A 56105-nucleotide genomic window follows, 5' to 3' on the forward strand; every position below is an offset into this window, starting at 1 on the left:
ATCTCACAGGGCACTTGAAGACGACAAGTTCGATAGGATGGATGTGTAAGCGCTGCGAGGCGTTCAGCTAACCATTACTAATCGCCCTGACGGCTTGAGAAAAATATCACTTAACTTATACGCTTTTACCTTTACTTTCTTTCTTCTTCTTATTATCTCTTCTTCTGTCTTAGTTTTTCGCTTTGGCTGTGCTGATTGCGACGGGGAAATACCGGATCCCATTCCGAACTCCGAAGTCAAGCCCGTCTGCGGCAATGGTACTGCACTCTTAAGTGTGGGAGAGTAGCTCTGTGCAGCCTTTTATTTCTAAAGCCCCTCGGTAAAAACCGAGGGGCTTTTTTTTTATTTTACGATTAAATTATTTAATTATAATTTGGGCTTCCTACCCGCTAATTAAAGTTATAAACCTGCCCTTAAAAGATTCTGTTATCAGAAAGTAAAAATTCTATAGTTACTTTTTGTCCTTCTTCTAATTGTTCGCATTTACGAATTTTGGTAGGTAGCGCTATAAAAAGAGGTCCCTCTTTTATTGGCATAATAGAACTTTTCCAGGATGTTTGATTTAAAGTAAACGATGCAGATAGTAATGCGGGCCACCTATTTTTTACTAATGGGCGAAAGGCTTCACTAATCTTCTTATTCAGCTCAACGTAAAACCAGCCGCCTTTACCCGGGAATCTTTTAATTTTTCCTGTTACTTTATATTTCTTCATTGCATTTTTCTATTTTGCTTTTAATAATAAAAAACACATTCACTAAAGTAAACTCTACACCACATTTATTATATTCAGTAGTGCTCTTCACTACAAACCGCCATTAATCCAAGCTTGTGCAAGCTCAGGTTTATCTTGTGTTTTACTTAAGTTTCTTGAAAATAGTCGAGATCTATTTTTTTTATTTTATAGACATCAACAACAGAGACACCTGTGTTTGTTTCAATCATATATTCTGCGAGTTCTGTTCCGTTTATTAGGATAATTTTAGTCTCGATTTGTTCAACATAGTCATATGCTTCTTTTGAAAAGCGTGAAGTTGTAATAAAAACTCCTTTTTTTGCTCTAAATCCTTGCAATGCGCCCGCAAACTTTTGAATTTCGGGTCGACCAATCACAGATTCTTTTTTCCATCTTTTTGCTTGAATATAAATTGCATCGAGGCCTAAACGATCTTCTTTTATGATTCCATCAATCCCACCATCACCTGTGCTTTGAAATGCTTTGCCAGCTTCTTTTCTCGAGCCTCCATAACCCATGTTAATTAATAGATCGACTACGAGCTTTTCAAAGAAAAACGGTGAACAGTTCTCAATATTTGAAATTAAATCAGCAATTATCTCATTATTTAATGAACGATAAGCCGCTTCTAAAGCTTCTTGGGGTGTAGATAAATTCTCCTGCGATGCAACTATAATTGTCTCATTTGCAAAGGTTTTGGTATTAGAAATTGAAGGGGATTTAAATTCTAAAAACTCATCATATCGTCTCAAGTAATTTGGTGAGATTTCTGTTAAGTTCTCACTTAATAAAGCTTTTCCTTTTGAATTAATAAGGACAAATCCTCTTTCAGGATAATCAATAAGACCTGCTTTTTTCAAATATGTTTTTGCCCAACCGACACGATTGTCAAACACAGTTTGGGCGCCTGAAGGAAGGACTTCTCTTCTTTCTCTTTCATTTAAGTCAAAGTGTTTTGCAATTTCATTTCCTAACTCAGAAACACGGTGTTTTTTTTCATCGGAAATTAATTTTAAAAATGGAAGCATTATTTGATGATATTTAGGTAACACCATTATTTAATCCTTTCGGTAAATTTTTTTTAGCTGTATTTTTTCAATGGGAGCTGCTTTATTAAAAAATAAAGATTTTACTAAATAAAACACATTTAAAGGAATTTTGCGAACATTAAAGATAGAATAAAATGCTTATAGTTCAGAATAATAAAAGGTAAAAAATTTATATTTGCATATTTTTTGTGCTTTTATATTGAAAATCAACTTTATATTTGTAAAATCTAAAAATTTATTTGACCTTAATTTAAATAATTGTGAAAAAAAACAGCCTAATTAATTGATATATAATTAAATAAGTTTTAAAGTTTAGGCATATTTAACTTTCTATATACTGTGAGGAGGACAATAGCTATGTTTCTGCGAAAACATTTACTTTTTACCTTCGTTTTTTGCATTATCCCTTTTGCTTGTTTTGCAAAAACGCCGTTTGGAATGGCTGGATGTGGTTTAGGTTCACAGATTATGGGTGCAGATGGCAATCAGGTCTTTGCATCAACTACAAATGGAACTTCAGCAAATCAGGTTTTTGGAATAACTTCTGGCACTTCAAATTGCCTTGCTCCATCAAAAGCAGTTGCCTTAAGTGCGCAAAAAAAATTTATAACAGATAATTATTCAATTTTATCTAAAGAAATGGCGCAAGGAGATGGAGAAACTTTACGTGCATTTTCCAGCACATTTGGTTGTAAAAATGAGGTTTATCCAAGTTTTGCTTCTCAGATGCAAAATTCATTTTCTAAAATTTTTATTGCACCGGGAATCATGGCTGCACTTGATGTTGTGCAAGAAGAAATTAAAGCTAATGAAAAATTGGTTACAGGTTGTTCGCTAGTTATTTAATTTTACAATCCATAAAGTTACTTGGGAGATCCCAATATGAAATATTTCAAATTTGCTTGTAACTCGTTCATTGGCTTAATTTTAATGACTGCGCTGTCTTCTAATGTATTTGCTGCTGTAGAAATTGGAAAAGATGGTAACTATAAAGATGTTGAAGCATGGGGTATGGGGGGATGTGGCTTTGCTACATTATTCATAAAAGAGAAAGACACTCTTCCACAAATTGGTGCCTCTATAGTGAATGATTTTATTTCTGGTTATACACAATCCTCAGCGATAACATCAGGTACTTCGAATTGTGTTGAATCTCGAACAAAAACAGCTTCCGTAGAGCAAGAAGTTTTTATCACTGTAAATTTATCAAGCCTATCAAAAGAAGCTGCACAAGGGTCCGGTGAGCATTTAGTAGCATTAGCAAAAGTTTTTGGCTGTCCAAATGAACAATTTTCTAAGTTTAGCCAAATAAATTATAGTAAAATTTACGAAACAAATGAACCTAATTTAGTTTTGCAAAATTATTTAAGAGAAGTAAATTCTGATCAATATTTGGCAAAAAATTGTATAAGAACGATTTACTGATGTATTGGAATAGTATTTTTTATCCTTTTCGAATAATAATTTTTTTTTTCATTATAAATCTTATAGTGCATTTTTCTAAAGTTTATGCAGATTCAAATTCATATATCAGTGAAATTATCACACAAGCAGAAAAAGATAAATTATGGGAAAAAAGGGCATGGAAAAAATTATTATTTATTCCTGATAGATTTTTTAGTGCGCAACCAAAAAGTTTGATGAGTGATAAAAATTTTTTTCTTTCACAAGAAGGGAAAATAAATCCAAAATTAGAACTCATTGAGACTCTTAAAGCTTTTGCTGAAAAAACCCCTAAAAAAAACGATGAAAATTATTTGCATCCTCAATGTCGCTTTCCAGCAAGGTTTCATTGGTTGGTAGAAGAGCTTAAGATTGATTCGAATAAAATATATTTTCAAGCATGTCCTGAGCTACATAAATTCATTGATTATTTAGATTATGAGGGTGTGTCTCTTGTTTTTTCAAATTATGTAGCAGATGGTCCTGGCACTTTATTTGGCCATACTTTCTTACGCCTGCATAGAAATAAAGATTATAAAAATGAATCAGCAATTTTAGATGATGTTGCGAATTTTGCTGCGGTTATTCCAGCAGAAAAGGACTGGCTATTTGCAATAAAAGGATTGGCTGGAGGGTATCCAGGAAAATTTGCCGTTGTTCCTTACTATATTAAAATTCAAGAATATAATAATTTTGAAAGTCGAGATCTGTGGGAGTATAAATTAAATTTGTCCAAAAAAGAAATTCGTCTTTTAGAACTCATTTTATGGGAAGTAGGATGGACATATATAGATTATTATTATTTGGACGACAATTGTGCTTATGTAATTTTGTCAGTCTTAGAAGCTGCAAAACCAGAATTAAAATTAACAGAAAATATTAAAATATATGCAATTCCCTCTGACACTGTTCGAATCGTAAACAGGATGCCAAATTTAGTAGAACATATTAGTTATAGAGCCTCAGTTTTTTCAAGATATTTGACAAGGTTATCAGTTTTAAATGGGCACGAAAGAAAAATATTGAAAGAAATTGTTGAGAATAATAATGTAAAATTAACACAATCCATATTTTCTGGGTGCTTTGATCAATGTAAAACAAGAATTATTGATACAGCTCTTGAATATATTGATTATAAAGAAAAGTTAGTAGGTTCAAATGATGCAATAGAATACGGTGACTTGAGGAAACAATTATTGATTTCAAGAGCACAAACAGGAGAAAAATCTGAACCTCTTTTGGACACACCGATCTCTGCACCACCCAATCTGGGGCATGACTCAGCTCTTATTTCAATGAGTTATGGCTCTTCCTTTTCTGGAGAATGCTTTTCTGATATAAGATGGAGGCCAGCTCTGCATGATTTTGAATCTCAATCAAATGGATACAGTGATGCCTTGGGAGTTGGATTTTTAGATACAATCGTGAGAGCTGATTATACAAATAAAAAAGTATATCTAAAAAATTTTCATTTATTAGAAATAACTTCGCTTCCAGCACAAATTCCGAATATACATTTCTTAACGTGGCACTTTGATTCTGGTTACGAATATGGATTTGGATTTGGCGATGCTGCGACAGAAGAGCGTGGCTATTTGCAGTTAGGATATGGTTTAGCATTGTATGAATTTAATAATTCTTTAATTTTATATTCCATAATGCATGGTGATATAGGATATTCTTCAAGTAGTGGAGGTCATATAGGCCCTACTCTATCAATCGGAGCGATACAAAATATTTCTAATTATTTTAAATTTATTGCTAAATCAGAGATCGCTAAGAGAATAAATGCTGAAAAATTAATTGACTCTATTAAATATTCATTAATCTTTGCAGTATATGCAGATAAAAATTTAGAATTTCAAATGAATTTAGTAAATAATAATGCAAAGCCAGAAGTTTCATTTAATGCTAGATATTATTTTTAGAAAATTATTTACAAGGTTAACATTTTCTAATCTAGTTCGATTAAAAAAAATAAATTTAAGTTGCTAATTTTATAAATTTTTTTTATATTTCATTTGGTAAGTATTTTATTCTAAAAAAATTGTAAAATATTAACCTTTTCTGGTATAAAGAGTTTATAAATTAAAGTCTATATTATTATATAAAAGGCTATTTGATATGACAAAATCAAAAGATATTTTTTTAGCACTTTTTGGAGGTGTTCTTCTCGCATTAATGGTGACTTCAAATAGTTTGCTTGCCCAAAATACAAATGCAGTCTTTGCTTCATGGTTTGCTCATGGTATTGGTGCTTCTGTAATTTTAACAATCTTAATATTTTCATATACAATGCAAATAAAATCAGAAAAATCTCAAGCAATTACAACTAAAGTTCAATGGTGGCTATACTTGGGGGGAGTAGCAGGTGCATTTGTAGTTTTTCTTTCATCGGTTGTTATAAATAAAGGACTTTCACTGTCTGCTGCAATTTCACTTATTCTTGTGGGACAAATCTTATTTGGTATATTTTCAGATAGTATAGGTTTATTTGGAACAATTAAGAGAAAAATTCATATCAAAGATTTTATTGTTATTCTTCTCGTTCTAACTGGTAGCTATTTAATTTTATTTTGGAAATAAAAGTTTATGAGTTTATTGTTTTTTTTGGCTATATTAAATGGAATGATTATAAATATAAATAGAATCATAAATGGGCAATTAAGTACAAAAGTGGGTGCATTAAAAGCTTCTTTTTGGAATCATATTGTTGGCTTTATATTTTTGACAATAATAGTTTTCATATTAGGTGATTGGTTTATAATTAATGAAAAAATACCGAAATTTGCATATTTTGGTGGTGTCTTTGGTGCCTTTTTTGTTGCCATAAGTAGCTTTGTTATTCCGCGTATTGGCGCAATGAATACAACTATTTTAATGATATGTGGACAAATAATCACTGCTGTATTTATAGATATTCAACTTTCTGGAAAATATCCTTCATATATGCAAATCACTGGAATTATATTTATTTTATTTGCTGTTTATTTATCAAAGACGCAGCGATTTAGTTTCAGTTGGATTCATTTTAAAAAAGCGCAATAAGATCTGCTTTATAGGCACATTAAATTTTTAAAAAATATTTAACGTTTATATTCATAGCAATCATATTCACCCATTTCAATAAATCCTAATTTTTTATATATATTAACTGCTTCAGGAGAAGAAGCTGTGAGGCCCATATATTTTGCACCATGTTCTTTCGCATAGTGGAGAAGATACTTCATCATCTTAGAAGCATGTCCTTGTTTTCTATAATTATCATGGGTAAGAACATCAAAAACTCCACAGACGTCTTCTTTAAAAAAGAGTGATGCAATGCATGCAGAAGCACCTTCTACTTCAAGGTAAAAAAAACGATATGGTTTGTTATCTTTGAAGCCCAGTTCATTGGCAATTTTTAAATAGTATATCCGCGCTTCTGGATCGTATTTTTCGAGTACATTTATAAAATGCTGCATACTGATTTCATCATTGACTTCTTTTATAATATTAGAATCAAATTTTTCATTATTGATTTCTTTAAAATTGGCTGAATCATATGCGCTATTTAATAAATTTAAGGAATATGTCATGCCAATTTCAATTGCTTCTTTTACAAAACCTAATTTTTGTAAAATTTCATTTATTTGTTTAGGAGACGAATTGGGGCCAATCCACAAGGCAAAAGGATTTGAATTGAAATAATTTATTAATTTATTGAGTGACGATTCGAGATATATTGGATTGACATTATTAAGCCATGCAATATTAAACATAGAGCTCATAAAAGGTGATTTTGTAATTTTAAATCCTTCAAATGTTTCAACATCACAATCTTTTAAAAGATATGGTATATAAAAAAATTTTTCTTTGACTATATTTTCGCATTGATGAATAAGATTTTCCATTTTAATCTCCCATATGTTTTTGCTAAGATCTATTAGCAAAAATAATAATGTTAATCAATGTTTTTTTAATTAAATAAAAATTATGAAGTACATTAAGAATATATTAATAATAAGCATAGAAATAGCAGTGGGTATTTGCACTTTAATAACACCATATTTATCTCTTAATTCTAGCAGAGCAGCTGGTACGATATTAAAATTAGCAGCCATAGGTGTCATTAGAGTTCCGCAATATCCAGAATACATTCCTATGGCAACGAGTGGGATTGGGTTTGCATTGTGGGCGTGGACTAAAAAGGGAAGTGCTACACCTGCTGTCATAACGGGAAATGCAGCAAAAGCATTGCCCATAATTATTGAGAATAAAGCCATTCCTACGCAATAAATTGCAACCAATAAAAAACGATTATTTGGATCGACTATGAGTTTGGCAATTTCTTGAATAGAGTTTCCGGTTTGCGCAGCTGTAAAAATTCCTCCTAGCATAGCTAGCATCATAGGTAATATTGCAGCCCAGCCAATAGAATCGAGCAAACGTTTCGATTCATTTATTGCTTGAAGCGGATTACCTCCTGTGAGCTTCAAACCCACAATCAATGATAGAAAACATGCAAATGTTAATGAAGCAAGTGTTAAGTTCTTTTGATCGAAAAAAAAATAATTTTTAAATGAGAGATCTTTAAAAATAAATGTGCATGTAACTGTGAGAATAGGTATAAGTAATGCAGGGATAAAAACTTTATTTCCAAATTTTATAGCATAAGTTTTTTTTTCTCTAATGGATTTTTGCAAATCATTTCTATTGCTGAATTGTCCGAGTCCAGCAATAAGCGCCATCAAAATAACAAGGATACCTATTATCCTATAAGTTAAACTTTTACCTATATAATAAATTGCAAGATCACTAAAAAGAAAAATTATAGAAAATAATGACCAAAAGAAAGCTGTTTTATATCGTTTAGGATTTTTTTTATCTTTTAAACTTAAAAAAGCAATAAATAGGACAATTATACCAATTATATAATAAATAATATCGATTGTTAAAAGAGTTTTCAATCCAGGTCTCCTTGCTTCATTTTCCACTTGCGAACGTCATTTTTTATACTGGTGTCGAGTTGCGTAAGTCTAATTAAATGAATGCAGAGAGCACAAATGGCTGTTGGAATTCCCCAAAGTCCAATATGGAGTGGTTCAATATTTTCAATTCCATTGTCATTTAAAAATGTATTCATTAAAATAATAGCACCAAATGCGATGAAAATATCTTCTCCAAAAAAGACTGCAATATTTTCAGATGCTGCTGCGTGTGAACGAATTTTATCTAAAATTGATTTTGGTAAAGGACCATATTTATTTTTGCTTGCCCCTTCCGCCATTGGGGCAATCAGGGGGCGGATTGTCTGTGCATGTCCACCTAAGCCAATTAAACCCATAGCAGCAGATATTTCTCTCAGAAAAAAATAAAGCATAATTATTTTGCCAGTTGTTATATGGGTGAATTTTCCAATCCAAATTTCTGCACGTTCTTTAAGTCCATAATGTTCTAGTAGGCCAACGACAGGAAGAATTAAAATAAAAACGGCGAGCTGACGGCTATTTAGAAATTTTTCTCCAAATGTTTCAAGTATGGTAAAAAAATCCATGCCTACGGAAAAACCTGTTACGATACCGGCTGTAGCGATAACGAGCAGTGGGTTAAACCTTAATGCAAAACCTAAAATAATAATAGGTATACCGATCAGTGGAAGAAGTAATGACATATGAAATATCTCTCTTTTATTTATATGTTTGAATGGCAATTCCTTCATTTATGAGTTTTGTAAATAAATATTTGGTCAAATTGAGTGCATGGGGATTATCTCCATGCAAACATATTGTATCAATTTTGATAGGAAATATTTTTCCGTTTTGGCTGATAACTTTTTTTTCTTTTATCATTGTTAAGCTTTGTTTCAAAGCGATTTTTTTGTCTTTAATTATAGCGCCACACTCACTTCTTGCTAATAAAGTTCCATCGTCTTTATAGCAACGATCTGCAAATCCTTCCTCAATAATAGCTAAATGTTCTTTTTTTGCCTTTTGCACTAAGGGACTGCCCGCAAGAGCAAATAATTTTAATTTTGGATTCACTTTTTTAATTGCAGATATAATGATATCCGCTATCTGTAAATCATGTGCTGCTTGATTGTATAAAGCGCCATGTAACTTTACATGCGTGAGTTTCCCTTTTTCAGCATTGACAATTCCTTGCAGTGCAGAGATTTGAAAAATAATTTCTGCAAAAAGTACTTCTGCTGAAAGATTTAATTCGACTCTACCAAAATTTTTTTCATCTGGATAACCAGGATGAGCACCTAAGGAAATTCCCCGAGCCATAGCCCACTTTACACTTTGATGGATACTTATAGGTGTCCCAGCATGCCTAGCACAAGCTATATTAACGGAACTGACGTAATTTATAATTTCTTTATCATTTTTAAAACCTTCACCAATATCGGCATTGAGATCAATTTTCATTTAATTCCCTTTGGATATAATTTAAACCCCACTGTATTTTATTTTTATATTCTTCTTGCTTCTTCAAAGCTTGAATAGCTTCTGCAAGGGAACAAGGAGAAAATTGAATAGTTTTGCTAAATTGTGTCTGAACAAACTGCCACATATCTGCGGCAATTATCCAGCCAATGCGAGGATATCCTCCTGTTGTTTGTGCATCAGCTAATAAAACGATTGGCTGACCATTAGGGGGAAGTTGAATGAGTCCAGGAAAAACTACATGGGAAAGCATTTCTTGATGGGTTGAAAATCTTAAAATATTTCCTGAAAGTCTATAACCCATCCTGTTACTTTCTGAAGTAACATTCCAATTTTGCGACCAAAAATCCTCTTGGCTCAATGGAGTTAAATTATTAAATTCTGGACCTGTAATAATACGGATACGATTTGAACGTGATGGTTGTAATATACCGATGCATTTGCTTAAAAAATTAGGTTTTCCAAGTTTAAGTTCATCGCCATTTTGTAAATTTCTTCCATTAAATCCACCAAATTTATTATTTAGGTCTGTGCCTTTACCTCCCAAAATAGTCTGGATTTCAATACCACCATCAATAGCTAAATAAGTAAACACTCCAGTTTGAGCGTGACTGAGTCGCAGTATTTGTTCGGATTTTACAGGATGGCGCCAGCCATGAAATATTTTTTTATGATCAAGAGTGGCATTGAAATCTGCACCCATTAAAGAGATCCAACAATCTCTTTTGAATTGAATTGCAACAGGACCTAGAGCAATTTCTATAGCTGGAGTATCAGGTAAATTGCCAACTAAAAGATTGGCGCAATGCAAGGCAAAACGATCGACAGCTCCGCCTAATGATACTGCATAAGAGCGGTATTCTGTTCGACCTAAGTCTTGTATACTTGTATATGCAGAAGTTTTTAATATTTTAAGCATATATTTTCGCCTTATTTTTAAAATCAATTTTTTATATTAGAAAAAAAATTCGCAATTCATTTTATCATAAAACAAGGAAATTATAGCTTAATATTATATTTAGGCAAATATAAGAGGTTAACAAATAGTATTTTTCAAATTTGGCATCTATTTTTTTTCAACAAATCGAACTTTATCACCAGGCAAAAGTGTTGTTGGTTCTGATGAATCTGGTTTAAATAAAATAAAATCTGTATGTCCTATAATATTCCAGCCACCTGGTGTGCATGAAGGATAAATGCCAGTTTGACTTCCCCCAATTCCAACTGAGCCTGCAGGTATAGCAATATTTGGAATATTTTTTCTTGCTGTATGAAGTTGTTTAGGCAAACCGCCTAAATATGGAAATCCAGGTTGAAAGCCAAGAAAATAAACAAAATATTCACCACTGCAATGGAGTTCAATGATTTCCTTAAAAGTGAGTCCTGTATTATTAGCAATTATTATCAGGTCAGGACCATATTTTTTTCCATATTTTACAGGAATAATAACTTCTTTAATATTATTTTCAATTGATTCTGCTTGTTGCCAGAGTGATTCCAGTAGAAAAAGGAAATTTTCTGGATGATGAATCAATGGGTTTATAACTATTGTAAAGTTGTTCATTCCTATTACGACGTCTATTACTTGAGGATTTAATTTTAATTTTTTTGCTAACCACCAAAGTTTTTTTTGATAAAAGAGTTCTGCAGGTGGTTCAAGCTCTAAGCTAAGAGAACTTTCATTTAGAATAAAAAAACGAGGTCGTTTTAAATTCAAAGTATTCCCTTTCTTATCAGCTTATTATTAAAAAAATGCGTCTGCTGAAGGACGAGTTAATATTATTGGTTCACTATCAGTAACTACTATTGTATGTTCAAATTGAGCTGCTTTATGCTGCTTTTTTATAAATAGCGTCCAACCATCTTTGCTTTCTTCAGCATAAATTTCCCCAGTTGAGAGAAATGGTTCTACTGTAATGACCATTCCTTTTTTTAAAATTCTTTTTTCTTTTGGATCGAAGGTCGATGATATATATTTAGGTTCTTCGTGTAATGCTTTCCCAACTCCATGGCTGCCTAAATTTTCAATAATTGAATATTTATATTTACGGGCAATTTTTTCTACCGATTTTCCTATGGCGGATAATTTTTCTCCACTTTTAGAAGCGCTTATTCCTGCATACATCGCCTCTACTGTAGCATTGCACAATCTTTCATTTTGGGGAGTTTTTACACCAACACAAAAAGATCCTCCTGTATCGGCAAAATATCCATTTAATTCAGCAGAAACATCAATGTTAATTAAATCCCCTGCCATTATTTTTTTTCTTGATGGGATCCCATGTGCAATTTCATGGTTTAAGGAAATACATGTGTAGCCAGGGAAATTATATATTAATTTTGGTGCTGAAACCGCGCCAAATTTTTTAAGAAATGTTCCTCCCAATTCATCAAGTTCCTGAGTGGTCATTCCTATTTCAACGCTTTTCTTCATAAAAACAAGTGTATCAGCAACTATTGTTCCGATTTGTTGTAATTTTTTTAGCTCATCGTCATTTTGTAATATCATTCAATCTTCCAATATCAAATAAATCTAAAATTATCTCAAGTTATTCGTTTGAGCAACGGAAAGTGAAAGATTCAATTTCAAAACATAATAAATACTCTAAGCTGGGTAGATGTGCAAGACGACTAAATGTATATTTTCTTAGAAGAAATGAATTGTACTTACAAAAGCTATGTTTCGATAACGGAACAAAATAATTTTATTTTTAGAATTTTTTCTGATTAAAGCCTAAGAGCGAGCGAATTTTATTTTCAGCGTAAAATTTAGAAAGCAGATCATAAAATTTATCATTAAGTGTTAAATTATTTACAGAGAAAAAAGAAAAATTGTATCAATAGACTTATTATTTATTAAATATGACTGAAGCATCTATGTCAAAATAATTTGCTTGTTTTTATAGTAAAATTTCATAATATGATGCAAAAAAAAAATTAAAGGAAAAACAATGTTGAAAATAATTTTAATATTTTTCTCAATTATATTAAATATTAATGCTTATAGCGAAGCAAAAAAAATTGATAATAAGGCAATTGTAGTTGAACTTATCAAAAGTATTGAAAAACGAGATCCTAAATCTGTAGAATACGTTGATAAAGAAAAATATAAAGATAATAATGCGGGTATAAAATATAGTATAAAAGGTTTCAACAAAGTCCGCAGTAAGAATCCAAAAATTCTTAGATGATATACTTATCAAAAAGAATTTTAAGCAAGTAAATAAATTTATTGATCAAAAAAAGTTCCAATCATATAATACTGATTTAAATTATTCTTTAGTTGGAGAAATCGGACTTTATAAAAATAATATTTCAAATAATAAAGATGGAAATTACTATGATAAAAATAATCTAATATTGGCAGAAGGAAACTTTGTTTTATCTGTTAGTGAAGGACGTATCGCTTGTAGAAGTGTGATTTACTATGATCTATTTCGAGTTGAAAATAATAAAATTGTAGAGCACTGGGATGTTATAACGAATAAATAAATTATTCTATTTTATTCCTTTTGAAGGGGCTATGAAAATAATATTATTTTTATATTTTTGTTTATTTTTACTATATTTTTGAGTTGCAGTAAAAATAACTCTAACAGCAGTTTACCTCCTTCAAGCGGAGGACCAGACCCACTAAAGTCGAAGTTTACTTTGCAAAATCGTGCTAGTTTTTTAAGAGAATATAATGGCTCCCCTGTAAAAATACGGAGAGATTTATTTGAAGCTCGAATGCAATTAAAAGCAAACAAACATTTTTATGATTATTACTTAGAAGAAGAAGATCAGCCGACTCGAGATTGGCTTCGCTATCAAACAGAAACATTTTTCAAATTAATATCAGTTTTTAAAGGTTATCCAGAAGATCTCCTTTGGAAATATAAAAAATTTATTGATCAGCCTCTTACTGATGTTTTAAAAACTTTTGTATATCAAGTGGCAGATAATGAAAGCGGGCGTAATTTTGTGCATGATTTAGAAAATATTTGTGACTTTCATGAAATTCATGTTAGAACAATTTTTAATTCTTCAATAAAAGAAAGATATGAAATATTAAATCCCTGTATATCGAATACATATCAAAATGCATGGTTAGATTATGATTCAGAAAGTATTGGAGATACGGATTCTGAGGCAATTAGAGATGCTTACTTCGATGGCAGTCCTTTTATTTTAAAAGAGATCGATGTCATCGTAGAAAACCCATTAGGTAAAGATCCAATGTCAGTGCGAACTTTTGAAGAAAACGATTATATTAATTATCTACAGAAAGAAATAGCAAATAAATTTAAAATCTATATGGATAATCCGGCAAACGTTAAGAACAACCTTTTGTCAGTGGGCAAAGCATTAATTGCGCCACTTAATATTTCATTTGTTCAAGGTGAACAAACTTTAAATTTAAAATTGAGTAGAGAATATGTTGACGGCGCGCATTTTTCAGGCTCAGCCTTTACTGCTTTGTATCCTTATCAAAGTAATCTTGTAAAATCTGTCATTACTGCCATTGAAAGTAAAAATGAAAATAATTTTATCAATGCTTTTTTAAAGCTTGCAGCAGCACATCCTGTAATGATACAAAGAAAAGTGGTATTAGAGATATTTCCAGATCTTTTTGTTACCAAAGATTTTCCATCATTTAAAATATATTCATCATATTTGCACTATCTTTTAAATTGTACGCAGTTCCACTAATAATTAATTAACAGCGACTCCAGCCGCAATCCATACAAGTTTTACAGCCTGATTGATGAACCATATTTGATTTTTGACAATTTGGACAAATTTCTCCTGTGAATTTTGTACCATCTTTAATATATTTTTTAAGCACTCGATTAATTGCACTTGCAAAATGTGTAATATTACCTTCAGTTTTTTCGAGTTGCTGAACTATGTATTTAATATCAACTCCATGTCTTAAATTTAATGATACAAGGCGTGTGATGGCACTCTCTGAAGGAGCATTTTGTAAAAGTTTTTTTAAATTAATTTCTTTTGAGTTTTTAAATTTTAAAAAATAATTTTGATTTTTATGTTTCAAAATTTCAGCATTTTTACTGTTTTCAGGCAATGAATATTTATCGCAATAACCACAAAAAACTTCATATGGTTCGTTTTCAAGAAGACCAATAAGAATAAGCCAGTTTTGTTTATTTAATTTAAAATTATGGATATCGCAAGTTAAAACACTGGGGCGCTTTACAGCGATAATTTTCTGAAAATTTTTCGAAGTATTCTCATTCGTGTTTGTGGGTATGTTATTTATAATTCCTTCTCTGCTTTTGTCACGATAGACTGTTACAGATTTTAATCCATATTGCCATGCTGTTAAGAAAATCTTTCGAATGTCTTCTACCAAGGCATTTTCTGGTAAATTATAGGTCACAGAAATCCCACTGTCGATATATTTATATAAAGTTGAAATTAATTTTAATTTATCTATTGGATCGACATTTTTCTCTGGATTTGTATTCCAAGCAGCAAAAACCCATTCATTTTTTTCTACTAATTTTTCAGCATTTTCTTTTGTTAAAGGAATTTTTTGTCTATTTAATTCGTTTATAACAGAGTTGTCAAAAATTAAATGTGACTTGTACTCACCTGTAAGCGTCCGTTCTCTCCGTTCAAAATAAGGAGCAAAGGCCGGTTCGCAGCCGCTTCCTCCTACTCCAACGACCATTGATAAAGTTCCTGTCGGTGCTACTGTAAGGCAGCAAACATGGCGCATTGCAGTAAACTCATCCGCTTTTAATGATGTGAGTTGGCATAGTCTTTTAATAAATGGACTTTTAACAAACCACTCTTTCTTAAATTCTTTAAAGCTTCCTCTTTCTTTACCCAATTGTATGGAACTGCGATATGCTGTTTCTGTGAACACTTTCATTATTTCTTCAGATATAGAAATACTTTTTTCAGATCCATATCTAATTTTTGCTTTAATAAACCAATCATACAGTCCTGTAAAACCCAGTCCAATGCGAGTCATTTCTATTAATTTTTCTCGTTGTATAGGATGTGGTGATCGGTTTTCTTGAAATTCAGCAATAATAACATTATCTAAAAATCGTATACCAAACTCAACTCTTTCTCTCAGCCAATCTTGCCAGTTCTCATTTAACAAGGGCATGTTATAAAAATTGATAGAAGCAAGAACACAAGTATTGAACGGATCTAATTTTTGTTCCGAACAACCGTTGGTTGAAACAATATGGTATTTAATATTTGGGTGATAATTGCTATTTGAAAATTCTTCGCTATGATCCCAGAATTCAATACCTGGTTCGCCAGTGTTCCATGCCTGAAAAGTTATTTTCTGGAAAAGAGATTGTGCTGTTACTTCTCGCTTTATGCTTAAATTAGGTCCGGGTGAATTTTCATCAAATAATTTATTGCCAAGAAATATTTTATTTTCTTTTCTCTCCCAGCTTAATTCAATATTTTTATTTTCGATGACTGCATTCATAAACTTATTGTCTACTTTGACCGATATATTTTGAGAAGTTAATTGTGTGATATCGGATTTACAAGTGATGAATTCTTCCACATCAGGATGGTAAATCCAAATGTCTGGTTTTGTTGCACCTCTTCTATTTTCAGCGCCTATCACTTGCATAGCAGCATCAAATATAGAGAGAAAACTGACAGCCCCTGTGCTAACTCTTGCACAATTGTGCGTTCGTGCTCCGCGAGGTCTGAGACCTGAAATATCGATTCCATTCCCTTGTCCATAGGAGGCGATACGGCTCCAATGAGTCAGTGAATGAGCAAAAATTTCTTCAATGGAATCTTTAATAGGTGCTTGCGTTGTGCAATTTACATAAGAGATTTTATGAGATTTATTTCCTGCAGCGCGCCAAATTCCTCCAGCAGGGCTGAAGTCTTTTGCATGAATATATTGAATGGTTTTTTGTTGCATTTCTTCAAAGGCGCTGATGTCATATTTGTTAACTTCATAAGCGACCCGTTGTATGGCCTCTGGAAATTTTTCTTTTCTTTTTTCGTTTGTTAAAGTATCTTCTATTTCAAAGCAATATTTATTTTCAATTATGTTTTTATATAATTCAGAGGTAAATTGAAATTCATCTAATATTTTTGAAAGCATTCTATTTGCTCTCCTTGAAACCAGAATACTCTATTTTGGTGCGATAATCTCATAAAACTGAAGTGGGTTTGCCATTTTCATTGAGTGCGACCATAGAAAAGACTCCACTTACAGCAAGTTCTCTTTGATTCGTATGCATCTGTTCTATAAAAATTTGCACTTGAATTTTTAAACTTTTATTTCCAACATGTATGACTTTGCCATGCATGTCTGCAAAAGTTCCTGCAGGGATTGGTCTTTGGAAATCTGTTTTATCTAACGAGACAGTCACTATTTTTTTGCGGCAAAAACGCGTTGCTGTAATAAATGCAATTTCATCCATCCAATTGAGAGCAGTGCCACCGAATAAAGTATTATAATGATTTGTTGTGTCAGGAAAAACACATTTAATCATTCTTGTTTCAGAAATGCGTATGAGCTCTTGAATTTTATCTGAATCAGTCATTTTTTTCTCCTTTTTAGAGTATTTCTAAAAATAATTTTTCATTTTTTGCAAGACAGTTGTTGGAGAAATATCTTTAAGACATTTTAAATTTTTATAGTAGCAGTCAGATTTGCCGTGGCGTGTACATGGACTACAAGAAATATTTTCATACTCTAAAGTTATATTTTTAAATAATGGTACAAAACCAAAATTTGGAGATGTTGCTCCAAAAATGACTGTTGCAGGTCTTTTATAAATATCCGCAGCGTGTCCAGCAAAAGAATCATTTGAAATAATATAATTTGCATGTGCTATGAGATCGAGAGTTTCACCTAAACTTGTTTTGTTTACTAAATTTAGCACTCTTTTATTTTTGGGGTATGCTAAATATTCGCCAATAAATTCTTCACTTTTACCGCCACATATTATTATGTTATTATCGGAATGGCTAATAATCAGTTGAATTAATTCCCTGAAATTTTCCTTTGGCCACATTTTAATAAAGCCACTTGCGCCAGGGAAAATACAAATGTAATTTTTTAAAGGCAAGTGGAAATTCTTATTAAAACTCAGCAATGTGTAATCAAAATTATCGGGTTTTTTTATATTTACATTATCGATTTTTAATACTCGATTGACTAAATCATCTTGTAAATCGTGGATTCTTATAATTTCTTTTATTTTATTTCTTCTTTTTTGCTCAAATGAAAAATATGCAAGCACAATAAGAAATAGTCTGAAGAATGTTCTTTTTTCTACAAAAAAAGTATTTTCAAAAAATAGATGTAACTCTTTTTTAAGAAGTTTTTTTGCTCTTTTACTTCGTCTAGTTCTTTGTAGATCAATTATTATTCTATCTTTAATTGTCTTGATTGAATTTATTTTCTGACAAAAATGTTCTTTAATTAATATTTTAGAGTCATAATAGTATTTAATATCATTATCTTTGTCTATACAAATGTATGCATTTAAATCATGCATGCGTCGGGCGATCTCTTCGGTTGCCAAAGATGTTACCAGAATTGGAAAATAACCGTTTGCTTTTAGCTTTGTAATAACTCGGGAAGCGATGATAACATCACCGATTGCTGTCATTCTTGTGATATAAACTATTCGCTCAAATTGTATTGTTTCATTATTTGTCAATATGCTCATTTCAATTTCATTTTTTCATTGCGCTAAAAATAAAAAGGGCGGACCAAATTCCGATAGAAATAATATAGAGAATTCCCCCTAGTGCTGCAATAGCAGTAACAGGTGAGACAGTCCCATTAGAATTGGGATAAAAAGCTTGAAGCACAATTCCGAATCCAAAAATTGGTATACTCACTGTATTGATAATAATTAATAATTTTGCATTTTTTTGTGAAAAATATGTTCTTAAATGGTTGAGGGTAAGACCTATCAGAATAGTTGTTATTCCCATTAAATTCATATGCGCATGGGCTGATCTCAGTAGAGTTCTTTGCCAGCCGATCAACCAAGTGGGATCTGCATTGGTTGCACTCATTATTTCTATACGTGAACCAAGTATGCTACCAAAAACACTCCAAGCAAAAATCCAAAAAAATCCGAGACCAATTAATAGTAATTTTGTCCTTTGCAAAGTAAAACCTCGTTTGTGCATGTTGTGAGAATGCGCGGCATCTCAAAATCTAAAACCGACAAAATAATTTACTTTGTCCATAATGACTTTACATCTACGTCGACAGAAGTTTAAACCTCTATTACGATCATTTTGTAGCAAAATGATCAAAAACTAAAAACGTAATGTAACTGGTAGAAATCAATGCACCTTCGACTTGAAAACTTTGATGGCCCTCTCGATCTTCTCCTGCATCTTATAAAAGCTCAGGAACTTAACATATTTAACATTCCAATAGCTATTATAACTGAGCAGTATCTAAGTTTTCTTAAACAAGTGCCAGAGTTGGATTTTCATTCTGCGGGAGAGTATCTTGCAATGGCTGCTCAACTGATTGAAATTAAAGCTCATTTATTATTACCTGTGTTACAAAAGAACAATGAAAATCTGGAAAGCTTGGAACAAATTTCTGAAGAAGATCCACGCCGTGTACTCGTGGAACAGTTGCTTGAGTTCGAAGCCTTAAAAAAAGCTTCGGAAATTCTGGAATCTATGGGTACGGTTGCGGGAAATATATATCCTACGGCAGAATATAAGCGACGTGAAGATGAATTTTCTAATTTTGAGCATCCTATAAAAGGCAATCCTTTCGATCTAATTATTTCTTTAGAACGTGTGCTCTTAAAGTTTTCAAATACATCTCGTCCTAAAGTTGTTGTTAAAGCCCAAAAAATTACCATACAGCAAAAAATGGAAATTGTTAAAAAGCGTTTAGAAGAAGTTCAAATTATTTTTCTCCAAGATTTTCTTATGGAATGCATGTCTCGCTATGAACTTATTGTGGTTATAATGGCTGTTCTTGAATTGTGTAAAGCAAACCAAGTGAATATTTCTCAGGACAATTTATTTTCTCCAATTGAATTAACCAAAGGAGAAAAGTTTTATGATGAAAGCATTATTCTTCCAGAAATTGAAGCAACTTTGTAATATGAGTTCTAAATGCTACACTTAAAGGATATTCATTATCATTTAGGCGCATTTCTAACCTTGCTTTCACAATATTTTCTTTCGAAATAGAAGTATTTAACGAGTGAATCTCTTCATCGATCATTTCACGAAATTTTATTTGTCCAGTATTCATTTCACTCATTTTTTGTTCTAATTTTTTTATTTCTGAAATATTTTCATTTAATTTTGATAATTGAATGCTCAGCCTATTTGTATAAGAAGAATTCTCTTGTTCTTTGTTAAGATGTTCTTCAGATTTTTCAATGTTTTTATTGTTTTTTAAAATAAGTTTAATAAGTCTTAATATAAAATGTGTTTTGTTATATACATCCCCAATAGTCATTGTAAAAATATCTTCTTTTAATGAGATAAGTGAGCTAATTATTTTATTGTCTTTCTTATTTGAAATGTAACTAAAAGAGTATAGAGAGCTTTCGATGTACGATATAATTTGATAAAAGGCTTTTCGAATATACTCTTCTTCCCAGAAATTGAGGGGAGCATGCAAATCTTCTTTTTTACAGGTTTTCTGTTTTTCTAATCGCGTGAGAAATTGAATGAGTTTCTCTTCAAATGGTAAGATCTCTGCTTGCAATTTTTTCTTATTATCGAGGAGAGAAAAAGCCCTCGAAATCTTTAAGGGTAGGCTCGGTTTGTCTGAAATTCTATTTAGATTTAACTTTGTTTTTTCTATAAGATTTTTTTTGATCTTATCTATGATTTCATTCGCTTCATAATACAGATTTCTAAGCATCGATAATGCTAAAAATTGGCGTGCGACAGGTGTGCCTTGATAAAAATCAAACTGCTCAATTAAGTTATCTATTTGATATTCTTGAGTATTGCTTGCTATGAGCTCTTCGGCATGGATAAAATCGATGAATTGAGTTTCACCACTTTCAATCAAGCTATATGAGGCTTTGACAATAAATTTTATGCACTCTAAATAGGGAAGAGCCGTTATTTCTTGATTTATTAAGATAAATGAATTTTCATTGTTGACCACAAGCAAAGTTCCCGATATAAAGCCCCTCTGCATGTTTTTTTTTTGCAGGGCTGTGTGAATGAAAAAGCGTTTCGCTTCATTCTACATCCAATGCGGGGTTGTGTCACTCCTTCTGCAGGAACTCCACACCTATTGGAGAAGTGGCATGAGTGATTTTTATTTCTCTATGATATCAGTGAATTGCGTTGAGATAACGCCCCATTTGTTGAGAACTACGAGGAAAAGATGAACGCTCGCAAGTAAAATTGTAATTAATTGAATTTACAGGGTAAATTCATTATTTTTGTTAAGTGGAGTTCTTTATATGAAAACTTATTCTGCCAAAGCTTCTGAAATTCAGAAGAAATGGTTCATTGTCGATGCTGAAGGTAAAACTCTTGGGCGTCTTGCAACACAAATCGCTTATGTTTTACGTGGTAAGCACAAGCCAACATTCACTCCGCACATGGATATGGGCGACAATGTTGTTGTTATTAATGCCGCTAAAGTTAAGCTTTCTGCAAACAAAGAGCTTACTAAGCTTTATCATCGCCACACAGGTTTCTTTGGTGGGTTGAAAACTCAAACTGCTGCTGAAATCCGTGCAACTCAACCTGAGCGTTTGTTAGAACTTGCAGTTAAAGGTATGCTTCCCCACAATCGTTTGGGTGATGAATGCTATCGCCATCTAAAAGTTTATGCTGGTGCTGAGCATCCACATGTTTCACAAAAACCAGAAGCTTTACCTGAGCGTACAATTAAAAACTAACAAACGATTAAATGAGGTAGCCCTAAAATGGCAGTTAAATATATTTCTGGCGTAGGCAAACGTAAAACTTCTATAGCCCGCGTTTATTTGGTTAAAGATGGCAAAGGTGCTATCACTATTAACCACCGTAGTCTTGAAGATTATTTTAAGCGTCCAACTTCCCGCATGGTTGTTGAACAAGCTTTAAACTTAACACAAACTCTTGGTAAGGTTGACATCCGCGTAACTGTTGTTGGCGGCGGTCTATCTGGACAAGCTGGCGCAATCCGTCACGGTATCACCAATGCTCTGTTAAACTTAAACCCAGAATTCCGTTCTGTGCTTAAGTCTTCTGGGCTTATCACTCGTGATGCGCGTATCAAAGAACGTAAATTATATGGTTTACGCTCTGCTCGTGCACGCTTCCAATTCTCCAAGCGTTAAAAAAGAACCGATTTTTCGGATTCAAAAAAAGAGTGCAAGTTATCGACTTGCACTCTTTTTTTTATTTAAAGAAACAAGGTCGCACTCTCCCTCCTTTAGGGGTGAGTGATTCGCATTGATTTCTGGTGAAAAATATTAAGAATTGAGTCCAGATATTTTTTTTGCAATTTGTACTGATAATTGAATGCCAAAGCCTGAGCTGCCTTTTTGTGTGTAACCTATGGCTTGGTTTTTATCAGAAACTCCAGCAATATCTATATGTGCGAAAGGAACATCTTCGGTAAATTCTTTTAAAAATGCCGCTGCAACCATACTGCCAGCACCACCTGAATTTTTTCCTAAGTTAACAAGATCTGTTATGCTGCCTTTATTGTCATCTGCAATCTCTTCCCAAACAGGAAGTGGATAAGCTCTTTCACCCGTTTCTTCAGAGGCTTTTATAACAATCTGTTCAAGCTCTTTATCAAAGGCAAAAACACCCGCTCCAACATGGCCAAGAGCACCGATCATGGCACCTGTTAAAGTTGAATATTCTACGATATAATCTGGTTTTAAATCTTTAGCTGCATAATGAAGAGCATCGCTTAAAACAAGGCGACCTTCAGCGTCGGTATTGAGAACTTCAATGGTTTTTCCGGAATATCCAGTAATGATGTCGCCAACTCTAAAAGCCAACGCATCCACCATATTTTCACAAAGCGCACCAACAGCATAGACATGTACGGGTAATTTTTGTTGAGCTATTGCAAGGATAGAACTTAAAGTCACTGCAGAGCCAGACATATCATACTTCATTCCTTCTTGGTGAACTGATGGGGTTTTTAATGAATAACCACCCGTATCCACAGTTAAACCTTTGCCCACAAAGGCAATAGTTTTGCTAAATTTTTCGGGTTTATACTCAATAACAACGAATTGTGGTTCAAGTGCACTGCCTCCTGCAACAGCGAGCATGGCATTGAATCCCATTTCTTTGAGCTTTTGAGCGCCCCAAATTTGGACGTTTAAATTCAGTTTTTTTGCTTGTTCTGCAATGTTTTCAGCAATGTATTTTGGAGTAGCGATATTTGGTGCCCCGTCTTGAAGCAGTCGGCAAGTATTCACAGAATTATTTATAATCTCAGTAAGATTGAGTTCTTCTTGGCAGCCCGATATATTTGAAATATATGTTACTTGAAGAGGTTTTTCGATTTCAGTCATTGCCTGTGCTGTGGCATTGGTATTTGGGTATTTATACATACCTAAATTGAATCCAGCATGCACTTGTGCAATAAGTTCTTTAGAATTTATGAGTTTTGAAAATGGTAAAAATACGACTTGTTGGGTTTTGAGTGTAAGTGCAATTTCAGCTGATTTAATCCCGATTTGACGCGCTCTTGAGGGCTTAATATCTTGCTTTTTACCAGCACCAATAAGAACAACTCTCTTGCTTATTTTTGAATTATCAGAAATTGACACAGTGGATTGCAGCCATTTCCCTTCAAAATCACCAAATGATATCAATTTTTGAATGACTCCATTAAACTGCGAGTCTAGGGTTGTGAGTTCTGAAGAATGAATTGCTCCCTTTTCGATATCTGTTTCGTCTATTACGATAATCGCAAGGTCAGCATTGCTATTTTCAATGTGAGATTTTGAAATAAATTCGAGTGGTTTAATTTTAGGTAGTGACATAAAAGAACCTCATCTAATAGTTAAAAGACTGCAATTTTATATTGCTTTAATCACTTAATCTTAGCAAGGAATTAGAATGAAAGTTTTTTCTATATCATTTTGGTTTATTAAACTTCCATTATTTTGTTTCGTTGCTTTTATTCTTTGGTTTATTCCATGGGTTTTTTTATTATACTCTGGATTATTGATTTATTTTCCTTATGAGAGTGATGGAAAATCAAGATATATTCGTATCACAGGTCCTGTCGTTGGTGTCTTTTCCCCGCACTCTTGGAGTACATACGATGATATCCCTAAAGCATGTAAAGCAGCTTTGATTGCTGCTGAGGACAATCGTTTTTACCAACACAATGGAGTGGATTTTGAAAGTTTAAAAGCGAGTTTTATTACAAATCAGAAAATTGGGAAAAAAAAGCGAGGCGGAAGTACAATAACTCAACAACTTGTTAAAAATGCATTTCTCTCGCGTAAAAAAAGTTACTTACGTAAATCGAGGGAAATCATTGGTGCGTTTATTTTAGATGGCATTATGCTAAAAGATCAGCAACTTGAATGGTATTTCAATGTTGTGGAATTCGGCCCAAATATTTATGGTCTCGAAAATGCAGCACAAAAATATTTTAAGACTGAAGCTCATAAGCTTACACCATCTCAATGCATTTCGCTTGTTGCAATTATTCCATCACCTAAAAAATGGAATCAAAGTTTGGTGACACAAAAACCGACCTTGTTTTTTTTACAAAGATATAAAAAAATCTTAAATACAATTCAAAAAATGGGTATACTAAATAACAAGGATCTTGTCATAGCTCGAAATTATAAAGCTATAAATGGCAAAGTGCAATCGGACATAGCTTTGCCAGACAAAGTAAAACTTCCTGATAATACTGAAAAAGAAAGTGAAAGTATCGATGATTTTGATGACATTGATGATTATGAAAATTCAGTAAATTATTGAATTATAAAATTTTAGCTGGATATTTGAAATTACTATCATAAAAACAAGATCTTATTTTGTAGCACTTGACCAGTTTGCACTGCTTATGTATTAAGATCCAAGTTTGAGTAGAGAATATTTAAATTCGTTTATATTCTGGTCTCGTCCGCTTGGTAATGGATTATTAAAAGAGGAAATGAAATGAAATTAGGTTTTAGACAGTTCTTTTTGCATACCTTTTCCCTGCTTACTCTTATCCCTTCAATGAGTTCATTTGCCTCAACTGAAAAAAGTTCTACTCCAAAAGTAGCTCAAGCAAATAATAATCAAGCGGTTTCGAATAAAATATCTGAAAAAGATCAAATTGATAAAAGTCTAAAAAAAGTTCAAGATGAAAAAGTCCTCAAAGTTTGCTCGGATGCTGGTTTTCTCCCATTTGAAATGAAAACGAAAACAGGTGAGTGGACAGGTTTTGATATAGATATGATGAAACATTTTTCAAAATCATTGAATGTCGAATTAAAAATGATTCAAATCAGTTTTGACGGTATTATTCCAGCATTAATTTCAGGTAAATGTGATCTTATCGCTGCCGGTATGACGGTTACACCAGAAAGAGAAAAAATCGTTGCATTTAGTGACTCAACTTTTATCAACGGTCTGAGTATTGCACTTAAAAATACAGAAGATAATAAATCATCTTATAAAAGCCTTGAAGATTTAGATATAGAAGAAAATAATATTGCTGTTAAAACAGGATACACAAGCGATATTTATCTATCAAAAACTTTGAAAAAAGCAAGAATTTTAAGATTTGATCAAGACTCTGATCTCGTTCTGGCAGTTGCACAAGGAAGAGCAAAAGCATTTGTTACAGACACAACATATGTTAATTTAATGGATAAAGATAAACAAAATAAATTTATAATATTACCTACCAAAATTGTTTCTGATAGCTTTTCAATTGCAGCAAAAAAATCTAGCAAAGAGTTAATCAGCTCCTTTAACGAGTTTTTAAAGACATGGAGAGAAAGCGGCGGTTATGCACGGGCGGAAAAATTTTATTTTCAAGATCAGCTCTGGAGATCCCAAGTTCTTGGGTCCAAGTAGATTTTAATTAATATCTTTCTCGTTTATATCCTTGCTCTAGAGAACGAAGTTTTACATTCTGGGGCGTTAAAAAGTGAATTAAATGGTATAGATTTTCTTTCGCCAAAATAGGGCACGAATTTTTGTGACCAATGATACCATTCTCTTTCGCTAAATTGCCAAGAATAGTATTTATAAATAAGCAGCTCATACAAGTTTTTTAACAGTTCATATGTTTTTTTAAAAGATTTATCCAATTTAATCCCTTGGGGAAGATTTGTATCACCTGAGTACGGATCGATATAAATCTTTATTATGTCAAGATTCCGTGTACTCGTAAAGTTTATAAGTTGAGATTCGAAAATAATATCTATTCTATCTCTGTAACGATTATTTAATGATGAAAGACGGCCAAAACTGAGGGTGATTCCTTCATACGCTTTATCAACTTCTGTACGATCGTGATAAAATAGAAATCCTTGGGCTCTTGGATCATGCAGAATGTCTCTTATAAAAAATTCAGAGTTGTCATCAAAAAAATGTGTATTTTGTAATAAAACTGTTCTAAATAAAGTTAATATGTCGAAATCTATATTTGTATACCAACGAAAACTTTCAAAAGTACATAAATTAATTTTATTCCATGGACGAGACCAACCCATTTTTCTTTTTATTCTATATTCTTCAAATTTTTGCATTAGAGAAGAAATTATATAATTTGGTATATTTTTACAAGTTAATATTTCATAGGTGTATTTATAATTTGATTCAGAATTTATATCTGGGACACAATTCAACATATTTCCCTCGCATTTATTTTGCAATATTGATATATTAATTTGAGTTGAGAAATAACTATAGCGTCATAGCTTTGTCATTCTTTCTGGGCATATTTATTGATATAAGGTTTTCATACTTGCAGAAATATAATAACAAAATCTCATCAAATTTTAAACCTATTTGGTGGATGAAAAATCGACATTTACAGACTTTATTTCCTGCTCTTTCTCCGTGTCAAAAAAAACTTTTCTTAAAACGTGAAACCATTTATTTGCCAGATCAGGATTTTATTGAAGTTGACTGGACAGTAAATAAACAGGAAGATAAACCGCTCGTTATACTTTTACATGGACTAGAAGGCTCATCGAATTCTTCATACATAAGACGTACAATGCAGAAAGCGATTGACTCTGGTTTTCGCGCTGTATGTATGCATTTTAGAGGGTGTTCAGGCGTACAAAATAAAATGAGAAGAGTTTATCACGCAGGAGAAACTGAAGATCTTAATTTCTTTATAAATTATTTAAAACAAAAGGAAAAAATAAAATCGCAAGTATTTATTGTCGGATTTTCTTTAGGTGGTAATGTTTTATTGAAATGGCTATCTGAAAATAATGAAAATAATTTTATTTCATCAGCAGTGGCTGTTTCTGTTCCTTTTGAATTGGAAAATTCTGCGCAGAAAATGAACAATGGTTTTTCAAGAATATACCAATGGTGGTTATTGAAAAGTTTAAAAAATAATTTACTCAAAAACGATCGCTATAAAGATTTTAATTTAACTAAAAACGAAATCGTCGCCATTAAAAATTTTTGGGAATTTGATGACAAAATAACTGCACGTATTCATGGATTTAAGGGAGCTCAAGACAATATTTATCTCTTATCAAACATAAAACACTTATCATTCATTCTCTGGACGATCCATTTATGAGTGCGGCTTGTGTACCTCATTTATCCGAATTATCTCAGTCTATTCAATTGGAATTAACAACTTATGGTGGTCATGTTGGTTTTATTTCTTGGCATTCTCTTTTAATTCCAATGTATTGGCTTGAACCAAGAATAATTCAGTTTTTTCTTGCTCAAATTAAAAATTAATATGAGTGTTTATTTTTAGATGAGCTAACTTGCTTTTGTTGCCCAAGAGTTGTACTTCTATAGAGATGTATATCACCTTTAGTGGAGTGCGCTTAAAAATGAGGCTTCAAGTAAATCCGCATTCTTCAATTCCTCTCTATGCCCAAATTGTCGAGCAAATGAGAAATCAAATTCTCTCCGGCACCATTCATGCTGGCACTGCTTTGCCTTCTGTTCGTGAAATTTCAGAAATGATTGAAGTAAATTCATTGACAATACAAAAAGCTCTTAAAATATTAGAAGTTGAAAAGTTTATTGTCATTCGTCGTGGTGTGGGTGCTTTTGTTTCAGAAAATATTAGTTCTCTCAATCAAAATCAAAAAGAAGAACTGCTTAAACCAGGTTTAATGAATATTGTATCTCATGCTCGTGAGTTAGGTGTTGAACAGGACAGATTTCAAGCACTCGTAGAGGAATGTTGGAGTGGACAAGAATTATGATCGAAGTAAATAATTTAAAGCTATATGGCAAAACTCAAAATTTAAGACTTGAGATTCCTCAACTCAAATTCCACTCGCCGGGTATTACGGCTCTAGTTGGACACAATGGAGCAGGAAAATCATCTCTGTTGCGATTGATGGCAGGTTTGGATAAACCAGATCTTGGCTCAGTTATTTATTTGGCAAAAGATATCTTTAAGCATTTTGAATTATTGAAAGATAAAATTCACCTAATTTCTTGGAACCTTGAACTCTATCAAGGGCTCACAACTGCAGATCATCTTAAATTAATCAAGTCACTAGCGGAAAATTGGAATTGTGAAATTGAAAATGCTCTCTTAAGAGATCTCGCAGTACCTGCTCATAAGCGTATTGATAAACTCTCTCGTGGTGAGCAAGTGCGTTTTCGCTTGTTATTAAGTTTGCCAAGAATGCCGATGGTGATTCTATTAGATGAAGTGACTAATGAATTAGACACCGATTCCAGAAGAACTATTTTTAAGAAGTTGGATGCATATTCTTATGAGACAGGTGCTCAAGTTGTTGTTGCTACGAATATGATCGAAGATATTGAAAGATATGCAACAGATATTATCCTTTTAAAAAAAGGAAAAGTTATTCTTCAAAGTGCACTGGATGCAATTAAAGAGGAGCATAAAACAAGCTTTGAAGAAATAATGCGAATTTATGAAAGAAAGGATTGTTAAACGTGATTGCAACATTCATGTTTCTGTTTAAACAGTATTGGTCTTTTTTTCTGTTATGTTTAGTTGGCACTGTTGCGGGAATATATTTTGGTGGAATATGGTCTTTTCTTCCATTTATTTTTCTTATTTTATTTTTCTATGAATGGAATATCGCACCCAAAAAGGAACGTACTTGGAGCTTTATAGAGTCTCTCCCATTAACGTTTAATAAAAGATATTTTATTAGAGTGATTGTTCCTTTCATTTTAAGCGTGTTTATAATTTTTCTGATTACTTTTTTTAAGAAAAATGTAGAGAATGATTATATCAGTAGTTTAGCAGATGCAACACGTATTTCTTCATTATTTGTTTTGAGTTCTATTTTGGCAAGGAGTTTATCAGGATTTATTGCTTGGATTATTTTTCTTTATCTTTCATCATATTTTTTAGCAAACTATATATGTTATGAATTCGTTATTTTTATTTTAAGTCTCTCCTTTGCTTATTATTCTATGTCTGAAAAACGAGCATCAAAACTGAAAACTATAGTTTTACCTTTAGTTTTATCGATTTCTATACTTGTAACAGGTAATTTTTTTAGATTAAATATATATGAGCTTGGTCTATCTATACCATTTAAAAGTATGCAGCTTACAATGGCTAAAAAACTGTTAAAAGAAAGGGCTTTTGTAGGTAAAAGTGTTTCTATAGAATGGTTAGGAAATAGAAATGATTTATTTTCAGAACCAATGAGAATTATTATTCCTTCTTTTTATAATGATAAATTGCTTGAAAAAATGGAAAACGTTATTTTACATGAAAATCATTGTTCTGATCTTTGTAGATCACTTGCGGAATCTGTGTCAAATTATTCCAAAAATTGGAATCTAGAACGGCTTGAAAAATATTTAAATTCTGATCGAGTGACCGAACAGATTTATGCTTTACGTATAGTTGAAGGCTCTCCGCAAGTTATTTATATCAGTCGCATTCTTCAATTAGCAAAAAGCTCAGATAATGAAGTCAGTTCTTTGGCAATTGATATTTTAAGGAATTGGGGTGATATAGATTTTTATCAGATTCCAAACAATCCAATTTTTTAGAATTTTAAAAGTATATCTCTTAAATTAATCTATTTTATAGTGTCTTAGCAATTGATAAAATGGTTCAACTGGAAAAAGAGTTATTATCTGGACTTTTATTAAGACTGCATTGACAACAAATACATTATAATAATTTAAAATTTAAACAAAATAATTATTTATTTTGTTTAAATTTTAAATTATTGTATATCTAATCGATGAAAAGTAGTGGAGAGTGTTTACTTATGTCAATATGCTTAAAGTTCATTGTTTTTTTATCTCCTCTTTTTATTCTTAGTTCTTGTCTAAGTTCGTTAACTTTAAACGAAACTGGACGAACAGTTGGAAAAGGCAATCATGAGATTTCGATTGCTACAGGTGTTCCTTATGTTTATGCGATAAAATGGAATTACGGTTTAACTGAAAATTTTGATTTTGGTCTAAAACTAGAGTCACTAACTCAAAGTTTGAGATTGAAGTATGCCCTTATTCAAGGGAATAGCGTAGGATCAGGTGCTTTGGCGATTGCGGGTGGTGCCGGTATAGGAGATGGAGGAAAAGCTCAGCATTATTATGGTGACGTTATAGGAAGTGTATTAGGTGACAGTTGGGAACCTTATGTTGCGGCTCGGGCAGGTTATGTGCATGCGGAATCTACTTTTCAAGACTCTGATAGTATTCATACATTCATTTTCAGTTCTTTGAATGATATACTGACTGGGCGTACTTCTTATGGTTACGGTCAAGCTTTTTTAGGCACCCGTCTCTGGATATCGAAAACAACTTTTCTATCCTTAGAAGGTTCATACTTATTTCCTATTGTGGAAGGAAAAATACAAAATGAAGGTGGCTATACCGCAGGAATAGCTTTGGGCTTTCGTTTTTAATTATTTAATTTTGAAGAACATTGTATAAAACTTAGAGCATTTTTTTTAAAAAAGCCCTCCTAAATGTAAATTTAGGAGGGCTTGTTCTATTATTTGAATCCAATTATGAATTGGATTCAAACTCTGCATCAACAACTCCGTCTTTATTTTTGGAGTTATTTTGTTTGTTCGTAGCATCTTCTGCTGTCTGTGCGCCGCCAGGTTGTGCACCTGTATTTTTATACATCTCTTCAGCAAGTTTGTGAGCTTTTGCTTCAAGCGAGGTAATTGCAGCTTCGAGAGCAGCTTTGTCTTCGCTCTTTGTTTCGAGAACAGAGCGTGCGCTTGCAAGTTCTGTTTCAAGCGATGACTTCATTTCTGCAGGAAGTTTGTCACCATTTTCACGGAGATTCTTCTCTGTTTGGAAAATAATGCTGTCAAGCTTGTTACGTACGTCGATTGTTTCACGACGTGCTTTGTCTTCAGCAGCATGACGCTCTGCTTCTTCCATCATGCGCTTGATATCAGCTTCAGAAAGACCGCCCGAGTTTGTCACAGTGATTTTTTGCTCTTTACCTGTGCCAAGGTCTTTTGCGGAAACATTCAGAATACCGTTTGCATCGATATCGAAAGTCACTTCGATTTGTGGAACGCCACGTGGTGCAGAAGGAATTTCAGATAAGTTGAAGCGGCCAAGTGAGCGGTTGTCACGTGCCATTTCGCGTTCACCTTGGAAAACACCAATTTCAACGCTTGTTTGGTTGTCTGCAGCCGTAGAGAAAATTTGGCTTGCACGCTTTGGAATAGTGCTATTGCGTTCAATAAGCTTTGTAAATACGCCACCTAAAGTTTCAATTCCGAGGCTGAGTGGAGTCACGTCGAGTAGGAGAACGTCTTTCACTTCTCCACCGAGAACACCTGCTTGAACAGCTGCTCCCACTGCAACAACTTCGTCAGGGTTCACAGAGCGGTTTGGTTCTTTTTTAAAGAATGCTTTTACTTTTTCGCCAACCAAAGGAATACGAGTGGATCCACCGACCATAACAACTTCGTCAATTTGATCGATGCTGAGGTTTGCGTCACGCAAAGCGCTGCGGCAAGGCTCAATAGTTTTGTCAATAATATCCATGATCATTTGTTCAAACTGAGAGCGCATAAGGCTCACAGCCAAATGCTTAGGGCCTGTTTGGTCAGCAGTCAAATAAGGAAGATTGATATCAACTTTAGTTTGGCTAGAGAGTTCAATCTTAGCTTTTTCAGCCGCTTCTTTTAAGCGTTGCATAGCCATAGGGTCTTTGGAGACGTCCATGGATGTTTGTTTTTTGAATTCAGCGACGAGAAAGTCGATGAGGCGTTCATCCACGTTGTCACCACCAAGGTGTGTGTCACCGTTTGTAGAAAGAACTTCAACAACGTTGTCCCCAACTTCGAGTACAGATACGTCGAATGTACCACCACCAAAGTCATAAACAGCAATTTTTTGGTTTGTTTTCTTGTCAAGACCATATGCAAGAGCCGCTGCAGTTGGTTCGTTGATAATACGAAGAACTTCGAGTCCTGCGATTTTACCAGCATCTTTAGTTGCTTGTCTTTGTGAGTCATTAAAGTAAGCAGGAACAGTGATCACAGCTTTTGTTACTGCTTGGCCAAGATAGCTTTCTGCTGCTTCTTTTAATTTTTGCAGAACCTTTGCAGAAATTTCTGGAGGAGCCATGTCTTTGCCACCAATTTCAAATAAGATCTTATCACTTGGACCTTTTTTTACAGTGTATGGCATTTTGTTGGCTTCTTCTGTGCGCTCTGCATAGTGACTGCCGATAAAGCGTTTTGCAGAGTAAATAGTATTGCGTGGGTTTGTCACGGCTTGGTTACGTGCAGCACGGCCTACAATAAATTCACCATCTCGTGTATATGCTACAACAGAGGGAGTGGTACGCTCACCTTCTTGATTAGCAATTACGATGGGTTTGCCGTTTTCCATAACTGCAACAACTGAGTTGGTTGTACCTAAGTCAATACCAATAATTTTACTCATACTAAAAACCTCCGAGGTAAGGAAATGAAAATTAAGCCTTTTTTATTGAAATAGAATTAAGAAAAGAAATTAGTATTTTTAGCCACTTGTTGACAAGCTAAAAACACAGGCTGCATTTCTTTTCCTGCTTGCGAGGAACATAAGCACCGATTTTATTGTGTCAACACAGAAAGTCAGAAATCTATTTTGAATGCTTGAGTATATGTTTGCGTGCTTAGCCAGTATCAGTTAAATGGGGATATGCTGAGTTAATTTTTTTTTAAACAGTTTTGGAGTTGCCGTGTTGTTAGATAGCCTAATCGAATTTTTTACAACTTATGGTTATATCGCTGTATTTGGTGTTCTTTTGCTTTGTGGATTTGGCCTTCCTATTCCAGAAGATATTACCTTAGTTGCGGGTGGCGTTATCTCCTCTGTGGCCTGCGTTGTAGATGGAACATTTATGCAGGCTCTTCAATCCTGTCATCAGGTGCATTTAATGTTTGCGGTTTCCATGGCAGGAGTGTTGATCGGTGATAGTACTATGTTTTTTTTAGGGTATATATTTGGCAATAAACTTTTAAAAGTAAAGTTTTTTGCTCGTATCGTGACACAAGAACGTTATAATTGGACGCAAGTAAAATTTGAAAAATATGGTTTTTGGTTTATTTTTGCAGCACGTTTTATGCCAGGACTCCGCTCACCCATTTTTGTTGTTACTGGAATTACCCGCAAGGTTTCATATATTAAATTTATTTTAACAGATGGACTTGCTGCCCTTATCAGTGTGCCTCTTTGGGTCTATTTAGGTTTTTGGGGGCAAAGGCAATTGAGTGGTTCAACAGAAATTGAGCATTATGTTAAAAAAGGACAGATGGGTATTATTACCATTATTGGAATTGCCATTTTAAGTCTAATTATAATCTGGTACATAAAGAAAAAAATAAAAGAAAAAACAAATATATAATTTTTTTAAAAAATAGGTGAAAATAAAATGGGATCTATTTCAGAGTCTACAATAGCATTTGGTGTTCTAAAATATTTAGGATTTTTAATTGCTATCATATCGAGTCAAGCCGCTATTGCTATTATGGCAAGAAGAAGAGGCGATAATTCAATGCAAACAAGTTCTATGGCGACCCTTAATCCTGTCCCCCATATTGATCCTTTAGGAACAGTGATATTTCCCATAATAACTATATTAATGAATTCACCTATTGTTTTTGGATGGCCAAAAAGATTTAACATCGATACACGTTCCTTTAGAAACATTAAAAAAGATATAAATATTATTTATTTGTCTGGAATAGGTATGAACTTTCTTATTGCAATTATTTGTATGCTGTTGCTGCGTTTTAGTGGAATGGGAGTAATATTACCAACGAATTTATTAGATTTCACAAAACTAGAATTACAAATTGGCTTAATCGTTTCATTAATCGGAATATCAAATATAACAATTGGGGCTTTATCACTTTTGCCGATGCCAGGTCTGCCTGGTTGGAATATTCTTATCAATAATTTACCATACAAATCAGCGAATGCAGTAAGTAACAATGCAAATATGATATCGATTGCAGGGTTATTGCTGATTGTATTTGGCGCATTAAATTTCTTTTTTAAATTTTTCTTTTATTTATTTATATTAGGAACTAATTGATAATGGTAATAAAATAATGGCAAACGATAAAATCTATACGATCTACAGTCACTCCGATGCAGATGGGGGTATAGCGGCCGCATTATTTTCAAAATTTTTAAACGATAAATATACAAAATATGGTTGGTATATAAATGTGCAACCTGTCAATCACGTGTCGAGTTTAGGTGAGTGGAGTTTAAATGAAATCAAATGGCCCTGCTCAATCTTAGATTTTACTTTGCATCCATCGTTACTTAGCGAAAGATTTTTCACTCAAAAATTTGTTTTAGAAAAGAGTGGAGAGTCTAAAAAATCTATTCCAGATTGTTATTGGGTCGATCATCATCCTACAGGCTCGAGTTTTCCATTTTTAACGGAACAAAATACCGCAGATATTCTACCAAATGTTATTACGAAATGGGATACGTCGGCAATTAGTACACCTGGCCTTTTGCGCACACATCAACATGAATTAGAGCTGCCAGCAAAACTTATAAGAGAATATGAAGAATTTATCGATTTTGCAGAAATTATCGATGGTGCTCTTTACGCAACTTGTGAGGCTGCTCATGATTACTCATCAACAGCTGTAAAATTACAAGTTTTATTTAATCCAAGTCATCCGGCAATTCATAACGAAACGCTTTATAAAAGAATTGTTAAGCAGATTACTAAAAGTTCTTCGATAGAAGAGTTATTTGATTCTGATTCTCTATATCCAGCAATATTTAGCTTTGAAGAGCAAATATTCAATAAACAACTCCGACTTTATAAAAAAAATACGAAGCTCAAAGGAAAAGTTGCATTTGCGAATTTCAGTGACAGTCGTGAATTTTCAGGGATGGGACGTTTTGTGCCATATATGATCTTTGCTGAAGCTCAATATGCATTGCATATCATGCCGAGCTTTAACAAAGGATATTCTTCACTATCTTGTGGAATAAATCCATGGAATAAACCTGCTGATGCCTCTAAGCATTTAGGCAATTATTTTGCCAAGAATTTTTCTGGAGGAGGTCATGCTTTTGTGGCAGGAGGTAAAGTCATGAATCATGAATTTGCCAAAATAGAGCAATTATTAGAGTTTTTAAATGAATGACTTTTTTTGGGATGTTTATTCTAATAAAAAAGTCATTTTGAGTGATGTATTAAATTCAGTTATAATTGGCGATAATCTTTTAGTCTTAGAAAAATTAAATAAATATTACACAAATAAAATCAAGCTTATTTATATCGATCCTCCTTATAATACGAAAAAAAAATTTGTTTACAATGATAATTTTGGCAGCCATCAGCAATGGTCGCAGATGATGAAATTGCGCCTTGAAATTGCCTATGATTTATTAAAAGAGGATGGTTTTATTTTTATCAGTATAGATGACAATGAAGTTCATTATTTACGTTTTCTTATGGATAGTATTTTTGGAGAAGAAAACTTCAGAAACTGTATAGTCGTTCCAAGGGGAGTAAAAAATGTTCAGTCTCAGTTTTCTTCTTCACAAAGAATTGCTGTTGGGCATGAATATCTTTTATTTTATAGCAAAAATAAAAATGTCAAAATTAAAAAATTTGAATTTGATCGCAAAGAGTTAAGAAAAGGGATTTGGAATAATCATTGGCGAGGTACAGAACGACCTAATTTGCGCTATGAATTATTTGGGATTATTCCTACAAAAGGGCAATGGCGTTGGAGTCAAGAGCGTAGCGAAAATGCAATAGAAAATTATCAAAATATGTTTCAGGATCTAAAAAGAATATTTAATAATTTAATAATGGATGATTTATTTGCAAAACAAGAATTAATTGATAACTGGTACTTTGAAAATTCTTCACATGGCAAGAAAATTGATTTATTGCGCTTAAATAAAAACAATAAACCAGAACATTATATTTCTCCCTCATTTAAAAGGATGGGAAATGACGTATGGTTTGATATTAAATGCTCCGGAAGTCATGATCTCAGAAAAATAATTCCTGAGGCTCACTTTGATATGCCAAAGCCAGTTGAACTTATAAAAAGAATTATAAACATGATCACTGATCCTCAGAAAAACGATATCATCCTCGATTTCTTTGCGGGTTCAGGGACAACTGGCCAAGCTGTATTGGAGCAAAACATGCAGGACAATGGCAATCGAAAAGTTATTTTAGTTCAGCTTTTTAAAAAAATTGAAGGTCTTTCCCAACACGAAATACATACTTTAGCAGAGCTTGCTTATAAAAGACTTGATCTTTTTATTAAGAAAAATAGTTTAAATTGTCCTGTTCAGCTTTTGCAGTCTTAAGTTTTTTGTTAATTAAATATAAGAAGATTCAAGTCCCAAAGGTAATAAACTCTTCTTCACCGGCAGGAGAGGGAGTAGGTGGTTCAGGTGCTTTTACTTCTTCAAATCCACCCATGATGAAATCCATTTGCGAACCTGTCAATAAATATTTTTCTTTGCTTGCAGGTGGTGGTACTTCCTGTGGCTTTGGTGCCTGTGTAGGATCTCCCTTAGCTTCTTTTTGCAATCTATCTAAAAGTTTTTGGGGTTTTGTATATTCTTTTGGAGATTTTTCCATTGCTTTTTTTGCAAAATCTAAGGCTTTAGGGCTATCTCCTAATTTTGAATAAGCGAGGGCAATATTATATAATAATAAATGTTCTCTTTCTTGATCATCTAAAACTTTTATTGCATTTTTATATAAGGTAACGCCTTCTCCATATTTGCCAGCTTTAACTAAAAGTATTCCTTTATTATTGAAAAAGCTTGCTAGTTCTACGCCTTTTTTAAGGTTTGCAAGAACTTTTTTACTTTCTTCAGTTTTTCCTTGGGTTGCGAGCGCACGACCTAGACCATAGGTTGCTCGTTCGTCATTTGGATTTAATTTTAAAACGGAACTAAAGTTTTCTTCTGCTTTATCGGCTTCCCCTGATCCTAAATGCAGTTCGCCAATCACAAGCAATCGATCAATATTATGTGGACTGTATACTTTTGCTTTTTCAAGAACTTTCATAGCATCGTCAAAACGATTTGTTTTAATATATACTTTCGACATTAAATTAAGAGCCATGATATGATTTTGATCAATTTTAAGAACTTTATTTAAAAACTCTTCCGCTTTTTTTATTTGTTGTGCCCTTAATAAAAGTTCTGCATACAAAGTCAAATAGCGAAGTGATTTTGGATCTTGTTTGATTCTTGGTAAAATAAGATCTTCTGCTTGTTTATATTTCTTATCGATAAGAGCATTATTAAATTGAGTTTGAAAATTTTTATCACTATTGGGATTTTTATGTTGCTCACCTAATTCTTCGAGGCGCGCAATAAATGCTTTTTCTGCAATTGGTTTAGCTACAGTTTCAAAAAAACTAAACTCAGAAAGTATTGCTTTATCTTCTCTGCCAATACTCCCAACTAATGGAACACAAAATGTCTCTCTTACTTTTTTTTCTGGATGAGTTTTTATATATTGAACAAGGGCTATGCCTGAGAAAATTGGCATGCGGACATCGACGATCACTAAATCAAAAGACTCTTGTGACTCTTCTAATTCCTTCAGTGCTTTATCAGCGCTTAAAAAAGTTCTGTAATTTTTAATTCCTAATTTAACAAATATTTTTTCAACTTGTGAAAGAATATCTGGATCGTCATCGACAACCATAATATGACTAAATGCAGATTGTGTCATTTTCTCCTCCGTCCGATCCTTTAGATTTTATCATAATCGCTCGATATCCCTTTATGTCAGTTAATTGCTACCAATGCATGCTAAATTCAGACAGAAAGAACGAAGGGATAATGTCAAGCCAAAACCCCTTAGAAAAAAAGTTAGATAGATATTATGAAGATATTATGAGTAAAATCATGGAAATTTTGCAAACACAAAAAGATCTTCTGGGGGAAGAGAAGGACTTAAAAAAGGATGTTGCTAAATTAAAGGAACATGTATTAGAAATTAAAACTAATATACAAGCAATTGAAGCAAAATTATCAAGTAAATCTTCTGGTATAAGTGGTGGATCTCCTCAACCTCATCCACCTTTAGGAGCTTCGACAGTAAGTGCAGCGACACTTTCATCTGTAGCTTCCTCAAATCAGGCCCAGCAATCGGGTGCACATCTACCTGCTTCCTCAAAAAGTTTAAAAGATTTTTTAGCTCAGGAATTTGCAATATTTGATGTAAAAGTTTTAAATGCCTTTATAAAATCAACAAAAGAAGTAATTAAAACAAATACAAAAAATGATCCAACTTTTTTGAAACCAGTGATCGAAGCTGGTATGGCTCTACCAATCGTAATTGCAGGAAAAATGCCTCTATCACGTGATAAAGGAAAGGGAGCAATGGCATTTAGTATGGCTCTTGAAGCTGCACAAGCAATCACAAAGGCTGTTTTTATGATGCCAGAGGATGGTAAGGTGACAGATGCGGATATTAAAGACGTAACAAGTGAAATCTGCAATCAAATTTGTGGAAAGTCAAAATTAACTTTAAAAAATGAAGGATATAGTTTTGAAATTGGCCTTCCAGAGATTCATCAAGGAAATCCAACAGAGTTATTAGCAAAACTTGGGCATCCCAAAGTAGCTTTGCATTTTGAGTATTTAAAGAAACCATTTTTTGTCTTTTTTTGGGGATAGATTATTTTATTATATACATTAATAATAATTATATATATTTAACTGTTGTAATATATTTAAAATTTAGGTGTATATAAAATTTGAATTAAGAAGTTTTGTTACAGTAAAGTTAAAATAAATTTATTTAAGATTACCAGAAAAATAATATATCGAATCCTTGATAATATAAATTTAAATGCTAGATTAATTTTGTCTCGTCTCTATTATAAAAGGAAATATTCATGAAATTAAAGTGTTCTTTGCTATTGCTTTCAGCTATTTCAAGTACTGTTTATGCAAAAACTTATAATCTAGATACAGTTATTAGTAAAGATAATATTAGTCAAATTATTTCTGCTATGACTAAAACTTTTGAAAAAGGCGAAGTTGATCCGACATTTCCAGTCGGAATTTCTGGGACATATGAATTAGATGAGCAAAATCGTTTGGTCGCGATAAATGTTGAACATGCTGTGTTTAAAATGGTTAATATACCTCTCGTAGGCACTTATCAAACTGATGTATCCATCTCGGGTAAAATTTCTGCAGGCAATTGTGGTAAAATTGAGCAAGTAACTCATAAGGTCAATTCTGGAATACCAGAAGCTATTAATGCTCGATTTAGTGAGAGAGTTAAAGTTCAAGGAGCTAAAGCTCTTGAGCTTGGTATTGAAAATTCAGGATTGAAAAAATATTGTGTAACTCCTAAGTACGATTTATATTTCTATTAAAAATAAATAATCAAAAAAAGTATACGGAGACGAGGCAAATTAAAGATCAAAGTATTTTCTTTGATCTTTTTCTATTTGTAATATCTTATTTATATAAATTGAGTATTATTATAATTTTTTGAAAAATTATCATTGAGTTCACTTTCAAAGATTTTATAACTCAGAATTTCTAAAAATCTATCCAAAATATAATTCTCATTTTCAATAGCTGCTTGGGCTAAAACTTTTTTAGACTCTATATTGTTGTATAAAAATAAGCATGTTTCACATGGGTGAGTTGATGATAAAGGTAATTCGATATTTAGATTTATTTTTCTACATGCTTCAAGCACTGCTTCTGGTCCATCGGTATGAATCCACATTTTAATCAGGTCATCAGGAGTTGTTTTTAGCAAATCAATAAGCGATTTATTATGTAAACTTCCAATTTTCATCTCTTTGATTTTTTCTAAGTGAAGACCACAGCAAGAACTCAGATCCAGATCGGGCGTGACAGTCAAAACGTTTAAGACAGTATTGCAGCGCGTTTTATTTTGCTCTAAAAATCGTGATCGACTCGATGGATGTGAAATCTCTTTGACTCCATCTGATTTTATCCAGACGTTTCTTTGAATAATAATTTTTTTATCCTCAATAAAGCTTTTAATATCAGGATCTGCAAAGAATATATTATTATTAAGTTCATATGATTCATTGCATATTTCAATATTCACCACAGTTAATATATCATTTCTAACAGCAGCTTTAACTCAATTTATAATTCTTTCAATTTTTACATATTTCTGGTGAAAATCGCCCGTACTAAAATTTATTTCATTTAATCCACAGTTTTTTAAATCCGTCAGTTTTTTTTCTGCTGCTGCCTGTGAGTAAGCCCAGTAACCATTTGTGATGCATCGAGTGCGAAAACCTAGAGAATGTGCTTGGAAAACTCTGTCATCAAGTTCCTTCCCGAGGGTAAAACACTCACCACCGGTAAAACAAATCAATTTTAGAGTCGGAATGTGTGTTGCTTCGTCTATGAGGCTTTTTAGGTTTTCCTTGGGAATTCTTTTCGTAATTTTAGGATTGCAAGCAAAGCAACAATGTTCGCAGGCTGCAGTGCAATGATGAGTTGTTATCAATGAAAGAGTTGTGGGAAGTATAAGCATATTTATTCTTTTATTTTATATGATAAAAGCAGCTAAAACGACAAAGACTTCGGCAGCAACAACTGCATTCGTAACACCAGCTACATTGGAAACAGCTACGGCATTGGCGATGGCAACTGCATTGGCATAGGCTTCAGCATTCACTGCTGCGTTTGTATTTGCTGAATTGCTGTACAGAAGTATTTGATTGGTAGGTGAACCTTGGTTTTTAATTTTTGCAAGAGTTGGTTTGTCTCTAGATATAAGTGAGAAAGTATTGTAAAAATTTGGATATGTTTTGTTTATGTATGATTTCAACTCATTTGAATCAGCAACTAATTCTTTATAATCATCTGAGTTTTTATCTATGTTTTTTTGCTTTAATGTTTTTTCATCTTGTGAAATAATTTGCATTCTTCTGTGAATTCTCGACGCAATCTCTATAAAATATTGGTCTTTCGACATATTTAATAGTTCTTTATTGTTTTTTTCGATATCATAATTTTTGCCATTTTTGTTCTTCATATCTTTCAAGAAATTAATGTAATTCGTTATTTTATTTGCGCTGTTTTCTTGAGGCTTGACTAAAATTTTATCGGATTTCTCATTTGCATTATTTTGGGCAAATGTTGAATTTGCTGAAATCAAAGTTAAAAAAGTTAATATTTTTTTTAGATTTGATCTTTTCATAGATATTTACCTCAGAATTACTTTATAGTATATAACAATAAAATGAGCATAAATTTCGACAGAAAATTGACATTTATTAGAGATTATAATTATTCGAATTTTATTTCAACATTTGCAATATAATTTTCTATTTTTTCAATTGATTTTAAAATATTTGCTTCTTTTTTTATCTTTGCAGATTCTTCAATTTTCTTTCCTAACTCACTTAACTCCATAAAACCATAGGAACCACAAGTGCCTTTCAATTTATGTCCTAGAGATTCTATAAGGGAAAAATCTCCATCTTCTAATGCTTTACGTATCATTACGATATCGCTTTTTCGTTTAATAAGAAATTCAGGGATTATTTCTTCGAAGTCCTTATCTAAAACAAGCGAGTGTTTTTTCCCCATATTTTCCATCCATTCTTTTGAAAATTATGAACCTAGATATTTTTTAATTTCGCTTAGAAAATCATTTTTTTTAATTGGCTTTGTTATATGCGCATTGCAACCTGCCTTCAAAGTTTCCCCTCCGCGTTCTTGTAAATCATTTGCAGTGAGTGCAATAATTGGAATTGCAGTTCTTTTTTCCTCAATTTCCCATTTGCGAATGGTACGGGTCGCTATGAGGCCATCCATGATCGGCATTTGCACATCCATTAAGATGAGATCATATTTTTTTATTTTTATTTTTTCAAATGCTATCTCACCATTTTGAGCAAATTCATATTTATAAATTGATTTCTTGAGATAAATAGACATAAGTAGACGATTCTCTTCGTTATCATCTACTATTAGAATTGTTTTCTCTATTTTATTTGCAAGATTCTCTTCATCCATAATATCCTGCTTTAAGAGTAAATTGTTAGGATGAATTATATTTAAATCATCCTAACAAGCGGATTGCGAGTGCTGGTGTTTGATTCGTTTGTGCGAGAACGGCAACACCAGATTGTTTCAGTATGGATGTTTGTGCGAGTTTTGCTGTTTCTTCTGCAAAATCCGTGTCTCTAATGCGGCTGTTACTTGCAGCATTGTTTTCAGCTTGAATACTCAACTGATTGATTGTGGAATTGAGACGACTTTGAATTGCGCCCATTGTTGCACGATAACCTGAAACTTTTGTTATCGCGTCATCGATGACACTTATAGATCTTTGTGAATGATCTTTTGTATTCACACTTGATTTTTCATCTTCTTCAGATGTACCAAGATTAAGTCCTTCTTCATCAACCGTTGCATTTACATTACTTAAGTCAATGCGGATGATATCAGTTGGATTGATTTGATCTTTACCATCAATACTTTCAAAAAAGTTTTTACCAACTTGAACTTCGAGTGGGTATTCATTTGATCTCTTTTTAATTTCATCAGGAACATTGTCCTGATTACCTACGAGCAAAAGTGTTCCGTTAAATTCTGTGGTTTTTGAAATTCGTGTGATTTCATCTTTTAGTTGTGAAAATTCTTTATTTAGGAATCCTCTTTCAATATTACCAATCGTATCACTTGCACCTTGTACAGAAAGTTCACGCAAACGACTCAATATATTTCCTATTTCATTCAAACCACCTTCTGCAGTTTGAATTAAAGAAACACCGTCACTTGCATTTCGTCTAGCCATAACAAGCCCGCGATAGTCAGCTTTTAATTTTTCACTAATTGCGAGTCCAGCAGCGTCATCAGAGGCTTTGTTAATTCTAAAACCTGAAGACAGTTTTTCCATTGCAAGATTATTCATATCATTGCTAATATTTAAGTTACGTTGTGCATTTAGAGACTGTACGTTAGTTGCAATGCGGAAACCCATAGTTTTTAACCTCCTGACTATGAACCTTGATCCTGCTGCGCAAAAAAATCTTTAATTTTTTCTTATGCAGGATGCAATTATTTTGACTGCATCAAATTTGCATTCCTTTAATCGAATTAAAGTTGATTCACTTTAGGAATTATTATTTAAAAAAATAAATAATATGTTTATGTAGAAAATTATGCGCTTTATATGAATGAGATTTTTTTTATTATTTGTTTTTTTATAAAATGTTATAGAATACGCATACGTGCTTCTAAATATTCCATTTTTAATTTATGAACTAAATTGGCACAACTTATAATTTCTTTAATTTCCGAAACAATTTGACCAATTTCAAGCTCGCCTTCTTGCAAATTACCGTTTAGCATACCTTCTTTAGCTCTTCCTTTGCCAAGAATTTTCAGCAGCTCTTCATTTGAAGCACAAATATTTTCTGCTTGTGCCACTTTTTGGGCAAAGTCATTTTCAAGCAAACGTACAGGCACAAGTTTTTTCATACGAAGAAAAGTAGAATTGTATTGTGCATTGCACATAGCTTGTTTGAAATTATCATGGGCGGAGCTTTCTACTGTAGCTGCAAAGGCTGTGCCGATCTGCACGCCTTCAGCCCCCATGGCAAGAGCTCCAAGAATGGAACTGCCTGTCGCAAATCCTCCAGCTATAATAAATGGGATTTCTAATTTATTTTGCAGTTGTTGCAGTAAAACGAGGGATGTGATTTCGTCACGCCCATTGTGGCCTCCCGCTTCAAATCCTTCAACGACCACAGCATCGACGCCTGCATCTTGGCTTTTTTGGGCAAACTCAGGTGAGCTAACTACATGCACAACGGTGCAGCCTTCTTTTTTTAAAAATGGAGTCCATTTTTTAGGGGAACCTGCACTGGTGAAAAATATTTTTACCCCTGCATGAAGTGCGACTTTTATTTGTTCTTCTGTTTTATCGTATAATAAAGGAATATTTACACCAAATGGTTTTTGTGTCAGTGCATGAGCTTTATTAATTTGTTCTTTTAATAAATCGGGATACATGCTGCCTGCGCCGATGAGTCCTAAGCATCCTGTATTTGCCGCTGCTGCAGCTAATTTTCCACCGCTTACCCAAACCATACCTGCTTGGACAATCGGGTTTTCAATTGCAAACAATTCAAGAATTCTTGATTTTGGCCATTTGATTAATTCTGAATTCATTATTTTTCTCCATTCAGCTAAATTGCGAGAAGATTATTCACTTTCTTTTTTAGCAGATGGAGCTTCTTGATTGGAAGAGTTTTTCTGAGATTCTTTTTTCCGTTTAATTGTCTCTTCATCTATTTTCGAAATATGCGTTGGATAAAGTGGAGCAGGATCCAATTTAAATCCGCAAGAATAATAAGAACTAGAAAAAAGTACAATAATTATGAATTTGCTTGGTTTAATCTTTTGCATTGTTATTTCTTTTTGCAAAGAACGTATTAATTCTTTTTTTATGTTCATAATTTAAAAAATATTTATCAAAAATTTCGTTGTCATATTCCTCGAGTTGATATGTTTCTTTAATATTATGTCTATGCATTAGATCATTTCTGATATCAATCGGAGCTTGTTCAATATTATCACGCCATTCATTAAGAGCACGGTAACAATTTTTTATGTTGAGAAAAGTGTTGTCTATCAAATTGAGATTAACCAATTGGTCATAACAAATGTTATGTTTCCCAATGATCATGGCAGAAATTTTTTTGTGTGAGAGTTGTGGACAAAGTTCTGCAAGTCTCAACATTCCTCCCCAGCCTGCAGGAATCCCAAATCTCATTTGAGTGAAATGCAAATCTGATTTCTTCCCTATACTCCATCTAAAATCAGTCGCTAAAGCCAATTCTGCTCCCCCTCCGTAGGCTGCGCCCGCTAATAAAGTAACAGACGGAATAGAGCAGCTGTGTAGAAGTTTACAGAATGCTTTTATAGATGATGCATAATTTTGGCAGAGTTCTTTCGAACCATTTTTGAGATCTGAAAGGTTTCCACCACTGGAAAATATACCTTTGACAGAAGATTGAACGACAATTAATAAACAATTATTATCTAAAATAAATTTCTCAAATATAGATAAATTATTTTCCTTTTTCCAAGAAATTTCTTGCATAACCGCTGACATTCGCAAACTAATTGCGTTGCGGGTGGATGGAGAAGAAAAAGTAATAAAGCAAATATTATTGATAATGTTTATTGAAAAATCTTCTCCATCAACAAGTTTTATCATCTATTTATTTCCTGAGTTGAGCTTACTGATTTCTATGTCAACAGTATCTTTTTTGTTATATGAAATATTAGAACTACTTGGTAACTCTGCAAAAGGATCGTTTTTAATTGATGTTTTATTGGCGTTTATAGCATCCTCAAATGCAGAGAGATGTTTAGAGCGAGAGCCCGCTAAACTAAGCTCTTTATCAAGATCTGTTTTTTCAGCGCCTGTTAATTCTGTTGATAATTTTGCTACAGCTTTTGATTTTTGCCGAGCATTGCGAATGGCTTCAAGATTTTTAGAGGATGAGTCTACGGACAATCCTGAAAGGCGATCGTTGAGTTCTTTGATTTTTTGACTGCTGATAATATCAGCAACAGTTTCTGCTTCTTCCTTATTGAGGGAATCTATTTGTGTTTGCAGTTCTAACAGTCTAACTTTATAGCGTTCGATTGCTTGTTGCTGTTCGGTGATCTCAGCTTCTAGCTCTTTGACCCTTTGCTCATTCTTTTCAGATTTATCAGCAAGTTGAGTATAGGCTGCTTTGTAGCGCTCATCTGGATTTTTCTTATAAAGTTCTATTGCACCAGCCATTTTTTGTTGAAGTTCTTCAGATTCTTTAGATATCTTTTTAACTTCTTCTGCTTTCATTTCACGAATTCGAATGAGTTCTGCAACGGCTTCACGCATTTCTTGGTAATCTTTGCTCCAATCTTCTTTTGTTTTGCGAAATTGTGAGCGGATGGCATCGGCATTGGATGTAACCATTTTGTCAGTCATCCTTTGTGTTTTACCTTCTGCAAGTCCGAATGCACTTGAAAAAAAACGCCCTAAGCTATCTAAAAAACCCATATTTTCCTCCAAAATTCCTATTTTCCCCCGATTCGTAGTCCGTCTCAGTGGCGAGTTGCTCGGAATAATACCAGCCATTTTTAATTCTGTTAAGGATCCAATTTAATTTCTAACTTTATTTAAGATTCATCATTTTCTGAATATCCAATGTCTTCTACAGAGGGAGGAGTCTCTTCTTTTTCCTCAAGAGAATTTAAAGCAAGAGCAGCTTTTTTCTGTTCATCCAGGTTTAATTGGAGGGAGCGTAAGTTTGGCAATTCATTAAGACTTGTGAGGCCAAAAACTTCTAAAAATTTTGCCGTTGTTTTGTATTCCAATGGATTGCCAACTTCTTTGCGAGTACCAGATGCATAGATAAGATCTTTTTCTTTTAGTGTTTGGACAATTGAAGAGCTATCTACTTGCCTTAAAGCATTGATTTGTGCGCGGGTCACAGGTTGCCGGTAAGCAACGATCGCTAGAGTTTCAAGGGCATTTTTGCTTAATGAACGTGCTTTTCCTGCATATTGTTTTTTTATTAATGGTAAATGTTCTTCGCGTGTTCTTATTTGGTATTTGTGATTTACCTCAACGAGTTCAAATGCTCTGTGCTCATAATCGAGGGCTATCGCTCGCAATGCCATGCGCACATCCGATAGAGAAACTTCCCCAATCCAAGAGCGAATTTCACCCGCTTCCAAAGCTGAATCGGCAACGAATAAAATAGCTTCAACTCTTGTTTTTAGAATATCGAAAGCAGATTTTGTATAGATACTGCTTTCTTTTTTGGGAAGTTTTTCTGCGTTTTGTAATAAGTTTTCTTCTTCCATAATTTCCTAATGCTTAATTAATTTTCTTTTTTGCTATGCTCTTTTTTTTTGAGTTTTTTTTTCAGGGATAACTTGAGCATCTATAATATTTCTTTCAGAAATACGTTTTTTCGCATCAGAAATGAGTGTTTGACCAATATTTTTTTTGAAATTTTTAAATGCTTCAAGACTTGTTGGTGCATTATTTAATAAAACACTATTTACATACTTAACGATGGGTAAAAGATTTTTACCATTGTTGTGTTCAACGAGCATTTTGGTAATTTCTGTTCTCACTTCTTCTGTTGCTTGGTCCTGAGGCTGTCCTTTTAAAATATTTTTAACAGCAGAAGCCACTATCTTTTCTATTTCTACATTTGTTTTTTGTCCGAGATCATTGGCTTTACCAAGTAAAACATTGATTTCCTCTTTCGAAAAAGAACGGGCAGAGTCCACCGCTTTGCGGGCAAAATCGAGGACGGCTTTTGGATGCAGATTCTCTTGGTTTTTTTTGAACGTATCGACGATTGAAGCAGAATTAATATTTTTAATATTGCTTATTAAAGCGCTAAATTTGCTTTCCATTTCATCATTCCTTGTGTTTTTAGCAAGCTTCCGCCGAGCACACTTACCTGACAGTTACTATTGCTGAGAAACTAAACCTCTAAGTATTCTCATACACCAAAACAGCGCATCATCAAATGACTAAATTGATGATTTTACAGATTTAATTTTATCTGTTTTCCTCTCAATCCATTTTGAAAATCTAGTGCAGAGATGACTTTTTTTCCGGGAAGCTGCATTTCTAGTATTTCAAGGATTTGGGAGTCTCCACAGCAAATATTTAACGACTTTTGTGTAAAAATCAAATCACCTTTTTTCATTTTTGTTAAGTTTTCAGAAACTCGGGTGGTAATGATTTTCATCTCTATAGATTCATCGTTCAAAATAAATGAAGATTTTGTATTTGGCCAGCCTGCAAAGGCACGAACTTTGTTATGGAGCGTCAAAGCAGGTTGGGAGAAGTCGAGAATACTTTCTTCAACTTTAATTTTATCTGCATGAGTTGCTTTTGAGTGGTCTTGCTCTTGTGCAATTAATGAATTCGAAAAAAGTTTGGGCAGGGTTTTTAGGAGTAGATGTGCACCTTTTTCAAATAAAATATTGAGTAGTTCTGGAGCTTTTATTGAATCATTCAATTCATATTCTTCCTGAGCAGCTATAGGACCTGCGTCCATAGCTGCTACTGAAAACAAGATGCTCACACCTGTCTTACTCACTCCATCAGCAAGTGCTCTTTGGACGGGAGATGCTCCTCTGTAAAGAGGCAAAAGGCTTGGATGAATATTTAAGGTTCCATATTTAGGAACTTCTAAAAATGTTTTGGGCAAATAATTTCCATAAGCAGCTGTTACACAAAGATCTGGTTTTAAAGCTTGTATCGTAGCTATAAATTCTGGGTCTTTTGCGGATTGAGGGGTGAGAACGGGTATACCACTTTCAAGAGCCAGTTTATGTGTAGGTGAAGGAGTTTCCCCTTTTCCACGCGTAGAACGGCTTGGTGGTTGGCTCACAACGAGAATAACTTTCAAAAATTGCTGGGCTTCGAGTAGAATTCGCAGAGCAATTTCTGCTACCTGTGGGGTTCCAAGGAAGACAATTTTTTTTCGGTTATCTGTATGCATAAGTTTAATAACTCTAATTAATAATTAAGAAAAAAGCACTAAAATGAGGTGCTGAACGCTACTTTAGCTGAATATTTGCTATTGTTAAAGGGTGTCAAGGCTTTTTTAAAATAATTCTGTTTTATGGTGTCTTAATAAAGTCGCTTCATTAATTTTAAGATCATTTTCGACCAGTTCTCGCCAAAAATTTCTGTTAAAATAATCGACGTGTGGCACTGAAAAATCGGGTGCTTTTTTAAATGGAAAAGGAGTGCAATCTGCAAATTCTTGCGAATCGTTCCTTGCGCAAAAGAGGAGATCAATATCGAGATTGCGAGGCATCCATCTGCGTTCTCTGGAATGGCCGAGGAAATTTTCAATTTCTACAATAATATTATATAGTTCGTCGGGCTGAAGATCAGATTCAACGAGACAAACAAAGTTCAAATAATTTTCGTGATCATCTGTCTTGTAAAGCGTATGGACAAGTGGTTTTGTCTCAATCCACTCCGTTTGAGAGATTATTTTTATTTTTTTATTGAGTAATTCTATGGCATTATGGAAATTTTTTCTTCTGTCTCCCAGATTTGAGCCAAAGGCTAGAATGTATTTAAATGCAAGTTTATTACTGCTTTTCATAACAAGAATTGAATCCAAAAAAAAAGACGCAAATGAATGCGTCTTTTTAAGCTTGTAAATGGCTTATTTACTTAGAGTAAACAGTTGCCGCAAGTTGAGTGCGACCTTTTGAACGGCGACGTTTGATAACATTGCGTCCATTTTTGGTTGCCATGCGTGCACGGAAGCCGTGTTTGCGTTTACGAACTTTATTGCTAGGTTGAAATGTTCTTTTACTCATAGTGAAAATCCTCTCAAGTCACAGGAATCCTGTTGCTAGCACAAGCCTAAAGTTAGCGCAAGAGTAAAATTTAAAAATTGCGAAAAGGGAATTATTCTACTTTATGAGTTGCTAAGCGAAGATAGTTTTTGACATTGTTGTATCCTGTGGCATAGCTTGTTTTCCTGATGCGTTAACATCATTTTACTTTAGTACGAAAGAGATTTAAAAATGGTTTTTAGAAAAAGAGAAGAGCGTTCACCTAAGAGAGAAGAACGTGTTGGCAAAGCGAAACAATCTTCAAGGTCACAAAGGGGTGAAAAGCCTTCCTTTTCAAGAGTATCAGCACGTAAAAGCGATGATTCTTATAAAAAACCACAAAAAACTGAAAGATCAAGCCGTACGGAAAGACCTGTAAGAACAGAGCGTTCGAGTAGAACTGAAAGACCTGTTCGCACAGAAAGACCACAAAATCCAAGAAGTCGTTTTACCCGTGAGGCAAAAGAAGGACGTAGCAATCTCGAGAAATCAGTAAACTTTGCAAAAAGACCTGAAAGAAGAGAACGCACAAACGACAGAGCGCCACGTGAGCTCTTCATTTGGGGAAGAAGGACAGTCGAAGCATTTTTGTCCAATTTACATCAAAATAAAGAAATCGATAATCAAAAATATACACTCCACATCATTGTAGACAAAGCGGGCAAGGCTCCTTCACAGTTAAAACCAGCAGTCGAATCTTCACAATTGCTTGGTATCAAAGTTATTCCGCACACTTCAGCAGAAGAAACCTGGCCTCTTGCCGATGCTGCAGAAGATTTAAACCACCAACGCGTTTGTCTCAAAATTCCAGAATATCCTACCCAAAATATCGTTGATGCAATTGAATTTATTAAGAGTGCAAACGAAAATTCAGAGCATGGCTGTGTCGGACTTGTGCTCGATCAAATCCAAGATCCACGTAATTTTGGTGCGATTATACGCAGTGCAGCTTTCTTTGGACTTAAATTTATCGTTTATGGCAACGATAGACAGGCTGATATCACTTCCCTCGTATTAAAAACTTCAGCAGGAGGAGCCTTCTCAATTGCTCTTATTCCAACTGTGAATATCAATCGCGCGCTTATTCAACTAAAAGAAGCGGGTTCATGGATTGCGGGAGCCGCATTAAGCGAAGAAGCAACTTCTTTAAATGACCTACCAAAAGACAGAACTTGGGTTGCGGTCATGGGGAATGAAGGCAAAGGTTTGCGCAATGAAGTTATTAAAAACTGTGATTATGTCGTAAAAATACCAGGTGGACATGGTACAGTAGACTCTCTCAACGTAAGCGTGGCGACAGGCGTATTGGTGCATTCACTCAATAAATAATGTTGGTTTTATGCAAATTTTAGTTTCTTTAAACTTAAATGATTATCCAACTTATATCCCTCATTCTTTTGTACAGCGGTTTTTGCCAAAGACCGTTGTAGTAAAAGAGTCTCCCTTTTCTAAAGATTCTAATAAAAATATTCCAGTTTCTGGGCTCAATTGCTCAATTTCTTATACTTTAAATGAACCATTAACAAGTTCCTATGTATTAAAAGCATGTCACAGCAATCGGGTGGTGCCTGCGGGGGATAATAGCGAAGCCGATGCACATTATATTTGCTTTGAAAAGTCTTCATCTTTAGAGCATTTACATGCGATAAAAGAAAATTTAGCAATTCGCACAGCCGATTGTCTAGCGGTGGCTTTCTGCTTTGAAGATAAGAATTGCTTTATTGGGGCATTAGCACATGCGGGTTGGCGGGGTTTGAGTTCAGGAATCTTACAAAACACTTTTGATAAAATTATGCAAGAAGCTTTGCGACTTGGTTATAAAGTGCAAGATTTTTTGCAAAATCTGCATATACATATCGCCCCCGCAATATTTGCAGTCAGTTATGAATGTGGAGAAGATGTTTTGCAGGCATTGATGCAACACAAAGATCTTCTCTTGCAAAAGTATCAAAACCAAGATTCCTTGAACGATCTTTATCTGGAGCTGATTGATTTCAAAAAGGATAAATCTTTTAAGAGTTTGATTGAAACTAAGCACAACTCCTTAACTTCAATTAATAGCAATACAGTAAAAATTTTTCCCGATCTGCAGCTGCTTGCTGCACTCGAATGTGTGATTTCAGGGATACCTGAACGAAACATTGAGATTTTACGAGAGAATACGTATAGTCATCCAGTCCTATTTAGTTTTCGAGAAGCGACTCACAAAAAGACTGATAAAAGTCTTCGCCAATGGACACATCTTAGACTCCCCTTGGTAAATCGAGATTTATAAGGAGATTCTCATTTTTTGGCAGCTTTGCGAGCATGATTTGTCTTGCTCAATAAAATAGAACCGTGTTAGCTCTCACACTTATGGTACGTTTGGCTGAAAAGCTTGACTCGACAGGAGAACAAAAGCAAATGAATGAAGTTTCGAACATTGCCTATCGTTATGCAGCTCTTTTGTATGGTATTATAGCAGCATATTTCTGGTATATTTTTTATTCACTTTGGGTCTTTCTCGGAAAGCATTATTTCCCACAAAATGTATCAAGTATTTTTAGTCTTCAGAATCACAATTTTACGACTGTAAGTATAGTTGTAGCAACGGTTTTAACTTTGTTAGTGACTGTTGGTTTAATTCTGAATAAAAAGTTAAAGACATTCATAGTTGATGTTGGGGATGAGCTTTCTCGCGTTGCATGGCCAACTTTTAAAGAAGCGCAAAAAACCACTGCGATCGTTATTGCTTTGGTTATCGTTGCATCTATTGTGCTTTTTTTAGCGGACACTGTCTTTTTAAAGATAATTAATTTAATTATGTCTACAGCAGCATAATAATAGAGTATAATTTTTGAGGAAAAAAAACTCATGGTAGAACACAAAACAAATGAAACAGACGCATCCACTGCGCCATCTTCTTTTTCTCATGAAAGATTCAAATGGTATGCTGTTTTGACACAGTCAGGTATGGAAAAGAAAGCAAAAGCAACGCTTGAAGAGCGTATTAAAAAGTTAAAAATGACCGATTATTTTGGCCAAATTTTAATTCCAACCATGACTATCGAAAAAATCGACGAAAGTGGAAAGAAAAAGAAGGTTGAGCAGAAAATGATGCCTGGCTATCTATTTGTTCAAATGGATCCTGTGCATAAAGCTACTTTTGGCTGTGTGAAAGACACACCAAAAATATCTTCATTTATAGGTTCTGCAGCCAACCAAGATCCAAAACCCGTGCCCGATGAAGAAATCAGCCGTATCTTTAACCGTGCTGCAGAAGCCACCAAGGCATCGCCTGCTAAACCTGTCACAGCCTTCGAAAAAGGTGAAAAGGTTAAAGTTATTGATGGGCCATTTACAAACTTTGTGGGTGATATTGACGAAGTTAAGGCTGACAAGATGAAATTGCGCTTACTTATTTCTGTGTTTGGTCGTGCAACTCCAGTTGAACTTGAATTCAGTAAGGTTGAAAAACTCAAAGACGGTGAGTGATTTAAGAATTATTTTACCTTTCATATAACAAAAATAAAGACCCCGACTTTAAAAGTTGGGGTCTTTATTTTTTAATAAATAATAATTATTTAATTATTAAATTAGGACTTGAAAAAAAGTATAATTTAGTGAAATATAAATTTCTAAATTGTTTTAAATACAAACAAAAACCAAATAAGAGGATTTTTAATGGAAATATCTCAGTATTTAAATAAAAATTATAAAGACCATTATATAATTACAGTTTATTACTTTATCAGTCATTTAACGTTTTTTGGTTTTCTATTTTCGCTTGTGCTGATATTAGCGAATCGTAATTTGAGTCCAGACTTTATAGCTTTATCGTCATTAACGTATACAATTACCTATCGATCCGCAAAATTATTGTTATCCTATTATTTAGATAGCATTGAACCAGAGATAGGCATCGCTTTGGGATCTCTTATCGTTACTCTTGGTTTTATTGTTTACTATTTTTCTCAATCTAATGTATTCATTTTTACTTCTATCTTACTGATAGGATTAGGCGTGTCTATAACAAGCACTGCGAGTAAAGTTTTCTCATTTCGGATTGCTGAAAAAGCTAAAAATAAGAGCAGTATTTTTTCTCTGATTTTAACTTCTGTTAATATTGCAGGGGCGATTTCTCAACCGGGTGCGATATTGTTGTTGAATAATAATCAGGAAAGTTTACTTATTATTCTATTTATTGCTTGCATGACAATCCTTATGGTTATTTTTACAATATTGGCTATTAAGAATCCAAAAAATAACAAATTAACGAACGCGAAAGATAAAAATATAGCTATCTATTTTAATTTTTTAAAGAATAGATCTTTCTTGCTTGTTGCTTTCAATTTTTTCATATTATATTTTATGTATGGACAAATTTATAACACGATAGCTTATCATATTGGCAACACTTTGCATAGAAAAGAATTACTAGCTTCATATTATTTCTTTATTTCAATTATAATAATTTCACTGCAAATTGTTGTAACGAATATAACTGATAAACTAGATAAAGGAGATCCATATAAAAATTTATATCGCTCTTCATTTTTTTATTGCATAGCATTCTTGCTGATTTATTATAATTGCGCAGATTATATCTTTGCTGCGGCAATTATTTTTCTAATCGCTCTTGCAGAAATACTTTTTTGCCCAGCACTCGATGTCCTCTCTCTCAATATCTGTGGGTCTGAAAATAAAGCGATTTGGGTCAGTTTACTCTCTTTGAGCATGGCTTTGGGTGAGTCGCTTGGTGGTGGCTTTGGCATATGGATCTATGGCAGGCTACAAAATAGCAATGATTATTGGCTTTATCTCTCTATCGCAACGTTTATCGTGACAATTTATATTTATTTTTCAAGGTATTTAATCAGTCCAATGAAGATCCGAGAAAAAAACGAGGGATTGCCAGCATTTTGAGCTAATGTCTTATTAGACCCAACTCATACCAAAATGCTTAAATATAGTGTAATTTAAATAAATGGAAATTAATTTTCATTGCTAGAAAAAATTAAATCTTCTAGCAGTATGAATATAAAGATTTTTGGAATTTTTTTTATGAAAGCGCCAAAAAAAAGCGGAGCTAAAAGCAGAAAACCAAAGGGAGAAGAAAGCTATTTGGCGGGCATCCCTGTGCTTTTGCAAAAAATGGATTCTAAAAGAACGTTTGAGTGTACTTTGTTGAACATTTCTCTGAATGATTTTACTGTAAGATTTGAAAAAAATAAATTTGATTTTAAAAAAAGTGAAAATTTTTTTATATTAATTGACCCTGAATTATTTAATATCACAAATAAAAATGTCTTAAAAATAAATGCTATATGCAACACCGTAGAAGTAAATAAATTTACAATCACTGCTAAGTTTACAGAACTAAATGAGAGTCTTTTGAGAGACATTGAAATTATAGTGAAGTGTTTTAAAAATTTAAATGAGTATGAATTTTGAAGTTTATAAAGGGCTGAGTTAGATGACAAAAATGAGTGATTTATCTTTAGATATGTCATTTCTCATAGTAGATCATAGTGATTCATTTCGCGATATTATTTCAATGGGTTTGAAATCTTTAGGTTTTAAAAATATCATTAAATCCCCTTCTGCGCATATTGCTTATGCGAATCTAATAACAAGAAAAATCGATTTCGTAATCTGTGAATTAAATCTTGATGCAATGGATGGTATTGAATTGCTAAAAGAAATAAGGGAAGATAAAAAAATCGGATTTATGCCATTTTTAATGATGAGCACTGAGATTTCAAAAGAACAAATTGCCATGCTTGCTGAATATGAAATAGATGGTTTCATAAAGAAACCATTTACCTTTCAAATGTTGGTTGAAAAAATTCCCGTTTGCTTCAATCATTACAATGATCCTAAGAATAAAGAATATCTTTTTTCTCAAGCAAAAAGTTTATTGGCTGATAAGAAGTATCAACAGGCATTCAATATTTATGAATCTCTCTTAAAGTCATATCCACAGTCTGCACGGGCTTGTATAGGTCTTTCGCGCTGCTACCGAAGTTTTGATAACTTTGAAAGTGCCGAGTATTTTTGCCGTAAGGCAATTGATAATAACAATCAATATGTCCAAGGTTTTGATGAAATGGCAAATATTTGTATGGATCGAAATATGATAGATCAAGCGATTTATTTTTATAAAAGAGCGGTTTTTCTGAGCCCAAAAAACCCTCTTCGCTATGAAGCTATAACGAATTCCTTAATTGAAAAGCAAAGGTTTAAAGAAGCAGAAGAGTTTTTAGATGATGCAACAAATTCAGGAATTGATTACCAAAGTATATATGAGCAGTATGCAAGATCATTATTTTATCAAAGGAAACTAGAAAAAGCGGTCATGTATTTTGACAAAGCACTTGAAAACTCAGAAAATAGGATAAGTCTTTTAAACTTAATGGGTATATGCTATAAAGACTTAAACCGATTTGATGAAGCGATTAAATATTATGACATTGCGA

64 protein-coding genes, 2 rRNA genes and 1 pseudogene (1 of these 67 running past the window's edge) are annotated in these 56105 nt (G+C 33.3%); 34 read left to right on the forward strand and 33 right to left on the reverse strand.

From position 1 onward, the window contains the following. A 23S ribosomal RNA gene (locus H7355_RS15890) occupies positions 1–102 on the forward strand; the annotation flags it as partial. A gap of 82 nt (positions 103–184) precedes the next feature. After that, positions 185–299, forward strand: a 5S ribosomal RNA gene (gene rrf / locus H7355_RS03805). Positions 300–413: 114 nt separating this feature from the next. Here rrf and H7355_RS03810 read toward each other — a convergent pair. Both H7355_RS03810 and H7355_RS03815 read right to left on the reverse strand, forming a co-directional pair. Continuing rightward, positions 414–713 (reverse strand): DUF1905 domain-containing protein, encoded by a 300-nt coding sequence (locus H7355_RS03810; RefSeq protein WP_186645400.1) that lies wholly within the window; start codon positions 711–713, stop codon positions 414–416. Between the two features lie 146 nt (positions 714–859). Beyond that, the gene (locus tag H7355_RS03815) at positions 860–1789 is read right to left on the reverse strand and encodes a restriction endonuclease (RefSeq protein WP_186645401.1); all 930 of its coding nucleotides are present in this window, start codon (positions 1787–1789) and stop codon (positions 860–862) included. Between the two features lie 351 nt (positions 1790–2140). Here H7355_RS03815 and H7355_RS03820 point away from each other — a divergent pair, with 351 nt between their 5' ends. The 5 genes from H7355_RS03820 (at position 2141) to H7355_RS03840 (ending at position 6274) form a co-directional block, all read left to right on the forward strand. Further along, entirely contained in the window at positions 2141–2629 is a 489-nt protein-coding gene (locus tag H7355_RS03820; RefSeq protein ID WP_186645402.1) for a DUF3015 family protein, read from the forward strand. A 36-nt stretch (positions 2630–2665) separates the two neighbouring features. Further along, the gene (locus H7355_RS03825) at positions 2666–3208 is read left to right on the forward strand and encodes a DUF3015 family protein (protein WP_186645403.1); all 543 of its coding nucleotides are present in this window, start codon (positions 2666–2668) and stop codon (positions 3206–3208) included. 65 nt (positions 3209–3273) lie between these two features. Then, the gene (locus tag H7355_RS03830) at positions 3274–5154 is read left to right on the forward strand and encodes an Lnb N-terminal periplasmic domain-containing protein (RefSeq protein ID WP_186645404.1); all 1881 of its coding nucleotides are present in this window, start codon (positions 3274–3276) and stop codon (positions 5152–5154) included. Positions 5155–5350: 196 nt separating this feature from the next. Further along, positions 5351–5812: a DMT family transporter gene (locus H7355_RS03835; RefSeq protein ID WP_186645405.1), complete on the forward strand. Its 462-nt coding sequence runs from the start codon at positions 5351–5353 to the stop codon at positions 5810–5812. Positions 5813–5818: 6 nt separating this feature from the next. Continuing rightward, positions 5819–6274 carry a DMT family transporter gene (locus H7355_RS03840; RefSeq protein ID WP_186645406.1) on the forward strand — a complete coding sequence of 152 codons (456 nt, stop codon included), beginning with the start codon at positions 5819–5821 and terminating at the stop codon, positions 6272–6274. A 38-nt stretch (positions 6275–6312) separates the two neighbouring features. On the opposite strand, the gene H7355_RS03845 is transcribed toward H7355_RS03840, so the two are convergent. The 7 genes from H7355_RS03845 to map form a co-directional block, all read right to left on the reverse strand. Further along, the gene (locus H7355_RS03845) at positions 6313–7119 is read right to left on the reverse strand and encodes a GNAT family N-acetyltransferase (RefSeq protein ID WP_186645407.1); all 807 of its coding nucleotides are present in this window, start codon (positions 7117–7119) and stop codon (positions 6313–6315) included. Positions 7120–7188: 69 nt separating this feature from the next. Continuing rightward, entirely contained in the window at positions 7189–8175 is a 987-nt protein-coding gene (locus H7355_RS03850; RefSeq protein ID WP_186645408.1) for a DUF979 domain-containing protein, read from the reverse strand. After that, positions 8172–8879, reverse strand: coding sequence for a DUF969 domain-containing protein (locus H7355_RS03855; RefSeq protein WP_186645409.1), 708 nt, complete (start codon positions 8877–8879; stop codon positions 8172–8174). The genes H7355_RS03850 and H7355_RS03855 overlap by 4 nt, the downstream gene beginning before the upstream one ends. A gap of 16 nt (positions 8880–8895) precedes the next feature. Beyond that, a complete protein-coding gene (locus tag H7355_RS03860; RefSeq protein ID WP_186645410.1) occupies positions 8896–9636 on the reverse strand; it encodes a 5-oxoprolinase subunit PxpA in 741 nt (246 codons plus the stop codon). After that, a complete protein-coding gene (locus tag H7355_RS03865) occupies positions 9626–10573 on the reverse strand; it encodes a 5-oxoprolinase subunit C family protein (protein WP_186645411.1) in 948 nt (315 codons plus the stop codon). The genes H7355_RS03860 and H7355_RS03865 overlap by 11 nt, the downstream gene beginning before the upstream one ends. 147 nt (positions 10574–10720) lie before the next feature. After that, on the reverse strand, positions 10721–11371 hold the full coding sequence (gene pxpB / locus H7355_RS03870; RefSeq protein WP_186645412.1) for a 5-oxoprolinase subunit PxpB: 651 nt from the start codon (positions 11369–11371) through the stop codon (positions 10721–10723). Positions 11372–11398: 27 nt separating this feature from the next. Next, positions 11399–12163, reverse strand: a complete 765-nt coding sequence (gene map, locus H7355_RS03875; RefSeq protein WP_186645413.1) for a type I methionyl aminopeptidase — start codon at positions 12161–12163, stop codon at positions 11399–11401. Between the two features lie 442 nt (positions 12164–12605). Between map and H7355_RS03880 the strand changes: the two genes are divergently transcribed. From H7355_RS03880 to H7355_RS03885, 3 genes and pseudogenes are all read left to right on the forward strand, one after another. Then, a complete protein-coding gene (locus H7355_RS03880) occupies positions 12606–12845 on the forward strand; it encodes a hypothetical protein (protein WP_186645414.1) in 240 nt (79 codons plus the stop codon). A gap of 148 nt (positions 12846–12993) precedes the next feature. Further along, positions 12994–13146 (forward strand): annotated as a pseudogene (locus H7355_RS16260) (nuclear transport factor 2 family protein); the annotation flags it as partial. A 159-nt stretch (positions 13147–13305) separates the two neighbouring features. After that, positions 13306–14346 carry a hypothetical protein gene (locus tag H7355_RS03885; protein ID WP_186645415.1) on the forward strand — a complete coding sequence of 347 codons (1041 nt, stop codon included), beginning with the start codon at positions 13306–13308 and terminating at the stop codon, positions 14344–14346. A 7-nt stretch (positions 14347–14353) separates the two neighbouring features. On the opposite strand, the gene H7355_RS03890 is transcribed toward H7355_RS03885, so the two are convergent. From H7355_RS03890 to H7355_RS03905, 4 genes are read right to left on the reverse strand one after another with little or no spacing between them, the layout of a single operon-like run. Further along, on the reverse strand, positions 14354–16753 hold the full coding sequence (locus H7355_RS03890; protein ID WP_186645416.1) for a TSCPD domain-containing protein: 2400 nt from the start codon (positions 16751–16753) through the stop codon (positions 14354–14356). A 49-nt stretch (positions 16754–16802) separates the two neighbouring features. Then, on the reverse strand, positions 16803–17198 hold the full coding sequence (locus H7355_RS03895) for an acyl-CoA thioesterase (RefSeq protein WP_186645417.1): 396 nt from the start codon (positions 17196–17198) through the stop codon (positions 16803–16805). A gap of 24 nt (positions 17199–17222) precedes the next feature. Then, complete coding sequence (locus H7355_RS03900) at positions 17223–18332, reverse strand: glycosyltransferase family 9 protein (protein ID WP_186645418.1); 1110 nt, start codon at positions 18330–18332, stop codon at positions 17223–17225. Positions 18333–18339: 7 nt separating this feature from the next. Further along, the gene (locus tag H7355_RS03905) at positions 18340–18783 is read right to left on the reverse strand and encodes a hypothetical protein (RefSeq protein ID WP_186645419.1); all 444 of its coding nucleotides are present in this window, start codon (positions 18781–18783) and stop codon (positions 18340–18342) included. A gap of 183 nt (positions 18784–18966) precedes the next feature. Here H7355_RS03905 and H7355_RS03910 point away from each other — a divergent pair, with 183 nt between their 5' ends. Next, positions 18967–19749: a segregation and condensation protein A gene (locus H7355_RS03910; protein ID WP_186645420.1), complete on the forward strand. Its 783-nt coding sequence runs from the start codon at positions 18967–18969 to the stop codon at positions 19747–19749. On the opposite strand, the gene H7355_RS03915 is transcribed toward H7355_RS03910, so the two are convergent. Further along, positions 19718–20776, reverse strand: coding sequence for a hypothetical protein (locus H7355_RS03915; protein ID WP_186645421.1), 1059 nt, complete (start codon positions 20774–20776; stop codon positions 19718–19720). The genes H7355_RS03910 and H7355_RS03915 overlap by 32 nt on opposite strands. 304 nt (positions 20777–21080) lie before the next feature. On the opposite strand from H7355_RS03915, the gene rplM reads away from it, so the two are divergent. Then, positions 21081–21524: a 50S ribosomal protein L13 gene (gene rplM / locus H7355_RS03920; RefSeq protein ID WP_186645422.1), complete on the forward strand. Its 444-nt coding sequence runs from the start codon at positions 21081–21083 to the stop codon at positions 21522–21524. Positions 21525–21551: 27 nt separating this feature from the next. After that, positions 21552–21947, forward strand: coding sequence for a 30S ribosomal protein S9 (gene rpsI, locus H7355_RS03925; RefSeq protein WP_186645423.1), 396 nt, complete (start codon positions 21552–21554; stop codon positions 21945–21947). 135 nt (positions 21948–22082) lie between these two features. Here the strand turns inward: rpsI and H7355_RS03930 are convergent, their stop codons facing one another. Further along, positions 22083–23621 carry a leucyl aminopeptidase family protein gene (locus H7355_RS03930; RefSeq protein WP_186645424.1) on the reverse strand — a complete coding sequence of 513 codons (1539 nt, stop codon included), beginning with the start codon at positions 23619–23621 and terminating at the stop codon, positions 22083–22085. A gap of 76 nt (positions 23622–23697) precedes the next feature. On the opposite strand from H7355_RS03930, the gene H7355_RS03935 reads away from it, so the two are divergent. Beyond that, positions 23698–24579, forward strand: a complete 882-nt coding sequence (locus H7355_RS03935) for a biosynthetic peptidoglycan transglycosylase (protein WP_186645425.1) — start codon at positions 23698–23700, stop codon at positions 24577–24579. A 180-nt stretch (positions 24580–24759) separates the two neighbouring features. Beyond that, positions 24760–25668 carry a transporter substrate-binding domain-containing protein gene (locus tag H7355_RS03940; protein WP_186645426.1) on the forward strand — a complete coding sequence of 303 codons (909 nt, stop codon included), beginning with the start codon at positions 24760–24762 and terminating at the stop codon, positions 25666–25668. Positions 25669–25691: 23 nt separating this feature from the next. On the opposite strand, the gene H7355_RS03945 is transcribed toward H7355_RS03940, so the two are convergent. Next, entirely contained in the window at positions 25692–26447 is a 756-nt protein-coding gene (locus H7355_RS03945) for a hypothetical protein (RefSeq protein WP_186645427.1), read from the reverse strand. A gap of 167 nt (positions 26448–26614) precedes the next feature. On the opposite strand from H7355_RS03945, the gene H7355_RS03950 reads away from it, so the two are divergent. From H7355_RS03950 to H7355_RS03975, 6 genes are all read left to right on the forward strand, one after another. Then, positions 26615–27361: a YheT family hydrolase gene (locus H7355_RS03950; protein WP_186645428.1), complete on the forward strand. Its 747-nt coding sequence runs from the start codon at positions 26615–26617 to the stop codon at positions 27359–27361. Continuing rightward, positions 27358–27528, forward strand: coding sequence for a hypothetical protein (locus H7355_RS03955; RefSeq protein WP_186645429.1), 171 nt, complete (start codon positions 27358–27360; stop codon positions 27526–27528). Before H7355_RS03950 ends, H7355_RS03955 begins: the two co-directional genes overlap by 4 nt. Positions 27529–27626: 98 nt before the next feature. Beyond that, entirely contained in the window at positions 27627–28007 is a 381-nt protein-coding gene (locus tag H7355_RS03960) for a GntR family transcriptional regulator (protein WP_186645430.1), read from the forward strand. Next, on the forward strand, positions 28004–28714 hold the full coding sequence (locus tag H7355_RS03965; RefSeq protein ID WP_186645431.1) for an ATP-binding cassette domain-containing protein: 711 nt from the start codon (positions 28004–28006) through the stop codon (positions 28712–28714). The genes H7355_RS03960 and H7355_RS03965 overlap by 4 nt, the downstream gene beginning before the upstream one ends. A 2-nt stretch (positions 28715–28716) precedes the next feature. Further along, the gene (locus tag H7355_RS03970; protein WP_186645432.1) at positions 28717–29796 is read left to right on the forward strand and encodes a hypothetical protein; all 1080 of its coding nucleotides are present in this window, start codon (positions 28717–28719) and stop codon (positions 29794–29796) included. 224 nt (positions 29797–30020) lie between these two features. Beyond that, positions 30021–30662 (forward strand): hypothetical protein, encoded by a 642-nt coding sequence (locus H7355_RS03975; RefSeq protein WP_186645433.1) that lies wholly within the window; start codon positions 30021–30023, stop codon positions 30660–30662. A gap of 103 nt (positions 30663–30765) precedes the next feature. Here H7355_RS03975 and dnaK read toward each other — a convergent pair whose 3' ends face one another. Beyond that, positions 30766–32676, reverse strand: a complete 1911-nt coding sequence (gene dnaK / locus H7355_RS03980) for a molecular chaperone DnaK (RefSeq protein ID WP_186645434.1) — start codon at positions 32674–32676, stop codon at positions 30766–30768. Positions 32677–32959: 283 nt separating this feature from the next. On the opposite strand from dnaK, the gene H7355_RS03985 reads away from it, so the two are divergent. From H7355_RS03985 to H7355_RS04000, 4 genes are read left to right on the forward strand one after another with little or no spacing between them, the layout of a single operon-like run. Beyond that, positions 32960–33622, forward strand: a complete 663-nt coding sequence (locus tag H7355_RS03985; protein ID WP_186645963.1) for a DedA family protein — start codon at positions 32960–32962, stop codon at positions 33620–33622. A 27-nt stretch (positions 33623–33649) separates the two neighbouring features. Beyond that, on the forward strand, positions 33650–34315 hold the full coding sequence (locus tag H7355_RS03990; RefSeq protein ID WP_186645435.1) for a site-2 protease family protein: 666 nt from the start codon (positions 33650–33652) through the stop codon (positions 34313–34315). 16 nt (positions 34316–34331) lie between these two features. Then, the gene (locus tag H7355_RS03995; RefSeq protein WP_186645436.1) at positions 34332–35396 is read left to right on the forward strand and encodes a hypothetical protein; all 1065 of its coding nucleotides are present in this window, start codon (positions 34332–34334) and stop codon (positions 35394–35396) included. Continuing rightward, positions 35389–36582, forward strand: coding sequence for a site-specific DNA-methyltransferase (locus H7355_RS04000; protein ID WP_186645437.1), 1194 nt, complete (start codon positions 35389–35391; stop codon positions 36580–36582). Before H7355_RS03995 ends, H7355_RS04000 begins: the two co-directional genes overlap by 8 nt. A gap of 28 nt (positions 36583–36610) precedes the next feature. Here H7355_RS04000 and H7355_RS04005 read toward each other — a convergent pair whose 3' ends face one another. Beyond that, complete coding sequence (locus H7355_RS04005) at positions 36611–37969, reverse strand: response regulator (protein ID WP_186645438.1); 1359 nt, start codon at positions 37967–37969, stop codon at positions 36611–36613. 110 nt (positions 37970–38079) lie between these two features. On the opposite strand from H7355_RS04005, the gene H7355_RS04010 reads away from it, so the two are divergent. Further along, positions 38080–38919, forward strand: a complete 840-nt coding sequence (locus H7355_RS04010; protein WP_186645439.1) for a chemotaxis protein CheX — start codon at positions 38080–38082, stop codon at positions 38917–38919. Positions 38920–39140: 221 nt separating this feature from the next. Beyond that, entirely contained in the window at positions 39141–39629 is a 489-nt protein-coding gene (locus tag H7355_RS04015; protein WP_186645440.1) for a hypothetical protein, read from the forward strand. Between the two features lie 89 nt (positions 39630–39718). On the opposite strand, the gene H7355_RS04020 is transcribed toward H7355_RS04015, so the two are convergent. The 15 genes from H7355_RS04020 to rpmH form a co-directional block, all read right to left on the reverse strand. Then, complete coding sequence (locus tag H7355_RS04020) at positions 39719–40345, reverse strand: hypothetical protein (RefSeq protein WP_186645441.1); 627 nt, start codon at positions 40343–40345, stop codon at positions 39719–39721. Between the two features lie 33 nt (positions 40346–40378). Beyond that, positions 40379–40780: a radical SAM protein gene (locus tag H7355_RS04025; RefSeq protein WP_186645442.1), complete on the reverse strand. Its 402-nt coding sequence runs from the start codon at positions 40778–40780 to the stop codon at positions 40379–40381. A 15-nt stretch (positions 40781–40795) separates the two neighbouring features. Further along, positions 40796–41449 carry a hypothetical protein gene (locus tag H7355_RS04030; RefSeq protein ID WP_186645443.1) on the reverse strand — a complete coding sequence of 218 codons (654 nt, stop codon included), beginning with the start codon at positions 41447–41449 and terminating at the stop codon, positions 40796–40798. An 89-nt stretch (positions 41450–41538) separates the two neighbouring features. Next, on the reverse strand, positions 41539–41841 hold the full coding sequence (locus tag H7355_RS04035; RefSeq protein ID WP_186645444.1) for an Hpt domain-containing protein: 303 nt from the start codon (positions 41839–41841) through the stop codon (positions 41539–41541). Positions 41842–41865: 24 nt separating this feature from the next. Further along, positions 41866–42270 carry a response regulator gene (locus H7355_RS04040; protein ID WP_186645445.1) on the reverse strand — a complete coding sequence of 135 codons (405 nt, stop codon included), beginning with the start codon at positions 42268–42270 and terminating at the stop codon, positions 41866–41868. Positions 42271–42316: 46 nt separating this feature from the next. Then, entirely contained in the window at positions 42317–43240 is a 924-nt protein-coding gene (locus tag H7355_RS04045; RefSeq protein ID WP_186645446.1) for a flagellin N-terminal helical domain-containing protein, read from the reverse strand. Positions 43241–43473: 233 nt separating this feature from the next. Further along, the gene (locus tag H7355_RS04050; protein ID WP_186645447.1) at positions 43474–44433 is read right to left on the reverse strand and encodes an NAD(P)H-dependent flavin oxidoreductase; all 960 of its coding nucleotides are present in this window, start codon (positions 44431–44433) and stop codon (positions 43474–43476) included. Between the two features lie 33 nt (positions 44434–44466). Continuing rightward, positions 44467–44670 carry a hypothetical protein gene (locus H7355_RS04055; RefSeq protein WP_186645448.1) on the reverse strand — a complete coding sequence of 68 codons (204 nt, stop codon included), beginning with the start codon at positions 44668–44670 and terminating at the stop codon, positions 44467–44469. After that, positions 44657–45484, reverse strand: a complete 828-nt coding sequence (locus tag H7355_RS04060) for an enoyl-CoA hydratase-related protein (protein ID WP_186645449.1) — start codon at positions 45482–45484, stop codon at positions 44657–44659. Before H7355_RS04060 ends, H7355_RS04055 begins: the two co-directional genes overlap by 14 nt. Further along, positions 45485–46318: a PspA/IM30 family protein gene (locus H7355_RS04065; RefSeq protein ID WP_186645450.1), complete on the reverse strand. Its 834-nt coding sequence runs from the start codon at positions 46316–46318 to the stop codon at positions 45485–45487. Between the two features lie 119 nt (positions 46319–46437). Continuing rightward, the gene (gene scpB, locus H7355_RS04070; RefSeq protein ID WP_186645451.1) at positions 46438–47127 is read right to left on the reverse strand and encodes an SMC-Scp complex subunit ScpB; all 690 of its coding nucleotides are present in this window, start codon (positions 47125–47127) and stop codon (positions 46438–46440) included. Positions 47128–47160: 33 nt separating this feature from the next. Next, positions 47161–47691 carry a hypothetical protein gene (locus H7355_RS04075; protein WP_186645452.1) on the reverse strand — a complete coding sequence of 177 codons (531 nt, stop codon included), beginning with the start codon at positions 47689–47691 and terminating at the stop codon, positions 47161–47163. Positions 47692–47825: 134 nt separating this feature from the next. Continuing rightward, on the reverse strand, positions 47826–48791 hold the full coding sequence (gene fmt / locus H7355_RS04080) for a methionyl-tRNA formyltransferase (RefSeq protein WP_186645453.1): 966 nt from the start codon (positions 48789–48791) through the stop codon (positions 47826–47828). 105 nt (positions 48792–48896) lie between these two features. Next, the gene (gene folK, locus H7355_RS04085; protein WP_186645454.1) at positions 48897–49409 is read right to left on the reverse strand and encodes a 2-amino-4-hydroxy-6-hydroxymethyldihydropteridine diphosphokinase; all 513 of its coding nucleotides are present in this window, start codon (positions 49407–49409) and stop codon (positions 48897–48899) included. 67 nt (positions 49410–49476) lie between these two features. Then, a complete protein-coding gene (gene rpmH / locus H7355_RS04090; protein WP_130606141.1) occupies positions 49477–49629 on the reverse strand; it encodes a 50S ribosomal protein L34 in 153 nt (50 codons plus the stop codon). Positions 49630–49839: 210 nt separating this feature from the next. Here rpmH and rlmB point away from each other — a divergent pair, with 210 nt between their 5' ends. The 7 genes from rlmB to H7355_RS04125 all read left to right on the forward strand — a co-directional run. Next, the gene (rlmB, locus tag H7355_RS04095; protein ID WP_186645455.1) at positions 49840–50976 is read left to right on the forward strand and encodes a 23S rRNA (guanosine(2251)-2'-O)-methyltransferase RlmB; all 1137 of its coding nucleotides are present in this window, start codon (positions 49840–49842) and stop codon (positions 50974–50976) included. Positions 50977–50986: 10 nt separating this feature from the next. Next, complete coding sequence (locus H7355_RS04100; protein ID WP_186645456.1) at positions 50987–51922, forward strand: laccase domain-containing protein; 936 nt, start codon at positions 50987–50989, stop codon at positions 51920–51922. A 62-nt stretch (positions 51923–51984) separates the two neighbouring features. Further along, on the forward strand, positions 51985–52467 hold the full coding sequence (gene secE, locus H7355_RS04105; RefSeq protein WP_130606147.1) for a preprotein translocase subunit SecE: 483 nt from the start codon (positions 51985–51987) through the stop codon (positions 52465–52467). A 33-nt stretch (positions 52468–52500) separates the two neighbouring features. After that, entirely contained in the window at positions 52501–53121 is a 621-nt protein-coding gene (gene nusG, locus H7355_RS04110) for a transcription termination/antitermination protein NusG (protein ID WP_130606149.1), read from the forward strand. 189 nt (positions 53122–53310) lie between these two features. Next, on the forward strand, positions 53311–54552 hold the full coding sequence (locus H7355_RS04115; protein WP_186645457.1) for an MFS transporter: 1242 nt from the start codon (positions 53311–53313) through the stop codon (positions 54550–54552). Positions 54553–54690: 138 nt separating this feature from the next. Next, positions 54691–55080, forward strand: coding sequence for a hypothetical protein (locus H7355_RS04120; protein ID WP_186645458.1), 390 nt, complete (start codon positions 54691–54693; stop codon positions 55078–55080). 22 nt (positions 55081–55102) lie between these two features. Continuing rightward, positions 55103–56105 carry the 5' portion of a tetratricopeptide repeat protein gene (locus H7355_RS04125; protein WP_222435657.1) on the forward strand. It continues 170 nt past the right edge of the window, so only the first 1003 of its 1173 coding nucleotides appear in the window; its start codon is at positions 55103–55105; its stop codon lies off the right edge, out of view.

Source organism: Fluviispira vulneris, from assembly GCF_014281055.1.
GTDB lineage: Bacteria > Bdellovibrionota_B > Oligoflexia > Silvanigrellales > Silvanigrellaceae > Silvanigrella > Silvanigrella vulneris.

Excerpts from the sequence above, each read along its gene's own strand:
- H7355_RS03810 (WP_186645400.1), bottom strand. The coding sequence starts at position 713 with ATGAAGAAATATAAAGTAACAGGAAAAATTAAAAGATTCCCGGGTAAA.
- H7355_RS03815 (WP_186645401.1), bottom strand. The coding sequence starts at position 1,789 with ATGGTGTTACCTAAATATCATCAAATAATGCTTCCATTTTTAAAATTA.
- H7355_RS03820 (WP_186645402.1), top strand. The coding sequence starts at position 2,141 with ATGTTTCTGCGAAAACATTTACTTTTTACCTTCGTTTTTTGCATTATC.
- H7355_RS03825 (WP_186645403.1), top strand. The coding sequence starts at position 2,666 with ATGAAATATTTCAAATTTGCTTGTAACTCGTTCATTGGCTTAATTTTA.
- H7355_RS03835 (WP_186645405.1), top strand. The coding sequence starts at position 5,351 with ATGACAAAATCAAAAGATATTTTTTTAGCACTTTTTGGAGGTGTTCTT.
- H7355_RS03840 (WP_186645406.1), top strand. The coding sequence starts at position 5,819 with ATGAGTTTATTGTTTTTTTTGGCTATATTAAATGGAATGATTATAAAT.
- H7355_RS03845 (WP_186645407.1), bottom strand. The coding sequence starts at position 7,119 with ATGGAAAATCTTATTCATCAATGCGAAAATATAGTCAAAGAAAAATTT.
- H7355_RS03855 (WP_186645409.1), bottom strand. The coding sequence starts at position 8,879 with ATGTCATTACTTCTTCCACTGATCGGTATACCTATTATTATTTTAGGT.
- H7355_RS03860 (WP_186645410.1), bottom strand. The coding sequence starts at position 9,636 with ATGAAAATTGATCTCAATGCCGATATTGGTGAAGGTTTTAAAAATGAT.
- H7355_RS03865 (WP_186645411.1), bottom strand. The coding sequence starts at position 10,573 with ATGCTTAAAATATTAAAAACTTCTGCATATACAAGTATACAAGACTTA.
- map (WP_186645413.1), bottom strand. The coding sequence starts at position 12,163 with ATGATATTACAAAATGACGATGAGCTAAAAAAATTACAACAAATCGGA.
- H7355_RS03880 (WP_186645414.1), top strand. The coding sequence starts at position 12,606 with ATGTTGAAAATAATTTTAATATTTTTCTCAATTATATTAAATATTAAT.
- H7355_RS03890 (WP_186645416.1), bottom strand. The coding sequence starts at position 16,753 with ATGCTTTCAAAAATATTAGATGAATTTCAATTTACCTCTGAATTATAT.
- H7355_RS03895 (WP_186645417.1), bottom strand. The coding sequence starts at position 17,198 with ATGACTGATTCAGATAAAATTCAAGAGCTCATACGCATTTCTGAAACA.
- H7355_RS03900 (WP_186645418.1), bottom strand. The coding sequence starts at position 18,332 with ATGAGCATATTGACAAATAATGAAACAATACAATTTGAGCGAATAGTT.
- H7355_RS03910 (WP_186645420.1), top strand. The coding sequence starts at position 18,967 with ATGCACCTTCGACTTGAAAACTTTGATGGCCCTCTCGATCTTCTCCTG.
- rplM (WP_186645422.1), top strand. The coding sequence starts at position 21,081 with ATGAAAACTTATTCTGCCAAAGCTTCTGAAATTCAGAAGAAATGGTTC.
- rpsI (WP_186645423.1), top strand. The coding sequence starts at position 21,552 with ATGGCAGTTAAATATATTTCTGGCGTAGGCAAACGTAAAACTTCTATA.
- H7355_RS03930 (WP_186645424.1), bottom strand. The coding sequence starts at position 23,621 with ATGTCACTACCTAAAATTAAACCACTCGAATTTATTTCAAAATCTCAC.
- H7355_RS03935 (WP_186645425.1), top strand. The coding sequence starts at position 23,698 with ATGAAAGTTTTTTCTATATCATTTTGGTTTATTAAACTTCCATTATTT.
- H7355_RS03940 (WP_186645426.1), top strand. The coding sequence starts at position 24,760 with ATGAAATTAGGTTTTAGACAGTTCTTTTTGCATACCTTTTCCCTGCTT.
- H7355_RS03945 (WP_186645427.1), bottom strand. The coding sequence starts at position 26,447 with ATGTTGAATTGTGTCCCAGATATAAATTCTGAATCAAATTATAAATAC.
- H7355_RS03950 (WP_186645428.1), top strand. The coding sequence starts at position 26,615 with ATGAAAAATCGACATTTACAGACTTTATTTCCTGCTCTTTCTCCGTGT.
- H7355_RS03955 (WP_186645429.1), top strand. The coding sequence starts at position 27,358 with ATGAGTGCGGCTTGTGTACCTCATTTATCCGAATTATCTCAGTCTATT.
- H7355_RS03960 (WP_186645430.1), top strand. The coding sequence starts at position 27,627 with ATGAGGCTTCAAGTAAATCCGCATTCTTCAATTCCTCTCTATGCCCAA.
- H7355_RS03965 (WP_186645431.1), top strand. The coding sequence starts at position 28,004 with ATGATCGAAGTAAATAATTTAAAGCTATATGGCAAAACTCAAAATTTA.
- H7355_RS03975 (WP_186645433.1), top strand. The coding sequence starts at position 30,021 with ATGTCAATATGCTTAAAGTTCATTGTTTTTTTATCTCCTCTTTTTATT.
- dnaK (WP_186645434.1), bottom strand. The coding sequence starts at position 32,676 with ATGAGTAAAATTATTGGTATTGACTTAGGTACAACCAACTCAGTTGTT.
- H7355_RS03990 (WP_186645435.1), top strand. The coding sequence starts at position 33,650 with ATGGGATCTATTTCAGAGTCTACAATAGCATTTGGTGTTCTAAAATAT.
- H7355_RS03995 (WP_186645436.1), top strand. The coding sequence starts at position 34,332 with ATGGCAAACGATAAAATCTATACGATCTACAGTCACTCCGATGCAGAT.
- H7355_RS04000 (WP_186645437.1), top strand. The coding sequence starts at position 35,389 with ATGAATGACTTTTTTTGGGATGTTTATTCTAATAAAAAAGTCATTTTG.
- H7355_RS04005 (WP_186645438.1), bottom strand. The coding sequence starts at position 37,969 with ATGACACAATCTGCATTTAGTCATATTATGGTTGTCGATGACGATCCA.
- H7355_RS04010 (WP_186645439.1), top strand. The coding sequence starts at position 38,080 with ATGTCAAGCCAAAACCCCTTAGAAAAAAAGTTAGATAGATATTATGAA.
- H7355_RS04015 (WP_186645440.1), top strand. The coding sequence starts at position 39,141 with ATGAAATTAAAGTGTTCTTTGCTATTGCTTTCAGCTATTTCAAGTACT.
- H7355_RS04025 (WP_186645442.1), bottom strand. The coding sequence starts at position 40,780 with ATGCTTATACTTCCCACAACTCTTTCATTGATAACAACTCATCATTGC.
- H7355_RS04030 (WP_186645443.1), bottom strand. The coding sequence starts at position 41,449 with ATGAAAAGATCAAATCTAAAAAAAATATTAACTTTTTTAACTTTGATT.
- H7355_RS04035 (WP_186645444.1), bottom strand. The coding sequence starts at position 41,841 with ATGGGGAAAAAACACTCGCTTGTTTTAGATAAGGACTTCGAAGAAATA.
- H7355_RS04040 (WP_186645445.1), bottom strand. The coding sequence starts at position 42,270 with ATGGATGAAGAGAATCTTGCAAATAAAATAGAGAAAACAATTCTAATA.
- H7355_RS04045 (WP_186645446.1), bottom strand. The coding sequence starts at position 43,240 with ATGGGTTTCCGCATTGCAACTAACGTACAGTCTCTAAATGCACAACGT.
- H7355_RS04050 (WP_186645447.1), bottom strand. The coding sequence starts at position 44,433 with ATGAATTCAGAATTAATCAAATGGCCAAAATCAAGAATTCTTGAATTG.
- H7355_RS04055 (WP_186645448.1), bottom strand. The coding sequence starts at position 44,670 with ATGCAAAAGATTAAACCAAGCAAATTCATAATTATTGTACTTTTTTCT.
- H7355_RS04060 (WP_186645449.1), bottom strand. The coding sequence starts at position 45,484 with ATGATAAAACTTGTTGATGGAGAAGATTTTTCAATAAACATTATCAAT.
- H7355_RS04065 (WP_186645450.1), bottom strand. The coding sequence starts at position 46,318 with ATGGGTTTTTTAGATAGCTTAGGGCGTTTTTTTTCAAGTGCATTCGGA.
- scpB (WP_186645451.1), bottom strand. The coding sequence starts at position 47,127 with ATGGAAGAAGAAAACTTATTACAAAACGCAGAAAAACTTCCCAAAAAA.
- H7355_RS04075 (WP_186645452.1), bottom strand. The coding sequence starts at position 47,691 with ATGGAAAGCAAATTTAGCGCTTTAATAAGCAATATTAAAAATATTAAT.
- fmt (WP_186645453.1), bottom strand. The coding sequence starts at position 48,791 with ATGCATACAGATAACCGAAAAAAAATTGTCTTCCTTGGAACCCCACAG.
- folK (WP_186645454.1), bottom strand. The coding sequence starts at position 49,409 with ATGAAAAGCAGTAATAAACTTGCATTTAAATACATTCTAGCCTTTGGC.
- rpmH (WP_130606141.1), bottom strand. The coding sequence starts at position 49,629 with ATGAGTAAAAGAACATTTCAACCTAGCAATAAAGTTCGTAAACGCAAA.
- rlmB (WP_186645455.1), top strand. The coding sequence starts at position 49,840 with ATGGTTTTTAGAAAAAGAGAAGAGCGTTCACCTAAGAGAGAAGAACGT.
- H7355_RS04100 (WP_186645456.1), top strand. The coding sequence starts at position 50,987 with ATGCAAATTTTAGTTTCTTTAAACTTAAATGATTATCCAACTTATATC.
- nusG (WP_130606149.1), top strand. The coding sequence starts at position 52,501 with ATGGTAGAACACAAAACAAATGAAACAGACGCATCCACTGCGCCATCT.
- H7355_RS04115 (WP_186645457.1), top strand. The coding sequence starts at position 53,311 with ATGGAAATATCTCAGTATTTAAATAAAAATTATAAAGACCATTATATA.
- H7355_RS04120 (WP_186645458.1), top strand. The coding sequence starts at position 54,691 with ATGAAAGCGCCAAAAAAAAGCGGAGCTAAAAGCAGAAAACCAAAGGGA.